The sequence below is a fragment of the Rhizobium sp. Root1204 genome (genome assembly GCF_001424965.1).
GTDB lineage: Bacteria > Pseudomonadota > Alphaproteobacteria > Rhizobiales > Rhizobiaceae > Pararhizobium.
Genome location: NZ_LMCZ01000013.1, coordinates 1 through 57671 on the forward strand (window position 1 = coordinate 1; position 57671 = coordinate 57671).

The 57671-nt window shown below is 57.2% G+C and carries 50 protein-coding genes; 30 read left to right on the plus strand and 20 right to left on the minus strand.

From position 1 onward, the window contains the following. The first annotated feature begins 152 nt into the window (after positions 1-152). From ASC96_RS14875 to ASC96_RS14940, 14 genes are all read left to right on the plus strand, one after another. Positions 153-1304, plus strand: coding sequence for a hypothetical protein (locus tag ASC96_RS14875; RefSeq protein WP_060503843.1), 1152 nt, complete (start codon positions 153-155; stop codon positions 1302-1304). A 148-nt stretch (positions 1305-1452) separates the two neighbouring features. After that, the gene (locus tag ASC96_RS14880; RefSeq protein WP_060503844.1) at positions 1453-3534 is read left to right on the plus strand and encodes a hydantoinase/oxoprolinase family protein; all 2082 of its coding nucleotides are present in this window, start codon (positions 1453-1455) and stop codon (positions 3532-3534) included. Beyond that, positions 3527-5308, plus strand: coding sequence for a hydantoinase B/oxoprolinase family protein (locus ASC96_RS14885; protein WP_060503845.1), 1782 nt, complete (start codon positions 3527-3529; stop codon positions 5306-5308). Before ASC96_RS14880 ends, ASC96_RS14885 begins: the two co-directional genes overlap by 8 nt. Positions 5309-5557: 249 nt before the next feature. Continuing rightward, positions 5558-6757 (plus strand): ABC transporter substrate-binding protein, encoded by a 1200-nt coding sequence (locus ASC96_RS14890; protein WP_060503846.1) that lies wholly within the window; start codon positions 5558-5560, stop codon positions 6755-6757. Between the two features lie 23 nt (positions 6758-6780). After that, a complete protein-coding gene (locus ASC96_RS14895; protein ID WP_244482059.1) occupies positions 6781-7596 on the plus strand; it encodes an ABC transporter ATP-binding protein in 816 nt (271 codons plus the stop codon). Beyond that, positions 7593-8348 carry an ABC transporter ATP-binding protein gene (locus tag ASC96_RS14900; protein ID WP_060503847.1) on the plus strand — a complete coding sequence of 252 codons (756 nt, stop codon included), beginning with the start codon at positions 7593-7595 and terminating at the stop codon, positions 8346-8348. The genes ASC96_RS14895 and ASC96_RS14900 overlap by 4 nt, the downstream gene beginning before the upstream one ends. Further along, entirely contained in the window at positions 8345-9265 is a 921-nt protein-coding gene (locus tag ASC96_RS14905; RefSeq protein ID WP_060503848.1) for a branched-chain amino acid ABC transporter permease, read from the plus strand. Before ASC96_RS14900 ends, ASC96_RS14905 begins: the two co-directional genes overlap by 4 nt. Further along, a complete protein-coding gene (locus tag ASC96_RS14910; protein WP_060503849.1) occupies positions 9262-10329 on the plus strand; it encodes a branched-chain amino acid ABC transporter permease in 1068 nt (355 codons plus the stop codon). Before ASC96_RS14905 ends, ASC96_RS14910 begins: the two co-directional genes overlap by 4 nt. Further along, complete coding sequence (locus tag ASC96_RS14915; protein ID WP_060503850.1) at positions 10326-11312, plus strand: D-2-hydroxyacid dehydrogenase family protein; 987 nt, start codon at positions 10326-10328, stop codon at positions 11310-11312. The genes ASC96_RS14910 and ASC96_RS14915 overlap by 4 nt, the downstream gene beginning before the upstream one ends. Positions 11313-11914: 602 nt before the next feature. Next, positions 11915-12850, plus strand: a complete 936-nt coding sequence (locus ASC96_RS14920) for a helix-turn-helix domain-containing protein (RefSeq protein ID WP_060503851.1) — start codon at positions 11915-11917, stop codon at positions 12848-12850. A gap of 118 nt (positions 12851-12968) precedes the next feature. Beyond that, positions 12969-14000: a Gfo/Idh/MocA family oxidoreductase gene (locus ASC96_RS14925; protein ID WP_060503852.1), complete on the plus strand. Its 1032-nt coding sequence runs from the start codon at positions 12969-12971 to the stop codon at positions 13998-14000. Between the two features lie 46 nt (positions 14001-14046). Further along, positions 14047-14493 carry a MarR family transcriptional regulator gene (locus tag ASC96_RS14930; protein WP_156397486.1) on the plus strand — a complete coding sequence of 149 codons (447 nt, stop codon included), beginning with the start codon at positions 14047-14049 and terminating at the stop codon, positions 14491-14493. Positions 14494-14625: 132 nt separating this feature from the next. Further along, on the plus strand, positions 14626-15627 hold the full coding sequence (hpaD, locus tag ASC96_RS14935) for a 3,4-dihydroxyphenylacetate 2,3-dioxygenase (RefSeq protein WP_060503854.1): 1002 nt from the start codon (positions 14626-14628) through the stop codon (positions 15625-15627). 2 nt (positions 15628-15629) lie between these two features. Continuing rightward, positions 15630-16016 carry a RidA family protein gene (locus ASC96_RS14940; protein ID WP_060503855.1) on the plus strand — a complete coding sequence of 129 codons (387 nt, stop codon included), beginning with the start codon at positions 15630-15632 and terminating at the stop codon, positions 16014-16016. A gap of 384 nt (positions 16017-16400) precedes the next feature. Here the strand turns inward: ASC96_RS14940 and ASC96_RS14945 are convergent, their stop codons facing one another. The 11 genes from ASC96_RS14945 to ASC96_RS14995 all read right to left on the minus strand — a co-directional run bounded on the left by ASC96_RS14945 (position 16401) and on the right by ASC96_RS14995 (position 29257). Further along, positions 16401-17522, minus strand: coding sequence for a substrate-binding domain-containing protein (locus ASC96_RS14945; protein WP_060503856.1), 1122 nt, complete (start codon positions 17520-17522; stop codon positions 16401-16403). A gap of 139 nt (positions 17523-17661) precedes the next feature. After that, positions 17662-18603, minus strand: coding sequence for a helix-turn-helix domain-containing protein (locus ASC96_RS14950; protein WP_060503858.1), 942 nt, complete (start codon positions 18601-18603; stop codon positions 17662-17664). A gap of 258 nt (positions 18604-18861) precedes the next feature. Continuing rightward, positions 18862-19650, minus strand: coding sequence for a LuxR C-terminal-related transcriptional regulator (locus ASC96_RS14955; RefSeq protein ID WP_060503859.1), 789 nt, complete (start codon positions 19648-19650; stop codon positions 18862-18864). A gap of 163 nt (positions 19651-19813) precedes the next feature. Then, a complete protein-coding gene (locus tag ASC96_RS14960) occupies positions 19814-22330 on the minus strand; it encodes an ATP-binding cassette domain-containing protein (RefSeq protein ID WP_060503861.1) in 2517 nt (838 codons plus the stop codon). Positions 22331-22364: 34 nt separating this feature from the next. Continuing rightward, a complete protein-coding gene (locus ASC96_RS14965; RefSeq protein ID WP_162246354.1) occupies positions 22365-23192 on the minus strand; it encodes an ABC transporter permease in 828 nt (275 codons plus the stop codon). 222 nt (positions 23193-23414) lie between these two features. Beyond that, on the minus strand, positions 23415-24518 hold the full coding sequence (locus ASC96_RS14970; RefSeq protein ID WP_060503864.1) for an alkene reductase: 1104 nt from the start codon (positions 24516-24518) through the stop codon (positions 23415-23417). A gap of 228 nt (positions 24519-24746) precedes the next feature. Then, positions 24747-25178: a nuclear transport factor 2 family protein gene (locus ASC96_RS14975; protein WP_060503866.1), complete on the minus strand. Its 432-nt coding sequence runs from the start codon at positions 25176-25178 to the stop codon at positions 24747-24749. Between the two features lie 55 nt (positions 25179-25233). Beyond that, entirely contained in the window at positions 25234-26001 is a 768-nt protein-coding gene (locus tag ASC96_RS14980) for a glucose 1-dehydrogenase (RefSeq protein ID WP_060503867.1), read from the minus strand. A gap of 302 nt (positions 26002-26303) precedes the next feature. Continuing rightward, complete coding sequence (locus ASC96_RS31705) at positions 26304-27149, minus strand: FAD synthetase family protein (protein ID WP_082512079.1); 846 nt, start codon at positions 27147-27149, stop codon at positions 26304-26306. A 23-nt stretch (positions 27150-27172) separates the two neighbouring features. Next, positions 27173-27685: a flavin reductase gene (locus tag ASC96_RS14990; protein WP_060503870.1), complete on the minus strand. Its 513-nt coding sequence runs from the start codon at positions 27683-27685 to the stop codon at positions 27173-27175. Positions 27686-27694: 9 nt separating this feature from the next. Then, positions 27695-29257, minus strand: a complete 1563-nt coding sequence (locus ASC96_RS14995; RefSeq protein WP_060503872.1) for a 4-hydroxyphenylacetate 3-hydroxylase N-terminal domain-containing protein — start codon at positions 29255-29257, stop codon at positions 27695-27697. A gap of 96 nt (positions 29258-29353) precedes the next feature. On the opposite strand from ASC96_RS14995, the gene ASC96_RS15000 reads away from it, so the two are divergent. After that, positions 29354-30238 (plus strand): helix-turn-helix domain-containing protein, encoded by an 885-nt coding sequence (locus ASC96_RS15000; RefSeq protein ID WP_156397493.1) that lies wholly within the window; start codon positions 29354-29356, stop codon positions 30236-30238. Positions 30239-30860: 622 nt separating this feature from the next. On the opposite strand, the gene ASC96_RS15005 is transcribed toward ASC96_RS15000, so the two are convergent. Then, the gene (locus ASC96_RS15005) at positions 30861-32246 is read right to left on the minus strand and encodes an amidase (protein WP_060503874.1); all 1386 of its coding nucleotides are present in this window, start codon (positions 32244-32246) and stop codon (positions 30861-30863) included. Between the two features lie 20 nt (positions 32247-32266). Further along, positions 32267-33886 (minus strand): bifunctional 3-(3-hydroxy-phenyl)propionate/3-hydroxycinnamic acid hydroxylase, encoded by a 1620-nt coding sequence (locus tag ASC96_RS15010; RefSeq protein WP_060503875.1) that lies wholly within the window; start codon positions 33884-33886, stop codon positions 32267-32269. A gap of 609 nt (positions 33887-34495) precedes the next feature. Here ASC96_RS15010 and ASC96_RS15015 point away from each other — a divergent pair. The 4 genes from ASC96_RS15015 to ASC96_RS15030 are packed head-to-tail and all read left to right on the plus strand — an operon-like array spanning position 34496 to position 39291. Beyond that, on the plus strand, positions 34496-35524 hold the full coding sequence (locus ASC96_RS15015; protein ID WP_060503876.1) for a carbon-nitrogen hydrolase family protein: 1029 nt from the start codon (positions 34496-34498) through the stop codon (positions 35522-35524). 17 nt (positions 35525-35541) lie between these two features. Further along, on the plus strand, positions 35542-36534 hold the full coding sequence (locus ASC96_RS15020; protein ID WP_156397488.1) for a sugar ABC transporter substrate-binding protein: 993 nt from the start codon (positions 35542-35544) through the stop codon (positions 36532-36534). 10 nt (positions 36535-36544) lie between these two features. Then, positions 36545-38074, plus strand: coding sequence for a sugar ABC transporter ATP-binding protein (locus ASC96_RS15025; protein WP_060503929.1), 1530 nt, complete (start codon positions 36545-36547; stop codon positions 38072-38074). Further along, complete coding sequence (locus ASC96_RS15030; protein ID WP_082512081.1) at positions 38071-39291, plus strand: ABC transporter permease; 1221 nt, start codon at positions 38071-38073, stop codon at positions 39289-39291. Before ASC96_RS15025 ends, ASC96_RS15030 begins: the two co-directional genes overlap by 4 nt. A 492-nt stretch (positions 39292-39783) precedes the next feature. On the opposite strand, the gene ASC96_RS15035 is transcribed toward ASC96_RS15030, so the two are convergent. The 4 genes from ASC96_RS15035 to ASC96_RS15050 form a co-directional block, all read right to left on the minus strand. After that, positions 39784-40578, minus strand: a complete 795-nt coding sequence (locus tag ASC96_RS15035) for an SDR family oxidoreductase (RefSeq protein WP_280140011.1) — start codon at positions 40576-40578, stop codon at positions 39784-39786. A 26-nt stretch (positions 40579-40604) separates the two neighbouring features. Next, complete coding sequence (locus ASC96_RS15040; protein WP_060503882.1) at positions 40605-41447, minus strand: sugar phosphate isomerase/epimerase; 843 nt, start codon at positions 41445-41447, stop codon at positions 40605-40607. Between the two features lie 463 nt (positions 41448-41910). Continuing rightward, a complete protein-coding gene (locus tag ASC96_RS15045; protein WP_060503883.1) occupies positions 41911-42306 on the minus strand; it encodes a carboxymuconolactone decarboxylase family protein in 396 nt (131 codons plus the stop codon). Continuing rightward, positions 42306-43223 (minus strand): fumarylacetoacetate hydrolase family protein, encoded by a 918-nt coding sequence (locus ASC96_RS15050; protein WP_060503885.1) that lies wholly within the window; start codon positions 43221-43223, stop codon positions 42306-42308. Before ASC96_RS15050 ends, ASC96_RS15045 begins: the two co-directional genes overlap by 1 nt. A gap of 160 nt (positions 43224-43383) precedes the next feature. Between ASC96_RS15050 and ASC96_RS15055 the strand changes: the two genes are divergently transcribed. Further along, complete coding sequence (locus ASC96_RS15055; RefSeq protein ID WP_244482061.1) at positions 43384-44094, plus strand: IclR family transcriptional regulator; 711 nt, start codon at positions 43384-43386, stop codon at positions 44092-44094. On the opposite strand, the gene ASC96_RS15060 is transcribed toward ASC96_RS15055, so the two are convergent. After that, on the minus strand, positions 44084-44671 hold the full coding sequence (locus tag ASC96_RS15060; protein WP_060503886.1) for a VOC family protein: 588 nt from the start codon (positions 44669-44671) through the stop codon (positions 44084-44086). The two genes, ASC96_RS15055 and ASC96_RS15060, sit on opposite strands and share 11 nt — an antisense overlap. A 215-nt stretch (positions 44672-44886) precedes the next feature. On the opposite strand from ASC96_RS15060, the gene ASC96_RS33820 reads away from it, so the two are divergent. The 3 genes from ASC96_RS33820 (at position 44887) to ASC96_RS15075 (ending at position 46883) form a co-directional block, all read left to right on the plus strand. Continuing rightward, positions 44887-45243 (plus strand): hypothetical protein, encoded by a 357-nt coding sequence (locus tag ASC96_RS33820; RefSeq protein WP_060503887.1) that lies wholly within the window; start codon positions 44887-44889, stop codon positions 45241-45243. 154 nt (positions 45244-45397) lie between these two features. Next, on the plus strand, positions 45398-45988 hold the full coding sequence (locus tag ASC96_RS15070; RefSeq protein ID WP_060503888.1) for a glutathione S-transferase: 591 nt from the start codon (positions 45398-45400) through the stop codon (positions 45986-45988). Between the two features lie 547 nt (positions 45989-46535). After that, the gene (locus ASC96_RS15075) at positions 46536-46883 is read left to right on the plus strand and encodes an EthD domain-containing protein (protein ID WP_060503890.1); all 348 of its coding nucleotides are present in this window, start codon (positions 46536-46538) and stop codon (positions 46881-46883) included. A 115-nt stretch (positions 46884-46998) separates the two neighbouring features. Here ASC96_RS15075 and ASC96_RS15080 read toward each other — a convergent pair whose 3' ends face one another. Next, positions 46999-48384, minus strand: coding sequence for a sulfatase-like hydrolase/transferase (locus ASC96_RS15080; protein ID WP_082512086.1), 1386 nt, complete (start codon positions 48382-48384; stop codon positions 46999-47001). A 97-nt stretch (positions 48385-48481) separates the two neighbouring features. Next, the gene (locus tag ASC96_RS15085) at positions 48482-49396 is read right to left on the minus strand and encodes a LysR family transcriptional regulator (RefSeq protein WP_162246357.1); all 915 of its coding nucleotides are present in this window, start codon (positions 49394-49396) and stop codon (positions 48482-48484) included. Positions 49397-49556: 160 nt separating this feature from the next. Between ASC96_RS15085 and ASC96_RS15090 the strand changes: the two genes are divergently transcribed. From ASC96_RS15090 to ASC96_RS15120, 7 genes are all read left to right on the plus strand, one after another. Beyond that, complete coding sequence (locus ASC96_RS15090; protein WP_082512087.1) at positions 49557-50915, plus strand: extracellular solute-binding protein; 1359 nt, start codon at positions 49557-49559, stop codon at positions 50913-50915. A 91-nt stretch (positions 50916-51006) separates the two neighbouring features. Then, complete coding sequence (locus ASC96_RS15095; protein ID WP_060503895.1) at positions 51007-51906, plus strand: sugar ABC transporter permease; 900 nt, start codon at positions 51007-51009, stop codon at positions 51904-51906. Continuing rightward, positions 51906-52736, plus strand: a complete 831-nt coding sequence (locus ASC96_RS15100) for a carbohydrate ABC transporter permease (protein WP_060503897.1) — start codon at positions 51906-51908, stop codon at positions 52734-52736. Before ASC96_RS15095 ends, ASC96_RS15100 begins: the two co-directional genes overlap by 1 nt. A 15-nt stretch (positions 52737-52751) precedes the next feature. Next, positions 52752-53807: a sn-glycerol-3-phosphate ABC transporter ATP-binding protein UgpC gene (gene ugpC / locus ASC96_RS15105; protein ID WP_060503899.1), complete on the plus strand. Its 1056-nt coding sequence runs from the start codon at positions 52752-52754 to the stop codon at positions 53805-53807. A gap of 32 nt (positions 53808-53839) precedes the next feature. Beyond that, on the plus strand, positions 53840-55327 hold the full coding sequence (locus ASC96_RS15110) for a sulfatase (RefSeq protein WP_060503900.1): 1488 nt from the start codon (positions 53840-53842) through the stop codon (positions 55325-55327). Between the two features lie 229 nt (positions 55328-55556). Next, entirely contained in the window at positions 55557-56501 is a 945-nt protein-coding gene (locus tag ASC96_RS15115) for a helix-turn-helix domain-containing protein (RefSeq protein WP_156397490.1), read from the plus strand. A gap of 236 nt (positions 56502-56737) precedes the next feature. Beyond that, positions 56738-57619, plus strand: coding sequence for an arginase family protein (locus ASC96_RS15120; RefSeq protein ID WP_060503904.1), 882 nt, complete (start codon positions 56738-56740; stop codon positions 57617-57619). Positions 57620-57671: the final 52 nt, after the last annotated feature.

The window sequence follows — 57671 nt, forward strand, 5'->3', positions numbered from 1 at the left end:
CTCGCAAACGCAACGGCGAAACTGCTCGCAGACTTCAAGGCAAAGCCAGCCACACAAGTCCGAACCGAAAAAACCAGAACCGACGTATATTGAAGGGGACGCCGTCTTCCGGTTCTTTGCAGGCCGCCGACGGGTATGCGAGGAGAGTAGCAGTGAATACTAGACAGAGTGACGCCCAAAATCTTCTCGTCTGCGCGGACGGTGCGCTCGGCCATCGAGATTTTTCCTCGGCGCTCAACCTCTACAATCAGGTCTTCTCGATGGGATTCGAATCCTGGCCCATGCACGTAAACGCTGCCCAATGCCACAAGCGTCTCGGTGATCTCGACGGCGCTTTCCGTCACTTTGACCGGGCCTTCATGATCAAACGCCGTCCAGACAGTTGGGCCGGAGAACTGCCTCCAAACGTCGCCCCCGCTCCGAACGAACCGACAAGCGCGATTTTCGTATCGAACCTCAGGGATCAGCTCGATCATCTTAAAGGGCTTGGCCAAGCACCTTGGTACACTGATGCCGTTTCTGGCGAGCTTGCCGCTGCGGGGAATTTTCTGGAATCTGCTTATGGCCGCTCGGGTGCCGGTATGCTCGATTTCATTTCGCCCTGGGTAACGGCGATGCTGAAGCTCGCGCCCAACCGTCCGGCGCTCTCCGTTGACGGTGATCTCCTTTCCACCGACATGAAAATCCAGGAGATCCCTCTCTATGGCGGCGATGGCGACCGGTTCTATGTCATCGACAACCTTTTCAGCCCGCAGGCGCTGGCCGGTCTGCTTGAACAGCTATTGGCGTCCACGATCTGGTTCGACGCCCGGCCGCAGCGAAGCTATCTCGGTGCACATCTACATGATGGGCTGGCTACGCCACTCATGCTTGAGGTTGCCAAGAACCTTCGCGGAGTGGTCGAGAAGCTGGTTGGGAACGTGGTCGTCGCTCAGCTTTGGGCGTTTCGTTATCTCGCAAACTCCAAAGGCATCGACATCCACGCCGACCAAGGCGACTGGAACCTTAATGTCTGGCCTGTCAGCGAGGAAAATCTCGTCGACACCGGTGATCAGGGCGGGATGACGATCTACGACCTGCGCATTGCCGACGATATACCGTTTGACCAGTACAACTCGCGACCGGAACTCAACAAAGCTCGCATCGAGAGGGCAAATGCACACGCGCATGTGGTGCCATATCGCGGTAATCGCGCCGTCGTTTTTCCGTCGAAATATCTTCACAAAACGAATGCGGCTACGTTCGCCAATACGTTTGCGGGGAGACGGATCAATTTGACCCTGATGGCCGACAAGGCGGTTTGACAGCCTGTCCGGCCCGAACAGGCATTCTGGCGCTCACAGCAAGGCCTATCTCCGCAGCATTTGTTAGGGTTCAGCTAGAGCCACTGCGGGTTTCCCGCGAAGTGGTGCCCCCTGGCGAACGCCAGAACAACTACTGCTTGGAGGCATTATGTACAGAATTTCCGTCGACACAGGCGGCACCTTCACCGATGTCGTTGCAACCGACGAACATGGTCGGCTAACGATCGGGAAAGCCTTGACCACTCCGGAACGCAGCTTCACCGGCCTTTCCAACGCGATTGGCAACGCGGCTGACCAACTCGGCATCAGTCTTTCCAATTTGCTCGCTGAGACGAGAGTCCTTGTCTACGGGACCACACGCGCCACGAACGCCATCGTCGAACGCAAGACGGCAAAAACCGCGCTGTTGGTGACGGAGGGTTTTCAGGACTTGTTGGTATTCCGCAAGGGCGGCAAGCTCAATGCGTTGGAGCTGAATTCGAAAGTTGAGCCGCCTTACGTTCCGCGTCGGCTGACCTTCGAAATTCCGGAGCGCATGAATGCCGAGGGTGGCGTCGTCACTCCGCTCGATCTCGACAAGGCCCGCGAGATTATCGAAAAGCTCGGCCGCATCGGCATTGAAGCGGTCGCCGTCAGCTTGCTTTGGTCTATCGCCAACTCTGAGCACGAGCAAAAGCTTGCCAGGCTGATTGAGGAAATCCTGCCCGGCGTGCCGTATACGCTTGCCTCGGAGCTCAATCCCATCATCCGCGAGTTCCCGCGTACCTCGGCTGCCGCGATCGACGCGTCGTTGAAGCCTTTGATGCAGCGTCACCTCGCCGATCTGAAGACGGACCTGCTTGGATCGGGCTTCAAGGGCGAGCTGCTTGTGAGCTCTTCTTCCGGTGGCGTCATGCACATCGATGACGTTCAGCAGAAGCCGATCTATATGGCGAAGTCGGGACCTGCGATGGCGCCGCTCGCGGGGATCGCCTATACGCGCGCCGAAGGGTTCGGAGACGACGTCATCATCGTCGACACGGGCGGAACGACGTTCGATGTCAGCTTGATCCGCGACGGAACAGTGAAATACACCCGCGAAACCTGGCTGGGCGTACCTCTGCTCAGCACGATGCTCGGCATGGCCACTGTCGATATCCGCAGCGTCGGCGCAGGCGGTGGCTCGATTGCATGGGTGGACGCGGGTGGAATGTTGCGGGTTGGCCCGCACAGCGCGGGTTCGGTGCCAGGCCCGGCTTGCTACGGTCGTGGCGGCGATCGGCCGACAGTCACTGACGCTGCCGTGGCGCTTGGATACATCGATCCCGACAAATTCCTTGGTGGTCGAATGAAACTGGATCGCCCGGCAGCCGAGGCAGCGATCAAGACCGTAGCCGGGCAACTCGGGAAATCCGTTCAGGAGACGGCCTCTGCCATCATTCAGATTTCAAGCGAAACGATGATCAAGGCGATCGAGGACATCACGATCAATGACGGCGTGAGCCCGAGCGACAGCGTTTTCGTCGCAGGTGGTGGTGCCGCCGGCCTCAACGTTCTGTCGATCGCACGCAGCATGAAAGCCAAGAAGGTCATCATACCGAAGACGGCCGGAGCGATCAGTGCGGCCGGCGGGCAGTTCTCGGATATCGCAATCGATTTCTCCGCATCCTGCTACGCTCTGACGAGCGCTTTTGACAGTACTGCGGTGAGGGGTGCGCTCGAGGGGCTGAAGTCCAAGGCGAAGGAATTCGAGGACGAACTCCGCGAGAAGGGGATTGACACATTCCGGCGGCAGCTTTTCGTCGAGGCTCGATATACCCGCCAACAGTGGGAGCTTGAGCTTGAATTGCCGATCGCCTGGGCTGACGAGGCCTCGGATATCAAGGCCCTCGAAAAGTCGTTCGCCGAGCAGTACAAGCGCCTGTATTCCGTGGATCGTCTCGGTACCGATGTCGAGACCATCAACTGGCGTCTTCGCGTCGCTGCTGTACTTCCGCGGCCGCAGGCATCGTGGAGCGGTCCGGAAAAGGGTACCGCCATCATCGAGCGAAACAACCAAGTCTTTTTCCAGGCGACGGGGCTCGTTTCAACGAAGGTGTTGGACGGCCGCACTTTGCCGCTCGGTTACGTTGTCCACGGCCCGGCGATCATCGAAGAGCCGACGACAACCATCGTCGTCGAGCCAGACATGACCGGACGCCTGTCGGAACAGGGTAGCTACATCTTCGAATTCGGAGGCAATAATGACTAATCAGACCAAAACACGCGAGTTCGATCCCGTCCAACTCGCCATTATGGGCAACCGCTTGGACGCGATCGTTCGCGAGATGACGAGCACAGTCATCTTGACCGCCAATTCAAGTGTTATCGGGATGGCACGCGACTTCTCGTGCTCGATCCTGTCGGCGGACAGTGACATTGTCGGAGCGGCAGAAGCGCTGCCCGTGCACGCGTTTGGCAGCAACCTTCAAGGCAAGGCCATGCTGGAAAGCCATCCTGACATTCGTCCGGGTGATGCGTTTCTCAACAACGACCCCTACAACGGCAACACACACGCTGCGGACCACACGATCCTGGTTCCGGTTTTTGTCGAAGGCCAGCACATGTTCACGACTGTCGTGAAGTGCCATCAGGCGGATTGCGGCAACAGCGTGCCTACGACGTATTACGCTGCCGCGAAGGATATTTACGAGGAAGGCGCTATCATTTTCCCGATGGTTCGGGTCCAGCGTGATTTCGAAGACAATGATGACATCGTGCGCATGTGCAGGCGGCGCATCCGCGTTCCGGACCAATGGCATGGCGATTTCAAATCCGCGATCGCCGCTGCGCGTGTGGGCGAGCGAGCTCTTCAGAAGTTCGTCGAAAAATTCGGTGTCGAAGCTGTCAAGGAATTCCTCAATGCGTGGCTCGACTATTCCGAACGCCGTGCGGCGGCCGCAATCGCCAAACTTCCGGCTGCCACTCTCACACGCCACGGCAAACTCGATCCGCTCGGTGACTTTCTTCCGGACGGCGTGGAAATCTTCGTTCGCCTGACCATCGAACCTGAAAAGGGCATGGTCACCGTCGATCTTCGTGAGAACATCGATTGTGTGGATGCCGGGGTGAACCTGTGCCAGGCGACAGCGACCGGGATGGCAATCACCGGGATTCTCAACTGCCTGGAGCACGATCTTCCGCTGAACTCGGGAACCTTCCGTCGCATCAACGTACTGCTGCGCGAGAACTGCGTTGTCGGTATCCCCGAGTTCCCGCACAGCTGCTCGACTGCGACGACGTTGCTTGCTGACGTCATCTGCAACGCCGCGCAGTCGTCAATCGCGGAACTGGGTGACGGGTACGGTCTGTCGGAGTCGAACATGTTTCTCGGCGTATCGACTGGCGTGATCTCCGGCCGCGACGAGCGATACAACAATGCCGAATACGTCAATCAGATGTTTATCATGGGGGGCGGGGGACCGGCATCCGCCGTGGCGGACGGGCTCGAGGTGTTCACCGTCATCGCTGGTGCAGGGCTTTGCTATCGCGACAGCATCGAGATTTCCGAACAGCGTCTGCCGATTGTCGTCAAATCGATGAAGCTCATGCCGGGAACCGCGGGAGCGGGACGCCAGCGGGGAGGCGTGGCAACACGCGCGGAGTTCGGTCCCCGCAGTAACGACATGATGGTGATGCAGGTTACCAACGGTGTTGCGACAGGCCCACGAGGCGTTCAAGGCGGCCACGACGCTCTGCCGGGAGCCAACACCAAAGTACATGCCGACGGCAGGGAGGAAGTTCTTCCGGGGTATCTGGCATGCCTGCTCAAGCCGGGCGAAACTATCGTCGGACTGGATAGCGGCGGCGGCGGTTACGGCAATCCGGCCCACCGGGATCCAGCGCTCGTCAGGGAAGACGTCAGCGAGGGCTATGAGACGGTAGAACGCGCCCGTGACATCTACAAGGTCGCGCTGTTCTTCGACAACGAAGGTTTCGTCACCGGTATCGATCAGCAGGAAACGGATCGGCTTCGCGCCGCATGAGTGTCGTGGGAGGGGCGATCAATTACCCCTCCCACCTTCGTTTGGCGCGCAAGACCCCATTCATTGGCACTTGGAGTCAAGCCGACAAACGAGTGTCTGCAGTAGACTGACAGTAGGAAGTGCGATCCGGCGACCTTTCAAAAGGCGGGCGCAATCCAGCCAAGGCAGGTTGCCTTGGTCTCACTCTCTAAACGACGCATGGCAAGGCCATGGGTTTCAACGAGCGAAAACGCTCACAAGGGGAACGTTATGAGAAACAGAGGAATTAAGTCTTTCATTCTTGCGGTCGCCGCCCTGATCCCTTTCGCGGGACAGGCAGCAGCGCAGGAGCCACCGATTAAAATCGGCTTCGCCATCGCGATGTCTGGTCGCCAGGCTGTCACGGACGGAGACGGCTATCGTTTCGCTCAGCTGTGGATCAAGCAGATGAACGAGAAGGGCGGACTGCTGGGTCGGAAAATCGAGTTTGTAACCGCAGACAACAAGACGGACCTCGCTGAATCTGTGAAAGCCGGCCAGCAGGTCATTGCCGAAAAGCCCGATCTTGTTCTTGTGAGCTGCGACTACGACTTTGGCGCGCCGGCCGCCGTCCAGGTCCAGAAGGCTGGCCTGATTTCTGTGTTTCAATGTGCCGTCGATCCAAAGGCGGGTGTGCTCGGCGTCGGCCCGAATTCGTTTACAGCGGGGATTGCTTCCCAGCTGGACGGCGCGGTCATCGCCGACTGGAGCATGAAGGAAAAGGGCTCGAAAAAAGCTTTCGTGTTGGAAGACGTCGCGGGTGAAGCCCAGAAGTCCGCGTGCGCCGGCTACAAGTGGAACTACGAACGTTTGGGCGGCGAAATCGTCGGATGGGAGCAGTTCCGCTTTGACGACGCTTCGATCGCATCTCAGGTGAGCCAGATTGCCGCAGCTATCCGGGACAATGGCGCGGACAGTGTCATGATCTGCTCGCATCTGGGAGCGGGTGGTGCGATCCGCCAGATCAGAGCCGCCGGCATCGACGTGACCCTGCTTGGTCCGTCCATGTTCGATGGCGTGGCTTGGACGACTGCGGTTCCGGGGCTCACGAATTTCTATATTCCTACCGCCGTTATCATCGATGGTGACGCCCGCCCGGAAGTCGCCGCGCTCACAAAGGAATTCAAGGACGCATACAACGAAGCCCCGTCGAGCATGTTCGCCTACCCGATCTATGCATGGCTTGAACTCTGGGCAAAGGCCGTGACTGAAGTCGGAACGACAGAGACAAGTGCCGTTGTCGCAAAGATGAACACTTTCACGAACGAGCCCACGACCCTCGGTCCGCGGACGTTCACGCCGAAGCTGCACATTCAGACCTCCATGCCAATGCAGGTCTCCGAGTTCACCGGCGGCAAGCAGGTCTTCGTGAAGGAATGGTCTATTGACCAGGCCATCCCGGACAAAGTTCTCTACCGCGTCGGTAATTAATCTTTCCAGAGCGGCGGCACGCAATGATGCGTGCCGCCATCCGGTCGGCCAATGCTTCGGAGAATCGCGCGGTGGGTGCAAACCAAATTAACACTCGGGGTCCCGCCATCAGAACGGATGGTCTGGCCGTGAGTGAACTAACAGTGAAGTTCGGTGGCCTGGCTGCCATAAGTGACGTGACCCTTTCACTCTGTGTCGGTGAAATCGTAGGCCTTATCGGACCGAACGGCGCTGGGAAGACCACACTCGTAAACGTGCTGACTGGTTTTCAGAAGCCCTCTTCGGGCGAAGTCACCTTGAACGGGCACGAAACACGTAAGTGGGGAGCCTCCCGCTTCAGGCGCGAGGGCGTGGCGCGGACGTTTCAATCGGGCCGCCTTTTCGGCAAGTTGTCGGTTCTTGAAAATGCGGAAGTATCCGCGATCGCAATGGGCGCGAGCAGGGACAAAGCCAGAAAGCAAGCGGTCGAACTGCTTGAATGGGTCGGTTTGCGCGAGGTGCTGCAGAGGCCAGCGGAAAGTCTTGCATATACCGATCAACGCCGCCTCGACATCGCAAGAGCCCTCTGTTCCGACGCAAAATATGTCTTGCTCGATGAACCCGCAGCAGGGATGTCAGACACCGAATGCGACGATCTTATGCACCTTATCAGAGCCATGCCGCGTAAATTCGACTGCGCGGTTCTTTTGATCGAGCACAATATGCACGTCGTCATGGGGCTAAGCGACCGTCTTCATGTACTCGATGGCGGACGAACCATCGTCGAAGGCGTTCCCGCGGAAGTGCAGGCGCACGAAGCCTTCCTGCGCGCCTATCTCGGAGCGGAGATCGTGGAATGACCGGTACAGGAAACCATCTGGAGGTTCACGACCTCCATGTAAGCTACGGTCAGATCGCTGCGTTGCGCGGGGTCTCAATCCAGGTTGCATGCGGCGAAACCGTCTGCGTCGTCGGTCCGAACGGAGCAGGCAAGTCCACGTTGATGTCGGCGATCGCCGGCGGGCTTCGTTCAAAGGACGGTCGCGTAACACTCGGCGGGAAGGACATAAGTTCATCCCGGCCAGAGGACATAGCGCGCCTGGGCGTATCACTCGTCCCAGAGGGACGACGAATATTCAGTACGCTCACCGTCGAGGAAAACCTCAAGGTTGCTGGCTATCTTCGCGGCGACAGCAAAAGATCTGCTTCCGTGATGAAAGAGATCATGGAGATGTTTCCTATCCTCGGCGAGCGCCGTTCCTATCCAGCGGGTCGTCTCTCGGGTGGCGAACAGCAGATGCTGGCGGTTGGCCGTGCAATCATGACGGAACCGACCCTCATCATGGTCGATGAGCCCTCGCTCGGTCTCGCACCCAAGATCGTCGATCAGGTGTATGCGATGCTCGACAAGATCCGCCGTGAGCGTGGCGTCACGCTTCTGATCAACGAGCAGAGTTCGACCCGCGTCATGCAATACGCCACGCGAATATACGTTCTGCGTGGCGGATTGGTGCAGCTCAACGACGCAGCCGATAACCTCAGGGACGGAGAGGCGATCAAGAAGGCGTATTTCGGTTTCGCCGACAGCGGAGAAAAAAAGGCACAGCCATGACGATGTTTCTTCAGACCCTCCTCGACGCCATCAGTCTCGGTTCGATCTACGCTCTAGCGGCCCTCGGCATCGGGCTTCTTTTCGGGATCCTCAGGCTCGCGAACATCGCACATGGCGATTTCATCACGATCGGCGCGTATTCGCTGATCGTACCGACCACGTCGGCCGCCGCCGCCGCCGAACTGTATGTCGGCAAATGGCCATGGTTCTTCGTCATTCCCACCGTGTGCATCATCGTGGTCGTAATCGCGTTGTTGACCGAACTTCTTATCTTCCGTCCGCTGAGACACGCGTCTGCGCCCACCTTGATGATGGGATCGTTCGCGGTCAGCTATATCCTCCAGAACACCATCCTCATGTTCTACGGCTCTCAGTCCAAGGGCGTGAACCTCTGGAACGAAATCAACACCCAGATCATATGGAACGGTCTTCGCATACCGACGCTTCAGATGATAACCATAGTCGTGACCGTCTCTCTGATGGTCGCACTCACGTTGTTTCTGAAATACAGCCGGTATGGCATCCAGATGCGGGCCGCCGCTGAAGATTTTGCAATGGCGCGATATGTCGGCGTCCGCGCCAACCTCGTCATCGGCATCGCGTTTGCAATCAGCGGGATTCTGGCCGCGACCGTCGCCCTGTTGTTCCTGCCTCAGAGCGGAACGATCAACTATGTTTGGGGATCGCCGCTTGCCTTGTTTGCTTTCGTGGCGGTCGTCGTCGGAGGAATGGGTTCCCTTGTCGGCGCTGTGGCTGGCGGTTTTCTGATCGGAATAGCGGTCACGATGCTGCAGGCATATCTACCTTCCGACCTCAAGGCTTTCCGAGATGCCTTCGCATTCGGTCTCGTCATCGTCGTTCTGGTGGTTCGGCCGAACGGTCTTTTCCCCGCCCGAAACACGCAGAAGAGGGTATGAACGTGCGCACGACCTCCAAGTTTGGCCAGGCATTGCAGTCCTTCTGGCCCGCGATTTCACTCATAGCACTGATCGCCATAGCTACCGCGGTGGTATCCTTGCTCACTCCGTCGATGTTTCAGACCGTCTGGAACGAGATACTGATACGCATCGTCCTCGTGATCGGCCTTTACATTTTCATCGGCAATTCCGGCATCTTTGCTTTCGGACATGTCGCGTTCGCGTGCATCGGGGGATACATGGCTGCCTGGCTCACCATGGACCCGATGTTCAAGCAGATCATGCTTACAGGGCTGCCTGTATCCGTCCAGGAAGGACAATGGTCTCCACTGATAGGCGTTCTTGCGGCGACTGCTTTCGCCGCTTTCGTCGCCCTGATCGTTGGCGCTGTCATTGTCCGGCTTTCCGATATTGCCGCGTCCATTGCGACCTTCGCCTTCATGATCGTTGTCAACCGGGTCTATGCGAACTGGGACAGCGTCACCGGCGGGGTAGCTCCGCTGACGAACATCCCAGGCTTCGGGGGATTGTGGGTCACCGTCGCGTTCGTGGCCGTTGTTATCCTAGTCGCTTTCCTCTTCCAGCGTTCAAGATACGGCCTCATGCTGAAGGCGAGCCGGGACGACGAGGTGGCTGCTCGTGCCGCCGGGGTTTCTGTTTACGGAATGCGCCTGCTAGCCTTCGTCCTGAGTGCGGCGGTCGTGGGATGCGGAGGCGCACTTTACACTTTCTTCCTCGGCATCCTGAACGTGGACGCTTTCTACCTGAGCCTGACCTTCATGTTGCTTGTCATGCTGGTCGTTGGCGGTACCGAAAGCCTTGCTGGCGCTGTGCTCGGCGTTGTGTGCGTCAGCCTGATAGCGGAGCTGCTGCGCTCGTTTGAGCGTGGAGTTGCGATATCGGAAAGCGTCACCCTGTCGCTTCCCCTGGGATCGCAAGAGATCGGTCTCGGGATTTTCATGGTGATCACTCTGATCCATCGGTCGAGCGGCCTGATGCGCGGCAAGGAAATCGGTTTCCCGAAGTTTCTCCTCAACCACATAGAAAAGGACGCCGCCCAATGACGTCAAACCAAGCTGTGAAGAAAATTGCCATCCTGGACGACTATCAAGGCGTTGCGCTTGAAATGGCAGACTGGTCGGTACTGGATGGCAGAGCCGAGATCACGGTATTCCGTGACAATCTCGTGGAACCCCACGCCCTCATCGAGCGCCTCAAGGATTTCGATATCGTCTGTGTGATGCGCGAACGGGCTCCCATGACCAGGCAGGTGTTGGAGGCTTTGCCGAAACTCAAGCTCTTGGCCTCGAATTCATCGAAGAACGCGTCGATCGACATGCAGGCGGCTTCCGAACTCGGCATCACCGTTTCAGGTACCGAATACCTTTCCTATGGCACGACGGAGATGGCATGGGGCCTCATCCTGAGTGGCATTCGGCGGATACCGCAGGAAATTGCGGCGGTGAGGTCGGGAAAATGGCAGCATACAGTTGGTCAGGATATTCACGGCCGTACCCTTGGCATTCTTGGTCTTGGCAATTTTGGCAAGGCTGTGGCCAAGGTCGGTGCCGCCTTTGGAATGCATGTCATTGCCTGGAGTCAGAACCTCGATCCCGCACATGCTGCCGAGCACGGAGTGGAGGCGGTGAGCAAGAACGAGCTCTTTGAGCGGTCGGACGTCATCAGCATTCACATGGTCCTCAGTGATCGCTCACGAGGTATCGTCGGGAAGGCGGAACTAGAGCGCATGAAACCGAACGCCTGGCTTATCAACACGTCACGGGGACCGCTCGTCGACGAGGCGGCCCTTGCTGAGGTACTCCAGGCAGGAAAGATAGGAGGAGCAGGGCTCGACACATATTCGCAAGAGCCGCTGCCGGAAGACCATCCTTTCCGAACGCTGCCAAACGTACTCGCCATGCCGCATCTCGGCTATGTGACCGAAGATACCTACAGGCTTTTCTACGGCCAAACCGTTGAAAACATTATCGCCTGGCTCGACGGAAATCCGGTCCGTCTGAGCAACCCAACAGGCGCGCGTCCGTAAGAACGCTTCCCTCCGGACACCTTGGCGCGGTTGAGAGACCGCGCCATTTTTTGTCAGCTATTCCAAGTCAGAATTTCTAGCGGGTATTTTGGCTACGCATCAGGTGTCAAAGAAGACCCTATTCCGGCGCATTGCGTAATAGACTCCATTGGTGTGATAGCCGTAGGAGCTCAGGCCATCTGGCGTTCCTCTAGCGTCGCGGTTGACAAGCACCTGCTTTACAACAGTATTGGCCCTCTATCGCCTCAACTCGGATGAAATAGACGCGACCCGGGTTGGCAGTGCATCCTTGCCCCGACCCACGGATATCGCAATTCGCTGTCGCGAAAGATTCTTAGATGTGGGAAATCCGACGTGACTGAGCACGATTTAATCTCTGGCTGCCTTATAATAATGCGAACCTTTTCCGGCTGCTTGTTTTTTCGCCAAGGATCAAAAATGCGTAAAGACAGTGCATTTTCTCCTTGCGGACCCTTGCCGCGCACGTCAAGATCGACCCGAAAGGTTGGACCTGTCGTAAACTATGTTATTAACATGGTAACTTGACAAAACGGTCCACTAGGAGTGGATTGTGAGATTGTGCTCACTACAGGGAGGTAGCGATGAGCCTCGCGTTTCATACTGAATGTAATAAGGGTCCAGAACGCCTTGACTACTGGCGTGAGATGGTCTGCCGCCACCATGTAGCTGTCACGCCCACCTTTGATCGTGGCGCGGACTTCAACGGCCATATGCGGATCGATGACTGGGGCCCGGTCCAGCTTTCCGACACTTCGTTTTCATCGGTGGAGTATTTCCACGGTACCAGTGAGATCAGAAGCTCGGCGCATGACGACTTTCTTTGTGTGTTGAACCTGGAGGGGGCAGGTGCATTCGAACGGAATTCCGAGGTAATCCATTACGGTGCGGGCGATCTTCTGGTTTACGATACGAGCCAGGTTTATTCGCTCCGTTTTCCGACGGCGGCACGGACAATCTCGGCACGGATACCTCGTCCTCTCATGACCAGCCGGATACCGGAAGCTGATCGACAGTTTGCCGTCCATCTAAGCGCGGACCGACCTACTACACAGCTCGCAGCGAGTGTGCTTAAGAACGCTGCCACCCTCGGACGACTTCCCAGCGAAAGTCGCTGCCGGGAAATGGGCAACTCGCTTCTCGACATCCTGTGCATTGCGGTAAAGGATACCTTGGGGGACGATCAAGTTCCGTCTCCCGCCCAGGCGCTTATGCTGAAGCGGATCAAACGTGCGCTGTTAGAACAACTTGGCGACTGCTCCTTAGATGTGGAGTCGATCGCCAAATCGCAAGGAATTTCGCCACGCACCCTCAACCGGATGTTCGCATCGGAGGGGACGACGGTAATGCGCTGGCTGTGGAAGCAGAGACTTTCGGCGAGCTATCGCGCGCTATCCGATGGAACCGTCCGTCAGGTCACGGAAGCCGCCTTCCGCTTTGGGTTCAAGGATTCGTCTCACTACACGCGCGCTTTCAAAAAGGAATACAACCTTCAGCCCAACAAACTCGTGTCTCGCTGATCCTGACCCAGAGCGCCACAACCTCTGACTAGGCGCGCAAGGCGGGCATTCCGCCTTGCACGCTGCACCCAACCCGCACAAGGATAGCGAAAGTCCCTTCTGGGTGAGGAGAGTTAGAGTGACGGTCGAAAAACAGCTACGCTGGGGAGTACTCAGCACGTCGAGCATAGCGCGAGCGCAGGTTATTCCTGCGATAAACAGGTGTCCTAACAACAGGGTGACGGCGATCGCATCCCGTGATTTCGCTCGCGGCCAAGAGGTTGCCGCTCAGTTCGGCATCGATAACGTTTTTCGGGACTACCAAACTCTGCTCGACGAGGCGGAGATCGACGTCCTCTACATTCCGCTTCCGAATGCTCTCCATGAGGAGTGGGCGATAAAAGCCGCCAAGAAGGGAATCCCCGTTCTCTGTGAAAAGCCTCTCTCTACCGATGCAGAGAGCGCCCGGCGGATAGTGAAAGAATTCGAAGAGGCTGGAGTCACCTTGATGGAGGCGTTCATGTATCGCTTCCATCCTCTGCACAAGAGGGTGAAGGAGCTTGTCGCGGAGGGCGTCATCGGAGAACTTCGTGAAGTCAGGGCGCATCTTTCCACGAACAGGATGGCTGCCCCAAGCGGGGACAATATTGTCCTCAAGCCAGAGCTGGGAGGAGGAGTGCTGCTTGACGCCGGCTGCTACCCAGTAAACGTATGCCGCTGGATGTTTGACTCCGAGCCAAGGCGTGTAACTGCCCTGCAGGATATCGATCCCCGGTACAAAGTAGACGTTACGACGTCGGCGATCCTCGAGTTCGAAGACGGCAAGATTGGGCTGGTCACATCATCGCACCGCGCTGGAGGGATCAGCTTCTACACCCTGATCGGTACCCACGGCACGATCGAGGTGCCGAGGGGGTTTCTTCCCGGATGGGGTGACGTCGTGGACGAACCTCTGATTATCATCACTGATGGTAGAACCACCGAGCGTCGCCAGGAAGTCGTTCCTGCGCCAAGTCAGTATGAATTAATGGTGCAGGCGTTTTCGAATTCGGTCTTGGAAGGAAGCCCGGTTGTTTTCTCTCCGGCCGACGCAGTTGCGAGCCTCGCCGTCATCGATGCAATTGTTGCGTCCGCTGCTTCCGGCAGGGTCGAGCCGGTGAAAAGCACATAGTTGGCGAATCGGGAGCCGAGGCATCCGCGGCAGGGGGGCAGGGGGCGTGCAGCAAAATTCGACCAAAGCGCGGTTGCCTTCCAATCCTGGGCGTGGGCTCGGGATGCTGCTGCTGCGGGGGCGGGAAGCCTTGCTTGCGGAATATCGTCCCATATTCCGTGGGCGAAATCTTACCGAGCAACAATGGCGTATTCTCCGATTTCTGGAATTGATCTCGCCACTCGACGCGACCAGTCTCAGCGAGAAGAGCATGATCCTTCCACCGAGCCTGACGAGGATAATGCGAGATCTCGAGGCAAGGGGCTTGTTGTCTCGAACAGATAACCGCTCGGGGCCGAGCAGAGTCCTCCTGTCGATCACCGAGGAGGGACGCGAACTGGTCAAGAATATGGCTCCGAAGATCGCCGACGGGCTGGCGCAGGCACAATCGAAACTCAATCGAACCGAACAGCGGCAACTGCTGGCGCTGCTCGAAAAGCTTGCACGCGATTAAAGGCCGCCGCCACTAGGTCGAATATGCAGAACAACAACGCGATACAACTGTCATCTGATTAACATGTTAATATCTTGTTATCGTGGGAAAGTTGTTTAAATAGAAGTGAAACAGCAATTTTAGGAGTTATCGATGATCCCGCAGTGGAACCGTAATCCCGGCTTTAACATCACGCGAGCCAGCCACGTTGTCCTGAGCGCCCGTGATCTCGGAGCAAGCAAAGCCTTCTACGCCGACGCTCTCGGACTTGTAGTGACCGCGGAAACGAAGGACGCGCTTTACCTGAGGGGGCTGGAGGAGGCCAATCATCATTCGCTGGTTATCCGCAGAACCGATGGCGCCCCGAAGGCCGAGTGGATCGGCATGAGGGTCGAAGACGAGGCTCACATCGAGCTCGTCGCCTCATTCCTCGCCAAGGAAGGACTTCACCACGAAATCGCGGACGTGCCGTTCCAAGGCAAGACGCTCAGGTTTAAGGACGTCGTCGGAACTTCCGTGGAATTTGTTGCCGACATGCCCGTAGTGAATCGGAACATGCAGGAATTCCACACTTTCCGAGGCGGTAGTCCGCAGCGCTTTGACCACTATCAGTTGGTAACGCATGACGTGCAGGCTGCCAGTGATTTCTGGTGCAAGCTGGGTTTCCGTCTCGCCGAGTACACAGCACCTTCCGGATCAGACGAACTGTGGGGTACGTGGCTTGAACGCAAGGGCAACACCCACGACATCGTCTTCACGAACGGGCGGGGACCGCGTCTTCATCATTTTGCGTTTACAGTTCCCGACGTCGCCACGCTGATACATGCGTGCGATGCCACATCGAGTCTCGGTTATGACGACATAATCGACCGCGGGCCTGGCCGTCACGGACTGAGCAACGCGTTGTTCGTCTACTTCAGAGACCCTGACGGTCACCGGATCGAGTTCTTCACCACCCACTACCAGTTCATTGACGTCGAAACTCCACCGATCCGTTGGGACCTCTCTAACCCCCGCCGCGCGCAGCTCTGGGGCATGCCCGCTTCGAAGAGGTGGTTTTTTGAAGCGAGCGAGTTTCCCGACACTCCGGTATCAGACCCTCTGCTTGTGGCCGAGCCACTCACGCTCGAACGGTACCTGGAGGCTCAGAGCTGACCATGGCCAAGCGAACGGCAATTTATATTCCGGGTTTCGCGCACAAAAACCCCGTTCCGGCAGCTTGCCGCGTCGGCAACATGGTTTTCTCTGGCGGAATTCACGGAGCAGACCCCGAAACGGGTGAAACCGCGGAAACTCTTGAGGACCAAGTCGTACTGATGTTTCGACATGTGCAAACGATCGTCGAAGCGGCGGGCGGCACGACTTCTGATATCGTTAAGTTAACGCTTTGGCTGCGCGACAGGTCGCTTAGGCCTGTTGTGAATACGCATTGGCTGGAGATGTTCCCCGATCCGGACGATCGTCCCGCTCGCCATACGATGCGTGGAAACCTCGACGGAAACATGCAGGTGCAATGCGATTTTGTCGCCGTGCTGTCTGATTAAACATCCGCCGTCCACGCACTTGGCAAGTCGGCAAGCCGATCTGTCCGCCCTTGGGGGCGCACGCCAATGGGGGGCATTGACGATCACGCGACCCACGCGATGGGCAAGCGTACTGGTCTTCCCCGAACCGCCGCCGGCGATGATCAGCCGCGGCCCCGTGTTCCTAAGAAAAAACTCCTGTCCTCATTCCACATCCCCTTTCCTAGGGCATTGAGCCGCAGTCACCCAAACAGCGACCGCGACTTCTTGCCCACTCCCATTTGCTTCACTGCGGATTGAGACATAATACCCGGCTCGCTCAAGCTTTGATCGTTGCGCCCGCATGCCACGCGCTGGGCAAAAAAAAGACCCAGCCAGAGCAAGTCTGACTGGGTCAAGGCAGGACTATTTCGCGAGCATGGCGCGGAATTCGTCCGGGGTCAGCTGGGAGGACGGTAAGGAGGCATCGAGCGGCAAGCTCTTGTCGCAATTTGGCTTGAGCGCAGGATCACCGGAAAGGCTGTCGGCGACGAGTTTCACCTGGACGATGCTCGGTTCCGTATCGTCGATGCCCTGTGCGAAAGCCACTCCCTTGCGAAGAGCCAGGCGCGTGATCCAATTCGCGCCAGTTGCGGTCGCGAACTGGAACTTCGGTTCCGTCGCCTTTACCTCGTCGTAGAAGCAGGCAACCTCGTTCGAATCGACGCCCGTGATTCCGACGAGCGGTCGTCCTGCAGCCTGGAAGGCCCGGACGGCGCCCATGACACCGGTCGTGTAGTCGGACAGAAGCATGTCGATCTTTTCGTATTTGCCGAGCAGTGCCGTGGTCGCCTTTGTATATTGCGCCGGATCCCAGTTCGTCACGATGGGTTCTTCCAGCACTTTGATGTCTGGGTATTTGTCGAGCACGCTCTTCCAACCTTCCATGTAGCTGATGGTCGGCTGCGCGCCGGGAGTACCGCCGAACGGCAGAACGTTGCCTTTTCCGTCGAGGTACCTCGCGACCCATTCGCCCCAAAGGGCCCCCATCTGCTGCTGATCCGGCGTCACCAGGGAGACGTAATGGACACCCTCCTGCGCGGGCACGTTCAGGCCTGTGTTATACAGGACGACGGCAGCGCCGGCATTCATGGCTGCCTGCATCGCGCGAAGGTTCGACTGCACGAAATCGAAGGAGACCAGTATGACGTCGAATCCCTGAGCGGTCAGAGACTGTATATCCTGAATCTGCTGTTCTGGATTGCCGGCGGCGTCAGTATAGGCCACCTCGGTGATGTTCGGGCACTTCTTTGCTTCGGCTTCAAACTCGGCTCGCGACGTCTTTCTCCAAGTGTTTCCACCCCAGCCATCAGAAAGGGCAACCTTGATCTCCTTGGTGCCGCAAAACGCCTTCATGTCTTGGAAATCCCCTTCGCTACCAGTCTTGCCCGGTGCCAGGTCAACGGCCGATGCCGCCAAGGGCGTCAAAGTCGTCAAGCCAACTGCCGTGCCAGCGCAAAGCCCCAAATAAACGCTCTTGAACGTCATTCTATTACTCCTCCCAAAGCTGACAATCTCGCTTGGTGCGGTTGGCGTCACGCCTGGTCGCACTTGAAAGCGTTGTCGATTGCGAGAATAGTGAGGTTGGCGGGGGTGTCTGTCGCCATTCCCATGGACGCGGCAACAGTCAATTCCGGACAAGAACTTCGCTTGGTGAGACACCGAAAGCTCTTTTGAAGGCCTTGCTGAAATGGGAGACGTCCTTGAACCCAGCCGCGAAGGCGGCCGTGGTTACGTTATCGATCCGTCCCGCCGACAACGATTCGAAACTGGCTTTGAGTCGCTGCTGCCACAACCAATGCATCGGCGTCGCCCCCTCGACCGAAAAGGCGCGGATCAAGGTGCGTTTGGAGACCGCCGCTTCGCTGGCGATATGGTCGAGGTCAAGGTCGGCGTCCTCAAGGTGCTGGAGCATATACTCTTTGGCGCGGGCGAGAACGCCCGAGGGCATGCTAGGCGACGTCCCGAACCCGGCCGAGTTTTCGAGAGCGCTGGCAATGATCTCGATCATGGCCTGGGAAACACTGTCTGCCCTGCCAAGTCCCGTCAAGTTTTCGGGCTTCACGAACTGGCTCATAAGCGAGCAGGCGAGAAGCCCGTTTGGCGACGCGCCTGTGACCGTGTGAGCGGTCAGACGTGTGGCGTCCCGCAAGCGGGAAGATAACAACTTGTATGGAATTGTGACGGAAGTCGCGGTGTAGGCTTGCCCGATCTCGATTTCGAAGGGGCTACCATGATGATAGAGGACAAAGTTGCCGGGCTCCACCAGAGCGGTCGAGTCCGCCTGTTTAACTTTGATCTGACCGTCCATCACGTAGAGGATGTTGAATCCATCCGTCGGGTTCTGCCGGATCTCCGCGATCCCGCGCCGATAAAACAGTGGTGAAGATCGAATGACACCAACCTCGATGCTCCCCAACTGTTGACGATTGAGTTCGCCGCTGAAGGGCGCATCGCCAAGCCGAATGCAATGCGTCTTGGAGTAATTCTCGCTCATCATTTCGCGCCAGGCGGGGAATGCGCCTGAGCCGTTGGACACTGTGAAATTGGCATCAACAATGCTACGCATTTGGAGTATTCAATGACCCTTTCGAAAGGAACACCAGCGTCTGTTGCTTGTATGGACGGACTTGAGCGATACTATGGCGATGACCGGCTAATGTAAACAAACTGCGACGACCTCCGATCGGCGCGGTCTGTTCTCCGTGACATTACGAGATGAAGAGGCCTCTCAGCATGCTTCAATCCCGTTGGAAATGGATGTACTTATGAGTTTTTAAGGGACGTGTCGGAACCTCCGACGTCAATCGTGACGACAGCGACCCCCTCAGCTTAGAAGCATCGCTGACATCTGGTGTGCTGTGCATATGTTGAGGCGCTCGTAAGCGCGCCGCCTATATGTGAAAACGCTTGACTGTTTGATACCAAGATCGAGGGCGATGCCCTCCGCCGTCACTCCAGCCAAGGTTCTGGCGCAGACGTTGCGTTCACGCCCCGAAAGACTGGGAAACGCGCTCTTCAAGCGCATCTCGAGGTCGGTAATCGAAAGCGGCTTGTTTCTCTGCCTGATCTGGGACTGGCGGCAGTGCAAGGCAATGATTGGCAGCAGGATCTCCGCCATCTGCACGATATGGAACTGCTCCTCATCTGAAAAAGTTCCCGAATTCCTGTTGCGGTACAAGCTTAAGACGACCCAGCCACCAGAAGTACGCTGAGCGATCGACATCTTCTCGGCAAATTTTGGCTCGCTGTAGCACATGCGTCTGTAGTCGCTATGGGCGATATCTTCCGCCCGAACCCGAACTGCCACGAGGCCTGTGGACACCTGCTCGTCAAGCAGCCGGTTCAATGGATCGTAGCGATGGTAGCGGGACCGGTAGGCTTCCGCGCGCGATTCCGAGCCGGCCGCGTTCCCGAACGAGAGAACCACGCTGGGAGCATCGGCGTCATCCCGCCGACAAAAAATCATTATCTCATCCAGCGGTACAGTACGCCCAATGGCGCGGAGCATGGCCGTGTCAAAGTTCAGGGTGCCACTGGTCTCCAGCACTTCTGTGTAGTTTTCGTATCCGAACATCACCTGGGATCGATCAGGCGTTATGACCGTATGCAGCATGAGATTTCCTCCTCAGATTTCGACCGCGACATTCCGCGGACGAGATCCCTCCGACGAGGACCTTAGCTTCAACCATCGTGTTGCGCTTGGTCGAGCGTGCCAACTGTTTGGCCAGGATTGCCAATATCGCCTCTTGAGCACGGTCGTTGCCATGATGTCGACTTCATGTCGTGAACTGGCGTCGCGCGACGGCATACATGCCGGCGGCAAGCAGGGTTGTTGCTCCCACGAACCAGTATTGCCATTCGGTGCCGAGTTGCAGGAATGACGCTGCGCTCGAGGTCAGCTGCACTAGAGCCGCACCGAACAGAGTCGCAACGAAACTCCCCCGGCCGCCACTGATGATTGCTCCGCCAAGGACAACGGCTGTAACAGACATAAGACTGTAGTTGATCCCGGTGGTCGGCGAACCAAACCCAACCTCGCCCGCAAGGATGATGCCGCCCATCCCGGTCAATAGGCCGGCGAGTGCGAAAACGAGTGGGACTGCATGCTCGCGCTTGATGCCTAGCTTATAGGCCGATCGGAAGTCGGACCCCGTAGATCTGACCGCGCGACCGACCTGCGTTCTGAAATTTCCCCATTCCAGGCAGCATACCGCTGTGATCGTAAGCAGAGCGACGAACGGGACCATCACCACCTGAAATCCGAATACCTGGCTCAAGCTGTAGGAAATCGAACCCGCAGGCAGGGGCCGCAGGAGAAGCGAGAGACCTTGCAGTCCGAAGAACGACGCCAAGGTAACAACGATCGATGGCAGGTTGAGCCGTATGATCAAGAGCCCTTGTATGAGCCCGATGATGGTTGTGAGGACCAGCACGGCAGCGACGCCGCCAACAAGTTCGACCCCACTGTTGCCGTCGGCCAGCCAGAACGACGACAGGACCACCACGAAACCGGCAAGCGGTCCCACAGAGAAGTCGATCTCTCCGGCCAGCATGACAATGAGCTGGCCAAATGAAATGAACGCGAGGACACCCAGGAAGGTGAGAAATATGCCAATGTTGTAGGCAGAAAGAAACTTCGCATTCGCGCTCGTCGCCATGAACGCGATTATTGCCGACATCGCGACCAAGACGATGACCGGGAAGTAGTCATGCCGGACGATCTTGCCAAGTCTAGTGATTTCTCGATGAAGCTCGCCGGTACTCATGCGGGCGATACTCGATTTAAGATTTGCGGCGGTGATGTCCTGATCGTTGACCTCGCTTCCTTCAAGCACCTTCGTCACCTGACCTCTGCTGAACACGAGCACCTTGTCGCAGAGTCCTTCCAGTTCCACCCCGTCGGAAGAAGCGACGATCACAGCGACGCCTTGGTCAGCGAGCCTGCGCAATTGATGATAGACCTCGCTTTTCGACCCGACATCGACTCCCTTGGTGGGCTCGTCAATGAGGAGGACGGCCGGATCGGCTGAAATCTCTCTGGCAATCAGAACTTTCTGCTGATTTCCTCCAGACAGTGCGGAGACCGGAGTGCGGGGCGAGGGCGTCTTGATCGAAAAGGCGTCGATGGTTTTTAGCGCAAATGAAAGTTCCGCGTCGGACGACATCAAGCCTCCGTTCGCCAGTCTGTCCATGTTGCCGAAACTGAGGTTGTCCTGCACGGAAAGCGAAAGAAACAGACCTTCCATGTGGCGGTCGTCCGGCACAAACCCGATGCCCGCGTTGCGCGACAGGCTGCGGTTTTTGCAGGTTACCGGGTTCCCATGGATGAACAGCGAGCCGGAACGCGCTGGGTTCAAACCCGCAATGGCGCGCAGAAACTCCCGCTGGCCCTGACCTTCCACGCCAGCAAGCCCGAGGATCTCTCCTCTTTTGACTTCCATGTCGACCTCGGCGAATCCTTCGCCCCCGAAGCCGGTTACGGAGAGAACCGGTTCGGAGATCGGCGAATGGCCCAGCTTGGGAGGAAAGACTTGCCCGAGTGGTTTTCCAACAATCAGTTGAACGATGTCGTCGTGGGTGAATTCAGTCTTGAGGCGCGTCGTGATGAGTTCTCCATCCCGGAGAACCGACACTCGATCGGCGATTTCTTCGACTTCGTGAAGCCGATGCGAAATGTAGACGATCGCGATGCCGCGCGCTTTGAGGGATCTGAGAACGTCGAAAAGCGAACGGACGTCCTCCTCTTTGAACGGCTCCGTCGGCTCGTCCAGGATCAGAACGCGGGGCGCGCTTGCCAAGGCTCTTACGATTTCCGTGACATGCTTCTGCCCCAAAGAAAGATCGCCGATGAAGTCAGTCGGGTCGACACTCAGTTGTTTCGAAGCAATTGAAGCTATGAGCGCGCGTGCCCTTTCGGCGCCGCCGCCTTTTCCAAAAGACGGTTCTACCAGACTCAAACATTCCAGGACTGTCAGGTGGGACGGGAGAGCTGGATGTTGGTAAGCGACGGTCAAGCCGAGCGCACGCATTTTCCGAGGATGTCGATCAGATATCGCCTCGCCATCGACGATGATCGTCCCCGCTGATGCGGGGAGAACGCCCGCTGCAACATTGATCAGGGTGCTTTTCCCCGCGCCGTTTTCACCAACGATCGCGTGAATCTCGCCCGGAAAGATGTCGAGGTTGACGCCGCCCAGGGCCACGGTTTTGCCGAAAACCTTCCGAATGTCCCTGAGGCTTACGACTGGTTGTTGAGTAGCCGATTGCACGATTTCAAGACCCTTCTTTGTCATGGCGTGATCCAGTGCGCGCGAGTATGTGTCGGATTTATCGCTTCAACCCGCGCAACATGGCGGGTAGCGCGACACCGATGACGATGATTGCCGCCTGGGTTATATTCTGCATCGACTGGGCAAACCCAAGCGACAGGACGAGTTGATCGAGATATGTGAGAAAGGCTGCGCCGATGAGGGTTGCGGTAAGGCTTGCCCGGTCACCGTTCAGTGGATTGCCACCAACAACAATAGCTGCGACGGTCGTAAGCATGTATGGCGAGCCTGACAGAAGCGTCGGGGTTCGCATAAAGCCAGCCAGCAGGATCGCCGCGGCGGAAAAGAAGAAGCCTGCGACCGCGTAGGTCATGATCTGGTATCGGTCGACTGGTATTGCCAGTGCTCGTGCCGCGGTCGGATTGACGCCTACCGCGATGAACGAGCGACCGATCCGAGTGCGGTCCAAAATGAAGACGGCGACGGCGAAGAGCACGGCGGCAATCAGCATGACGTTCGGAACGCCAAGCGTCCGCTGATTGGCAAAAACGCTGAGCGCCGGGGAGGCGGAAACAGGAACCCCGTTGGCGTACCAGTACGTGAAACCGAGCAGAACGGCGTTCATTCCCAAAGTGGTGACAAGCGGTGTCACGCGCAGCCGATTTACAATGACACCGTTCACCAATCCGGCAGCCATGCCGAATGCAAGGCCAACAAAGACCCCGAACGCAAGCCCGAGGTTGCCGTTCGAAGATGAAGGAATGCTCGTGACCAGAACCGCGGTCATCGAGATAGTCCCGGTGACCGAGAGGTCGAAACCTCTTTGCTGAACGACCAGGTGCTGACCGATCGCGGCCACACCGAGAATGGCCGCGAAAGGAAGCATCGACAGGATTACATCCGGGGACACAGTTCGAGGCTCGAGTATCGCTCCCACGACAAGTAGCAGCAACAAGCCGCAGGCAGAGCGACCAAGCGGAGACTTCATGACCTCCGCGAGCATCGCGATTTTCATCCTTCCGTGACGGGGCGGAGCAAGGACCTGAGGAACCTGCAAGGTTGATGCGTTTTCTTCCATAGACATGCCGTTCTCCCCGATACCGTCAGCTCAGGCTTGTGCGTTGAGCGCTGGGTAATCGGAGTATCCCTCCGGTCCGGGAGCGTAGAGCAGATCGCCATTGAAATCGGACAGTGGCTGGCCAGCTTTGAGGCGTGCTGGCAGGTCGGGATTGGCAATGAAAGGCTTTCCGAAGGCAACGAGGTCGATCAGACCCTCGTTGAGATCAACAGTCGCTGATTCCTTGCTGTAGCCGCCGGCCGCGATCAGCGTGTTGGGAAACCGCCGCCGGGCGATCTCCAGTACTTCCCTGTCCTTTGCAGTCGCGCCTACATCCTCGGCACCGCTGATCATGGGACGGATGATGTGCAGGTAAGCAAGGTCAGCGGTTGCAGCGATGTCGACTTGCGCTTCCAGCAAGGCCTTGGGATTGTTGTCGGAGACATCGCCATAGGTGCCGTAAGGAGAAAGACGAACGCCCGTACGATCTTTTCCGACCGCACTCGCGACGGCTTCTATAACCTTGCCGTAGAACTTGACACGGTTCTGCAGCGATCCACCCCACTCGTCCTCGCGTCGGTTCGACGCCGAGTTGCTGAACTGATCGATCAGGTAGCCGTTGGCCGCATGAAGCTCGACGCCGTCAAAGCCTGCCGAAATCGCGTTTGCTGCTGCCGTCGCAAAATCACGGATCACCCGCTCGATGTCGGCCGCCGTCATCTCGCGCGGAGTCGCACATGGCTGAAAACCTTCCTGGTCCGTCCACATCGGCATGTCCGCAGCGATGCTGGAGGGCGCAAGCGCCTCACAACCTTCAGGCAGATTCAATGGATGGCTCATTCGGCCGGTGTGCCAGAGCTGCATGACTGCTTTCGCGCCGCCTTCATGTATGGCGGCAGCGACGGCGCGCCATGCTTCGGTCTGCTCAGAAGACCAGACACCGGGCGTGCGCGAGTATCCGGTCGCGTCGCGGCATACTTGCGTGGCTTCGGTGATGACGAGACCGGCGGATGCGCGCTGGCCGTAGTATTGTGCGGCGTGCACGCTGGGAACCCAGCCCTTGCCGGCTCTCGAACGCGTCATCGGAGCCATCACCATCCGGTTGGCTAGCGTCCATTCACCCAGTTTCGCAGCATCAAAAAGTGAGACAGTCATGCTGGAACATCCTCCCTGTATTCGCATTCATCCAAATTTCGCGACGCCCCGGGGCAGGCGCGAACTCGGTCTATAGTGAGCGCTGCCGGGCGCTGCGTCTGTCCCTTGAATGTGGGACACGGCATGCTATGCCGCCCTCGTCACAGGCCTCCGGTCCGGGGTTTGGAAACAGAGACGCCCGGCGAGCGGGCCGGGCGTCGTGGGCTCTAGTCTAAAAGAGGTCTTGGGCTAGAACTTGCTGTCGAGCAGCGCGTCCTGATGTTTGATGCGCCAGACGTCACCCTGCTTTATGAGCTTGTAGCGATACCAGCCACCGGTCACTAGCCGCGGTTCGCCCTTTTCCGTCGCCACAAGAATAAGGCTGCAGCGGACAGCCGCCGTCGTGCCAGTCAGTTCATCGAAGAGGATGTTCGACACCGTATGGCGTCGCTGGTCGGTCTGTCCGGCGCGGATCGAGGAAAGGACCGACACGATTTCTGCGCGGCCATTCATCGGGCCCCAACCGATATCAGTGTTGGCGACTTTTCCGGAGGCTGTCGCGTCTTCGGTAAACGCGTCTCCCAGGAGATCAAAGTCGCCTTCGTCATATCCCCATACATACTTGCTCATCGCGTCGGAGATTAGCCAACGGTCTTCTGCACGCTGTCCAGCATCGCTCATTTCAAGTTCCTCCCAAGTCCAAGTCGCTATTTGATGATAGAATTCGCCTCGATGGTCAGACGGCGGTGTATCCGCCGTCGACGCTGAGCATGTGGCCGACGACAAAACGGGACGCGTCTGAGCATAGCCATGCGATCCCCTCGGCTATTTCACGAGGTTCCGCCATTCGGCCGATCGGATGAAGGTTGTCTGCCTGCTGATAGGCTTCCGAGCCTTTCTGGAGCTTCAATCCCTCCTGAGTGATGAGCGGCGTGACTGTGAAACCGGGAGCCACGCCATTCACGCGTATACCTTCCTTCGCAACCTCCAGCGCCGCAGTCTTGGTCAGACCCAGAACACCAAATTTTGATGCCGTGTAGGCGGAGTAGTTTGGAAAGGTGACGCTGGAGAAAATCGAGCACGTATTGACGATCGCGCCCTTGCGGCGGGGGCGCATCACCTTGAATTCCTCTTTCAGGCAAAGGAATACGGAATCGAGGTTGACGCGGGTGACGCGTGTCCAATCATCCAGTGAAATTTCGCTGATGGACCCGATACGGCCAATGATCCCTGCGTTGTTGACAGCACAATCAAGCACGCCGAAGTTCTCAATCGTCTTGGCAATCATCTCCGCGACGGAGCCTGGGTCGGTGACGTCGCAATGCACCTGGACAGCCTGTGCGCCTTTATCCTTTATCTCCGATGCGACCGCTGCGGCATTGTTGGCGCTGATATCGGCTACGACGACTTTCGCGCCGTATTCTGCAAAAAGCAGTGATGCTTCTCGGCCGATCCCTGAGCCGCCCCCTGTCACCAGAACCACCTTACCTTCGAGATCTCGCATTTCACTCCTCCATTAATAATCGCGTACTGCAATGCAGACGGGACATGCCAGAGCATACCCGGAGAAGGCGCCCTGCTATGTCCATTGCCATGACGACAATTTCACCAAATGTTGTCCAGGAATCTTCGAAATCCTCTTTCGAAGGGTCCCGTCGCGCGAGCTGCAGATCTCCTGAATGAGGTCGAGGGAGGCCACGGACCCTGATGTGGCGACCTTGAATCCCGTCGCGGCGCGATTTTTTTCCGCGTATGAGATCTGATAGCCTGGATAGACAGGACCTATGTAGCCAGGAAGGCGATCACTTAGTAAAGATCGATTGGTGACCAGCCCGCGATGAGCACTTCTCCGAACGTCGCTCCTGCGCGGATTGTCAGCTGAGCGGTTCGGCCCTGGTGAAGTTCGAGGATCTCCCTAGAGCGCAGGGCACCAGTCACCTGCAGAATTTCCACCTGATATGTTCCAGATGGCGGCAGGCATTGAAACGCCTCGAAGCGAATCAAGCCCTCTTCATCAACGGAAGCGCTGGTAATCCATTGCCCAGCGAAGCCCTCGGAAACCTTGCGCAGATTGCCGCAGCTGATCCATTCGCGAATACGACTGGACGACAGGCGTTCGTTTTCGATGTTGAGATCAGGTGCCACGAGCACTTCAAAGCCAAACTCACGGCCGAAGGCTGCAAGCTCCTCCACGCCTCCAGCTCTCCGGTGACCAAAGCGGAAGTCTCGCCCCACGACCACGGCCTTTACGCGCAGATGCCGGCAGAGGATTTGAGACGCGAAATCCAATGGCGAAATACATGCGAATAATTCATCGAAGCGCGGCTCGAATAGAAAATCGAAGCCAAGCTGTGTGAATGCCAATCGCTTCCCTGCATTGGTTGCCAAACGGAATGGACCATTTGACGGCCTGAGGAATTGTCTAGGGTGCGGTTCGCAGGACATAATTGACAGCGGCGCGCGCAAACGGCCCGCCAACTCCCGCCCAGCGTCCACAAGCGACTTGTGCCCTTGGTGAAGGCCGTCGAAATTGCCAAGGAGCATCACAGATCCGGATAGATCATCGGAAACGGGACATTCCAGATCGACAACGGGCAACCGTAGGCGAAAACCATTTGCGAGGTTTCGGATTGATGTATCCACGACCGTCATTTTACGGTTTCTCCCTTGCCGGGTTAGCCTCCAAAGCTTCCTGTCTGGGTGGGAACATGTACGAAGCTCCGGTCGAAGTAGAGAAGGGCATGCCCGTCCTTGCGCGATCTGATCTCCGTGACCTCGCCAATCAGAAGGTTATGAGTTCCGACAAGCCGGGCATCCACGATCCGGCAGTCAAAAGAGACAATCGCGTCAGCAAGCGCCTGATTGCCGGAATTTAGATCCGTCCACTCCGCAGCGGAATACCTCGCCGTCATGTCCGCTTCGCGACCCGCGAAGTAACCTGCCAGATCCTTGTGTTCGCCTGTCAGCACGTTGACGCAGAATCGGTTGTTGTCGAGAAACAACTGAGCTTGGGCCGACTTGCTGTTCATGCACACAAGGAGGGTGGGCGGCTCGTCAGTCACAGAGCACATTGCCGTGGCTGTGAAGCCACCGCGTCCAGCTTCCCCGTTCGTCGTGATGACATTGACGGGAGCGCAGACCCTCGCCATCGCATCGCGGAACTCGGTCTTGGATACGTTCCCGTCCATGTCCGTTCCTCACTCGGCCGCGTCTGAAAGAGAAGCGCCGTTCGAGACGGGTCCGAGCCAGGTGTCACCCGTCCAGCCGTTTTCATCGTAGTCGTCCATGCACTTGTCGACCAAGGCTTCCATTTCCTTCAGCCGCCCGCCACGTTCCGCACCCTTGAGCACCTGGAGACGGACTTCTTCCGGCGCTCCGGCGTAGTTGAGCTCGTACAGGGCGTGCCGGCCGCCGAATTCCGTGCCTGTCGCGTCCCACAGCAACTTCATGATCTTGATCCGCTCGATATGGCCCATGTCGTCGGAGCCACGAACGTATTGCGCGAGATAGCGGTTGATCTCCGGATTGGCGAAGTCTTTGGCCGATGACGGCAGGTAGATCAGTCCGGAAGCGACCGTGCGCCGTACGATGTCGATGACCTTCGGATATGCTTCCGACATGAACGTGCGGTAACAAAGCGCCGCCTCCAGATTGGGTAGGACCGCTCCGCCGTTCCACTCGATCGGGTTGTGCGCCATGGCGTTGGAGAATGACCAGAACTGATGGCGGATCGCGATCACTTCGCCAAGCAGTGCCTGGTTGCCGCGGAACGCGTCTCCGCCAGTCGCACGCAAGGCTTTGGCGAGCAGTCCTGCGAGGAAATCCATCTTCACTGCAAGTCGCGTGCATCCCTGGAAGCAATATCCGTGCATGAAGCCGGATGCAGGGTGGAACGACAGAATCTTGGCGGCGTCGCGCAGGACAAGAACGTCTTCCCAAGGGACAAAGACGTTGTCGAGTACCAGGATCGCATCGTTCTCGTCGAAACGAGAGGAAAGCGGATAATCGAAAGGCTGCCCGACGGTGTTTGCAGTCTGCTCGTACGAGACACGGCAGAACATCTTAATGCCCGGAGCATTCATTGGTACAATGAACATCACCGAAAGTGACGGATCTTCGGTAACAGTTGCCGAGCCTTGTGCAAGGAAATTATAGTGGGTCAGAGCCGACGAGGTCGCTACCACCTTCGCCCCCGAGACGTAAATCCCTGCGTCTGTTTCCTTCGTGATGTGAACAAAGACGTCCTTTACTGCGTCCGCCGGCTTGTGGCGGTCGATCGGAGGATTGACGATCGCATGGTTCATGAAGAGGACGGATTCCTGAGCACGCTTGTGCCAGGCCAAGGCATTATCCTTGAACGGACCGTACCAATCGGCATTCGCGCTCAAGGTATTCATCAGGGCTGCCTTGTAGTCGGCGGTGCGACCCATCCAGCCGTACGACATGCGCGCCCAGTCGGCGATTGCACCCTGTTGCGCAACCAGATCCGCCGATGACTTGGCAACTCGGAAATACTTGTGAGTGTAGCCGCCATTGCCCGTGTCCGTCGGCGAGGTGAGGCGACCCTTGGTCTTCTCGTCATGGAGCGCATCGTACATGCGGGCAATCGAACGTGCGGAGTTGCGCATCGACGGATGGGTCGTCACATCGTGGACCCGCTCGCCATTGATATAGACTTCGCGTCCGTCGCGAAGGCTCGCAAGATATTCCGCGCCGGTAAACGGGCGGGCCTTGTCGGATCGATGGTCTTCTGCACGCATTTTCATTTCCTCCCTTGGAACAGTGGGGGGAATTTACTCGTGCCTATCAAAGCGAGCCATGGACAAAGAAGGTATTTCGCTGGTACTTTTTCCGGCATGATCGTCAAATCAGATGTGCCAGACTTCTTTGTGTATGGTGAACCCAGCCGCTCGCTCGACGTTGGTTTCCTTCACGTCGAGACTGTAATGGAGCGAAAAACCCTTCATTTCGGGCAGGTTTCTCCTCACAAGCATCCTTTGATGGGGCAGATCACCTTCTGGTTCAAGGGTGAAGGCGTTTACAAGGTTGAAGACCGAAATTGGAATTTTTCCGCTCCCGCGATCAGCTTTGTACCCAGCAACGTCGTGCACGGATTCGAGGTTGCCACCGACTCTGACGCCATCGTCGTATCGGTCTCGGACGACATGCTTCGTGCGATGTCACCTTCGGTCGATCTGAACCTGGATACGCCCGTTTTCGTGTCAGGACAGCCGGATGACGAAAGTTGGTCGAGGGTCTCTGCGCTGCTCGAAATGATTTCCGCTGAATACCACGAGCGGGGAGGAACGGAGGGCGAGAAGGTAATAACAGGGCTGGTATCTGTCGTCCTTTCGCTCGTAGGCCGTCTTGGAGGCAGCGTCGCGTTGCGAGCCGGCTCGCCCACCATCGCGCTTGCGCGTGCTTTGCGGAAAACCGTTGATCAGCGCTACAAGGAGGACTGGCCTGTCAGACGCTACGTCGAAATGCTCGCCACGACGTCTCACATACTGGATAAAACGGCCAAGGAGGTATTCGGCCTCACCGTGAAGGAAATGGTCATAGAGCGGCGGTCGCTTGAGGCCAGACGCTTGCTGTTGTTCACTATTCGTTCCGTGGAGGATATCGGCCGCGAGGTCGGGTTCGATGATCCCGCCTATTTCTCACGGTTCTTCAGGATGCGGATGGGGTGCTCGCCGAGCGAATGGCGGCGAGCACATTTGAAGGACGGTGGGTGCGAGTGATGCCCGTCGGCCTGCCGGGATGATCCGCTAACCGAGCGTGTGGAGGGGCGTCTGGCGGATATACGCGAATTCGGCGTGAAAATCGTGACGACGGGTCGACACGATGCATGACACCGTCGAAACGAGCAAACCGACAATGAATGCAGCGTCTACACTGTTCAGCGTTGCCGCGAAATCCTTGGACCCATGGGCTGCGCGCTCTTCCGGCCTCGCATATCACTCAGGCGACGGATGGGTAATTACCAGCGCATTGTATTCAGTCGAGACTGATGAAGGGTACGAAGGCCATGAGGATGAGGAGGGCCAGAAGACCTGTAATCAACAGTCTTTTGATCACAAGGACCCGTCGGGTGTGTTGTCCATCCCAATCGTACATCATCTTGCCTTGCTTTATCCGACCGCCCCTACCTGGACAAGGTTGTCCGAGACTGGTCTGGCCAGGCGCTCACTGCACGAAGGCTGATACCCGTGTGGTCGCGCCCGGCGTATTCCACGTGATTAACTCAGGCCTCCGCGGCGAGAATCAGAGGGTTTCTCACTGATCACTCGCCGCGTAGACTGAAAAGACCTGACCGACGACTTCTCCGAACGTGACATCGGTCCCGTATTGTTCAGCTCTGGCTCAGATGAGCGAAACCGGGTGCTGAGCGTGCCAGGACGTGGCGTTCTGGAAAGCAGCACCCGCCCGGACGAGAAGTCCCTCGGACAGGTTTGGCCCAACGAGTTGAATGGCTATTGGCAATCCGTCGGCATCAAAGCCTCCTGGCATCGTGATCGTCGGCGAACCGGACATGTCAAACGGGCCTGTGTAGCGAATGAAATCAGCATTGTCGCCGGCTGCAAGTTCATCCCAGCGTGAAAGCGAGGGAACTCGCCAGATCGTTGCCGGGATCAACATCAGATCCACACTGGAAAACACGCTTGTCAGATGATTGTTGAATGCGAGGCGAACCTGATGGGCAGCTGCGACTTCCGTTGCGAGCGTCCTATGGCCAGTCTCGATGAGCTCGGCGAGGACGTCGCCGTACTCGCTTTTCCTGCTCGGATATGTTTCGGAATGGGCGAGGGCGGTTTCGGACGAGCATATCGCCATCCAGCTGACTGCTACTTCCTTCCATCCGCGCAAATCTATCTCGACGAGCGTCGCGCCAAGTCGTTCAAACACCTCCGCGGCTTTGCTCCAAGCCTCAACGATGGCGCCATCGACACCATCTGTTGCGTATTGGCGCGGCAACCCGATACGCATTCCTGCAACCGACCGACGGGCTTCGGAAGCGTAATCCGGAACAGTCGCTGAAAGCGAGGTGGCGTCGTTTCGATCCATGCCAGCTATTGCGGAAAGAACAAGCCCGGCGTCTTCCGCGGAGCGTGCAAGCGGTCCGATATGGTCCAGAGACGCAGCGAGCTCGAACACACCATGGCGGCTGACACGGCCCCAGGTCGGCTTCAGGCCCGTGACGCCATTGGCGGCCGATGGAAAACGGATGGAGCCGCCTGTGTCTGACCCGAGTGCCGCAAAAGCAAGGCCGGCGGCCACGGACACTCCGGAGCCGGACGAGGATGCGCCTGACCAGTGTTCTGAGCTCCAGGGGTTTTCCGGAGGCGTGACGTCGGGATGATGTGTTGCGTATGCCCGCTCGGTGGTTTTCACCTTCCCGAGCGTGATGGTTCCCGCAGCCTCCAGACGGTCCACAACGGTCGCATTGTAGGCCGGCTGAAATCCGTCGTGAATGCGCGATCCGGCACTTGTCGCCGCGAAGTCGGTGAACATGATGTCCTTATAGGCGACTGGTATCCCGTGGAGAGGCCCTCGCCATCTCCCGGACATGATCTCTTTCTCCGCCAGGCTGGCTTGGGATAGCGCCCGATCGGCTGTGACGCACACGTAGCTTTTATAGATTTCGTCAAGGCTCGCTATGCGTGACAACATGTGTCGGGTGATTTCGACAGGAGAAACAGCCCGCGAACGTATTGCCGCCGAAAGTGACGAGATGGATGAATAATGCACAGTAATCTCCGCGAATGTAATTAAAGGGAAGCATATCCAGCTTCGCCGGCTATCTGCGGCGAGCGCGTTGTCGCGAACAAACTGTTGTCGAGCGTTGCAATTGCTGACGCGGCGCTCACGGCGTCGGCATATGCGCCGAAGACGTATCGGTCAGGGCGAACAATGAATGCCTGCCCCCCATGTTGGGCAGCCCAGCCTGCGAACAGGCCGTCGGCCTCGCGAAGAAATATGAGTCCATGGGCGTCACTCGCGAGCTCGGGCTCTGATGGCGTTATGACGACCCTGCACCCACCGATGCTGCTCCAGAATTCTTCATGGCCGGTAAGCCAGCTCTGTTGCGCCGTTCCGACCGTGACAAACAGGAATTCCATTGGCAGGACGTCATCGAGGAGGCGCGCCTCTCCCGAATGGTCGATGACAGTCGGCTGGACGAAGAGGTGACCTGCAAGAGGTGCCTGCGAATCGATCAGTCCTCCAGTGAGATTTGGAATGAAGCCCTGCCGTGTGGTCACCATTGTTCCGGCGGCCATTTCCGCCTGCAACGCCCGGTCACGCTCGCGAGCCTTTGCTTCGTCGAGTTCGCCGATGATCAGACCGAACTGCTTTGCGTGATCAATGACTGTACTGACGTGCGGCTTTCGTTCCTGCTCATAGGTGTCGAGCAGAGAAATTTGCATCCTGTCACGTTGGATTGCTGCAATTTTCCACGCCAGATTGAAGGCGTCGCGAATGCCTGCGCAGAGGCCCTGGCCAAGGAACGGCGGCATCTGGTGTACGGCATCTCCCGCCAGCAACACACGCCCGCTGCGCCAACTCTCTCCAACCAGCGCATGGAAACGGTACACGGCGCTCCGCCACAAGGAAATGGCGTCGAGATCAACGAAACCTTCCAGGACTTGGTTCAGCACCAGCGGATCGTTGAACGATGCCGGGTCTTCGTTCGGCAAGATCTTTATTTCCCACCTTCTCAGGTCGCCTGGGCCAACCACGTATGTCGCAGGGCGTTTGGGCTGGCAGAATTGGGTCGTCTTCCTGGGTAGCGGTGTATCCCGCAGCTTCAGCGCATCCACAACGACCCACCACTCGTCAAACTGCTTGTCCTCGAGCTGCAGATCCAACTGCGTCCTAACGGGACTCCAGGATCCGTCGCAGCCGATCAGGAAGTCACCGGTGATGGACGTCTCTTCACCCGTCTCCACGTTCTTGATGTCTACCCGAACGATCTCTCCCTCATCTTTGAATCCGGTCACGAGGTGGCCGAAGCTCAGGTCTACGTTGTCCCGCGACTGGAGTGATGTACGAAGCAACTCCTCGAGTCTCGGCTGCACGAATGTCAGGGTCGCTGGCCAAGCCAGGGCGTATGGCGGGGGAGCCGGATCGAACAGCTTGATCAACTGACCATCGACGCCGATGAAGTCGGTGCCGGGATGCGGTTTGGTTTCGCGGCTCAGATCATGTGCGATCCCGGCAAACTGCAAAGCGCGCATGGCTTCCCAATCCAGCACGATGGCGCGCGGCTTGTCGTAGATCGCGTGATCCTTCTCCACCACCCGCACGCGGAGATTTCGTGATGACAGCAAGTTGGCAAGCGTTGCTCCAACCGGACCGCATCCGGAGATAATGGCATCGTAGTGGGTCACTCTTGTTCCTCTTCCCTGACCTCAGTCGTCCTCGCGGTTTCCCTAGGCGAACCCGCTATCGAAACGCCTGCCGTCGACTGTCATTCAACGGGAACTCTCTGCGAGGGGCCCCGTAACTGTTGTTGATAATGTCGCCGCACCGTCATTCCGGCGTCGACATTGACTAAAGGGCGTTCGTTTCGTGTGTGAGCGCCAAGTAAAGTTGAATTTATTCATAATTTTGCACGGGTAATCCGGGATGTTTGCCGGATAATCCGAAAACTTACCACATGTTTTCCCGAATTATACTTCGTGCATGCCAGGAATTAAATGAGCATCCCTCCCGAAAGTAACTTGACGACGTCAAAATGTGTGTCTAATAACGAACAGAATGTAACGATAATCGAACATTAAGCGGTTTTCGCGGAACTTGCAACTTCCAAATCGTGCCGTGGATGACTGGTGGCTGGCTGCCGATGCAACGACTGGATCGCCTCATCAAAAGGTGCATGTCCATGACGAAAACAAACGAGATGCCTCCGAACCTCAGGTCACGACCTTTTGCACGAGGCGTGTCTCGCCAGGAAACGCGGTGAAAAAACTGACTTGAGCTGAAAGGGGAACAATAAAATGCGAAAGATCAAAGCGGCGGCAGTTCAAGCGGCGCCTGTGTACATGAATCTCAGTGCCAGTATCGACAAGGTCGAAGGGCTGGTTGAAGAAGCCGCACGCAACGGTGCCGAACTCGTTGCTTTCCCGGAAACATTTCTCTCCGGCTATCCTTGGTTCATCTGGTTGATGGCTCCAGCCAACTGGGCGCGTTTCATGCCGCAGTACCACGAAAACAGCCTCGCGCTGGACTCCTTGGAGATGGCCCGTCTGCAAGCAATTGCCGCTAAGTCGAAAGTCACGCTCGTAATGGGATTTTCCGAACGTGCAGGTGGCACCCGCTATATGGCGCAGTCGATCATCGGCCCGGACGGCGTCGCCATTCTCCATCGTCGCAAGCTGAAGCCGACCCATGCGGAGCGTACAGTTTTCGGGGAAGGGGACGGATCCGACCTTCAAGTCGTCGACTCGGCGTTCGGACGCCTCGGGGCTCTCAACTGCTGGGAGCATCTTCAGCCGCTGACGAAAATGGCAATGTATTCGCAGAATGAAGAAGTGCATGTGGCTTCCTGGCCGAGCTTCTGCAACTGCCGCGATCTTGTCTACGCGTTCGGACCCGAGGTGAACAACGCCGCGAGCCGCATCTATGCGGTTGAAGGCAGTTGCTTCGTGCTGGCACCGAGTTCGACCGTTTCTCAGGAAATGTTCGACATGCTCTGCGAGACGCCGGAGCAGGCCCATCTCTTGAACACACGCACAAGCGGCCCCGGTGGTGGCTTCAGCATGATCTATGGGCCGGACGGTCGTCCGCTGTGCGAGCCGCTCGCCGAGGACGTCGAAGGCATTCTGTATGCCGACCTCGATCCTCATCAGATTATCTACGCGAAGTCTGGCGCGGATCCAATCGGCCACTACAGCCGCCCCGACACCCTTTCTCTGAACTTCGATCGCCGGAAGAAGCGGATCGTCCACGATATCGTTCCGCGTCAGTTCGAACAGACGGATGCGGCGGAAGACCGCACACCAAGTGAAGCCGCGAACAACGCTTGAAAAGTCACCGATCGCAGGTGCCCGGTCAAATCCTGAATTGGCATCCAAACAAGGGGAATAAAATGAACACGAAACTCATAGTCGCTTTTGCATTCTCGCTCCTGGCTGGAACCGCTCACACCAAAGACCTCACGGTCGGCATGTCCAACATTGGCCTAAGCTATGCATACGGGTCTGCGCTCAACCAGGGCGTCGTCGACGCTGGAGCAGCAGCCGGCGTCAAGATAATCAGTTTGGACGCACGCACGGACGTGTCAAAGCAGGCGAACGACATCGACGATCTGGTGTCGCAGAAGGTTGACGGAATCATTGCAATTCCGGGCGATTCGGCAATCGCCGAATCTTGGGCAAACCGCATCGACGCCGCTGGCATTCCGTTCATTTCCGTCAGCGGGCAAGTTGGCAACCCGGCCACGCGCAAACTTGAAGATATCTATCCGAGCATACTTGCCTTCGTGGCGCACAACGACATCACATCCGGAAGTCTTGCCGCTGAGATTGCCTTGCCGTTCCTGCCCAAGGACCGTCCGGCAAAGATCGTCGTGATCGAGGGGGCGCCTGGCTACGACAACGTCGTCAAGCGGAGTGCCGGCTTTGAACGCAAGCTGACCGAAGCGGGGATTAAATACGAGATCGTTGCCTCACAGCCGGGAGACTGGGTCGTCGAGAAGGGCGAGGAGGCTTGCCAGAACATCCTGCCCGCCCAGCCCGAGATCGACGTGATCTTCGCCCAATCTGACGACATGGCGGTCGGTTGCTCGCGTGCCACCCGAGGAGCAGGACGCGAGATTCCTATCGTTTCGATCGATGGCAACAATCTCGGCTTGGCGGCAGTCGCGGCGGGCCAGGTTGCGGGCACGGTATGCAACCGACCGTACGACATGGGCAAGAAGGCCTTCGAAACCATGCACGCGTTCCTGACGGGCGAGAAGAAGGAAAAAGCTCAACTCGTCATCCTTGATACACCGATCATCCGCAAGGAAAACGTCGGAGATTGTGCAGGTCATTGAGGCGAGCCTGATGAACTCGCCATTGCTTCGTTTGGAAGGTCTTGCAAAAACCTTTCCTAACGGCACGGTCGCGTTGCGTGGCGTGAACCTGGAGGTCCTTCCCGGCCAGGTTCACGGTCTCCTCGGAGCGAACGGCGCCGGAAAATCGACACTCATAAAAATGCTTTCCGGCGCGCTCGGCGCGACGGGAGGCGAAATATTCTGGCGTGGAAGTCCCGTTTCCTGGAGGAAACCTGGCGACGCAAGGCAGGCAGGGGTCGCCACCATTCACCAGCACATCCCGCTTATTCCGACTTTGTCGGTGCTGGAAAACGTCTTTATCTGGCAGCGAGGTTTCCTGAGAGACAGCCAGGATATCCGGGATCGTTTCTCCCGGCTGTCTCAAACTATTGGGTATCAGATAGACCCGGACCGTCTCGTGAGCGAACTTACCATCGGCGAGTGTCAGATGGTCGCGATCTTCTCCGCCCTGGCGGGTGGTGCCGATCTTCTGGTGATGGACGAACCTACCGCGTCCCTCGCCAATGAAGAGCGCGAAATCGTCTACAACACCGTCAAACGGCTAGCCCGCCAAGAAAAAAAGGCGATCCTCTTCGTATCGCATTTCCTCGACGAGATAACTGATCTGACTGATGTTGTGACGGTGCTGAGAGACGGCGTGGCGGTCCTTCACACTCGGACTGATGAGACCGATCAGGCAGGGATCGCGCAGGCAATCGTTGGCCGAAAGCTTGCGGCGATCGCCGAAGGTTCGGCGCACTCGGATAGCGTGCGCGCAGACGTTGTCCTTTCTGTGGAGGGACTCGGCTCGCCTGGGCGTCTTGATCCGTTGCATTTTCAGGTCCGGGCAGGGGAAGTCGTCGGCGTCGCGGGTTTCCTGGGCTCGGGACGGAGTGAACTCCTCCACGCGATATTTGGCGCGGACCGGTCGGCCGTTGGAACGGTGCGCTTCAAAGGGAAAGAGCTTGCTCGAGGTACAGGGAACGCGGTGCGCGAAGGGATGGCCCTGGTTCCGGAAGACCGTTCCCGGCAGGGCTTGGTTCCTGGTTTCGAGATTTTCAAGAACATAAGCCTCGCGCATCTCGACGGCGTCGCGCGATATGGATTTATCGATTCCAGCGCCGAACGGGACCGTGGATCTGCGGCCATCGAGAAGCTCAAGATCAAGGCGCAGTCGCCGGACAGTTTCGTAACCGAACTGTCGGGCGGAAATGCTCAGAAGGTCGTTGTCGGCAAATGGCTTTTCGAAGACATCGGTCTCCTGCTGCTCGACGAACCAACGGCGGGCATTGACGTCGGGGCGAAGGCCGACATCCTCGAACTGGTCCGTTCGCTGGCGGCCACCGGTGTGGCGGTCGTGATCGTGTCATCCGAGTTCGAGGAGATCTTGGCTGTGGCGCATCGCGTACTTGTGCTGCGCGATGGAAGGCTTGTGGCCGAGAAAAAAGCCAAGGACGTAACTGAACACGATCTGGTCCTGCTCAGCGGCGGACGCCCGGCAGAGAGCGATCTCCACAGCGGAGAGGTGGAACTGACATGAATTATGAACACAACTGGAAGCGTAGCTTCGGGCTGCGAGAAGCTGGCGTCTATTATGCAGTCGCTGCGTTGCTTGTGCTGCTAGCGCTTGTGTCGGCCAGTATGGGCCGGCCCAGTCCGCTCACCTTCGCGAATCTTTCGAATATCGTCTATCAGGCCTCGCTGGTCGCTATTATGGGCGTCGCGATGACGACGGTTTTGATCTCCGGCAACTTCGATCTCTCTGTGGCGTCTGTGGCGGCCCTCGCATCGGCGATTACGATTATCTTCGTCGATAGTCTCGGGCTCTTCCCGGCCGCGTTCATTGCCATCGTTGTGTCATGTGCGATCGGACTGATGAATGGAGCGATCGTCCAATTCGTGGGGATCAACGCGTTCATTGTCACCTTGGGTACCCTGACCGCAATCCGCGGACTTGTGCTGGTCTTGACAAACGGGCGCTCTCTCTCTTCACGAGATCCGAATGCTTTGGCACAGATGATGTCGCTGGAAGGCGGTCGGGTGCCGATCTTCACGGCACTCCTGGTGATCGGCGTCCTGTTGGCGATCACGGCGGCGGTGCTTTTTCTCCGAAGAACAAAGTCAGGGCGTGGGACAACCCGGTCTATCAGGATGGCTGCAGCGGGGATTGTTTGCTGGGTTATCGCCGCGATAGCGGGCGTGAATGCATCCGTGCCCGCCCCGGTCATCTATATGGCGGTCTTCGCGTTCTTTGTCTGGGTCGCACTCACTTTCACCACCATAGGACGTCGGCTCTATGCGGTCGGTGGGAATGCAGAGGCTGCCCGACTGTCCGGCATCAATGTCACGCTCTACAAGCTCGCCGCCTTTGTTCTGTCGGGCGGAGCTGCAGGTGTCGCCGGGGTCCTTTATGCAAGCCGCTTTGGAGCCATCAATCCCACCGCTCTCCAGGGAACGGAACTGACGGTCATCGCTGCCGCCATTCTCGGGGGGACGTCGCTCTACGGTGGATCGGGTTCGGTCACCAAGACGATCGCGGGTGCTCTGCTGCTGTTCACTCTCACCAATGGCTTCAACATGCTCAATATCGGTGCCAACTACCAGGGCCTGATCGAAGGCGTTGTGGTGATTGCGGCAGCGGCGATCTATACGATCGGCGGAAGCAATCCTTCGCGCAAACGTAAAGCGATCGGGAACGACAAAGATGTCGTCATCACTGCAGCCTCGGTGGTCCCCGCATCTGTTTCCGGTATCTAGATTCAAGCTGTCAATGCAGCAAATTGGCCCGCCTGCGATCTCACTGGCGGGTTCATCTTTTCCAAGAGACCAATAAGAAATCCAGAGGTGGCTGCTCCCTTCGCGATTTTTGCGGCTTCAAGTAGCAAACTCCTTACAGTTGGCTCGGAACTCAGACGGACCGGATCGAACCTAAATTGAACGCCTGCCTCTGCAGATTTGCGTTGCCAATGACAGACGTCCACAGAGGCTGGGCTTAGGCGGATTCCTCCTCTCGCGAGATTCAAGCAAGGTGAATGGCCGCTGAAGGCCTGACAAGCTACCTAGGCCACGGCAAGAATCCGCCGGCTGGAGACCTCCCTCAAGGTCTTGAACGTCCCCGAGTCGAGGAGAGTTTACGTGCCTGAACACCACGCAGAGAAGTCGGCAGCAGCCTGCCATCGTCAGGGGATGTTGCCTGGCCAACGACTGAACGCGATCGAAGGATCGGATCTCCGAACGATTGAGCTGGCTTTACAGATCGTTTTCAATCCGATGAAAAGATGATTTTGTTGCGTAGTCCTCGCCGCTCTTCGAGGTCAGGAACCCGGCGGTGATCCCACCGTCCACCTCGAGGACCGCACCTGTTACATATCCGGCGTCAGGTGAAAGGAGGAGAGAGATCGCACTTGCAATCTCTTCCGGTTCCGCGAAACGCTTCATTGGAATCCGGTCCAGCATCACGTCCTGGAATGCCTCCGGCACGCCCTGTTTCACCATAGGCGTCCCGACGACACCCGGAGACACAGCGTTAACGCGGATGCCGCGGGCACCCCATTCCAAAGCCAGCGTCTTGACCATTCCCGCGACAGCGAACTTGGACGCGGCATAGTTGATACGACCCGGCTGGCCACCCTTTGCCGAGATCGAGGCGATGCAGACGATCGCCCCCCTGCCGCGGCGCAGCATCGGTCCTGCTGCGGCCTGACAGGTGAGGAAGGTGCCCGTGATGTTCACGTCGAGGACAAGCGTCCAGTCGTGCAAGGACATGGTTTCGGCAGGTCCCGAACGAGTCAGTCCCGCACAGGGCACAACGGCTTCGATCGGACCAAGCTCCCGCTCGACACGGGTGACGAAGGCTCGTTGGGCGTCGCCGTCCCGAACGTCGAGAACTTGCGTCAGAATCGCGGCGTGCGGCGCGATGGTGGCGACAAGTGCCTCGAGGTTCTCTCCGTTGGCGTCCGCAGCTGCAATCGAGTAACCAAGCGCAGAGAGCCGAGCGCACACGGCCGCCCCGATTCCGCTGGCAGCGCCTGTGACAAGTGCCACCCTTCTGTTTTTTGCCGGGATATTCGTCAAAGCCCATCCTCCGATACATGAATTGACGCGAAAGCCTTCTCCACCAACGCGCGTGAACTGGCCAAGGCCCTCCTGGCTCTTTCCAACCCACTGACAGTCTGGGCCATAGCAGAAGTCGCCACCTCGGGCGCAAATACGAGACCTTTCGGTAGCTCTCTGACGAAATCGATCAACGGCAGTTCGCCGCTGCCTGGAAATAGCCGATGGAAACGCGCCTCGTTGGCCACGTCTTCCAAGCTCTCCGGCCGTTTCAACGGCGCGTCGCAAACCTGGACATAGTTCATCAAGGACGGATCGATGTTCTTGAGAGCGGAAATTGCCGTGTCGGCGCGAAAGAAATGAAGCGCGTCGAGAACCAATTTTGCATTTGAACGTTGTGAGCGTTCAATAATGTCCAAGGCGGATCGCAAAGAGGAAATACCAAGCCATGGCATGAATTCCAAATTTGCGTCGATATCATGGGCGGCGGCTAGATCGCAGAAACGACCATACAGATCACCGGCGCGCAATGGATCCCGTTCGTCGATGAACACAAGCGCGTTACATGCACCCAGCCGAGCTGCCGCTTCCAATGATCCCTCGATCAGAGAAAAATCGGCGGCACTATCGACGCGAAAGGCTTCGACGTCGAACATGCGAACCCCCGTATCGGCCATGATTGCCAATAGTTCTCTCCGCATGGGTGTGTCACCGCGGACCGGTGCCGGCTGCTCTCCCGGTCTCACGGGATGAAGACGCAAACCGAAGCTGTCAAAACCCGCATCGGCCGCCACACGGGCCACCTCTGGGGGAGCGAGATCCAAGACGGTCAAATGGGCGAGAGAGAATTTCGTCTTCATATGTCCACTAATCCTAAACGGCCAAGAATGGCGGCCTGTGTTCCCGGTCAACGCAAGGGTGGCTAGATTCAGCTTCTGTTTAGTCGCGTGTCGGCCTCTCAGGCGATTGCGTAAACGCATTTATGATAAGTCCGATAATAGGACAAACGATTTCGATAACAGAGCCATTTGTTTAAGGATGGCCCGGTCAGTTCATGCGCGGGTTTAATGCGTAGAGGGGGCTTGGCGCGGTGCTGCCCAATAGTGAGAACCGTATCTCCATCATGTAAAAAGCGGGCAACGAGAAAGGACATGGAAGGGTTGGGCTCTAGATACTGATGCGTGGCAAGCAGGCACCCTCAACCTCGGGAGGGCCTTTGTCGGCCTCAGCGGCCGCCGGCAGGAGCGTCAATAATGACGCCTGGCGATGTCTATCCCTCCCGGCTGGATTCGACGGGCTGAAAATTCCCGCCCGTCGGAAGTATCAGCCCGACTTGGCTGTCGAATGGCCGATTTCCTGGAACACTTCCCGTGCAAGTCTGAAAGCCTCAACGCCAGCAGGGATGCCAGCGTAGATGGCGAGTTGGATGAGTGTATCTTCGATCTCATCCTGCGTGCATCCGTTGGTCAGCGCTCCCTTCAGGTGGAGCTTGAACTCACTGCTGCGGTTCAAGGCACCGAGCATCGCCAGGTTGAGCAGGCTCTTGTCCCGCCGGGAGAGGGCGTCTCTGCCCCATCCGGCGCCCCAGCAATACTCAGTCACAAGCTTCTGAAAATCACGGTTGAAGTCGTCCGCCGCATCGAGCGAACGTTCCACATACTGGGCTCCTAGAACTGCCTTGCGGATTTCAAGGCCCCGATTGAAGACGTCATCGGACATTAGCTCGCCACCTCGTTCTTGACAGGATTCGAAAGTGTACCGATGCCCGGAATTTCGATCGTGATCGTGTCGCCATCCTTGAGGAAAATCGGCGGCTTGCGCTTGAAGCCGACGCCAGCAGGCGTACCCGTCGGAATGATGTCGCCTGGCTCCAGATCGATGAACTCAGCGATGTTTTCAAGAATGGTCGGGATATCGTAGATCATCGTGCTGGTATTGGCGAACTGCATGACTTCGCCGTTCAGCGTGGTGCGGATGTCCAGATTGTGCGGATCTGGAACTTCGTCCGCGGTGACGATTGCCGGGCCGATGGGACCGGTAGCGCGGAAGTTCTTGCCCGCCGTATACTGGGTGACGCGGAACTGATAGTCGCGGACCGTTACGTCGTTGAAAATCGTGTATCCGAACACATAGTCCATAGCCTCCGCTTTGGTGATCCGCTTGCCATTTGTCGGCTTGCCGATCACGATGGCCAATTCGCCTTCCCAGTCCAGATTGTCCGAAACCGTCGGGACAAGAACAGGGTCGCCGTCGGCCACGAATGTCGCGGAGAAGCGGGGGAACAAGATCGGGATGGGGGAGATTTCCAGCCCGGCTTCCTTAGCATGTTCGGCATAGTTGCGCGCCACGCAGATCGACTTCGGCGGACGAGCGATCGGCGGAAGGATCTTGACCTCGCTTAGTGGCTTGACGAGGCTGGTGTTGGTCTCCTTCGCCGCACGCTCCGCGATCTTCTTAAGGGAAGGTGTCTGGGATGTGCATTCGTCGAAGAAGTACTCGATGCGGGGCGAGATGAGTTCAATCGATCCATCATCTGCCCGGTAGGCTTCGCTCGCACGAGCGACGTCTACCACGTTTGTGCCGACAACCAGGCCAAAACGAGCCTTGCCAGCTTCACCGTAACTTACTAATCTCATCTGAATAATCCCATTATTCGAACATTTCCGTTCGATAATAGATCATTTTGTTCAGGTCCGTCAACATCGCTGTTGATGCTAAATATCTATCCTATTGACATATTTCCGCATTTCCAGGCAGGCTTGTCGGTAATTGCGATGTTTGGTTTTGGAGAATTTTGTGGTCGAGATATCCCTGACAGGCGATCAGATGCTGACCGTGTTGGAGACCGTGGCCGAACATGGCCCTCTCAGCGCGGCGGAGGTGGCTCGCCGATGCGATATCAACCGGACGGTCGGTCATCGTCTCCTAATCACGCTGGCGCAGAGGGGATATCTTCGTCGGGATGAGGAAGGATACACCCTTGGCCCCGCCATTACAGCGTTGAGCCGATATATGGCGACGGATCTTGCGGCAATTTCGCGCGCGGAGATGGCGAAGCTTGCCGCGGAAACAGGCGAGACGGTGGTCCTTCACGGCCTCGACAACAATGAGGCGGTCGTTGTCGATCAGGCATTGGGGCAGATGCATCTGGTCCGTGTGCAGCACACGCCGGGCTCACGCCATCCTCTGCACAAAGGCGCGAGTGGTTGGTCCATTCTGTCCTTCCAGGACACCAAGTCTCAATCGAAGATTCTTCGGAAGGTCGATGACCTGGAAGCGGCCAACAAGCGCATCGCTCAGACCAAAATGGATGGCTTTGCTGTTTCGCACGATGAACTTCAAATGGGAGTGCATGGCATCGCAGTACCAATCCTGCGGGCTGACGGTACGTGCTCGGCAAGTCTCGGCATACTCGTCCCGGCCGGACGCAGCGAGCTGCTTCCCGCGCTTGCAAAGCCGCTGATGGCGGCGGCCGCCGCCATCAGCAAGCAGCTTCCTAAGCGTTGACCCCGCCTCGGATGCCTTTGCGAGCTTCGGCGGCGTCCTTCTCACGTCTCTCCAAATAGGATTCGAAGTCGAAAGCAAGGATATCGATTTCTTCGATGGGGTCGTAGCTGCGCGGCGCACCTTCCCAACCGATCTGGTCAATGCCCCAATAGAACTCGAGTAGATTACCATCTGGATCGCGGGCGTAGAAGCGCGGCTGATTGCCAGGGCCGCCCTTGCGGCAGTTCACGATCTCGACGCCGTCATCGCGCATCAGGGTAAACAGCGACTTAAGGTCTTCTGGAGTCGCCAGTTCGAACGCGATGTGGTGGAGTCCGAAACCAATCCGCGGCGCATCCGGTGCGTCCGGCGACAGGACTTCATCGCGCATGCGGAAGATCGACAGTTCGTGATGGGTGACGTCACAGCGAATGAAAGCACCCGCCACGACCGACACTCCGTGGCCGAGACGGTTCGCTTCGTACTCGAACTTCTCAGTCAGACGCATTCCGAGATATTTTGAATAGAACTCCACCGTGCGATCAATGTCTCGAACGGTAAGGCCCACATGGCCCAAACGGGCAACTCTGGCTTTCATACAATTTCTCCACTGTTACGAATATCGAACAGAAAAGTTCTATATAAGAACAACTGTATTCGTGCAAGAGCGCCCGGCCCGTCGAAAACGAAAGTTTGGGAGTCCTGTCGGCATGCTTTTCGATACGGAGGACGGGAGGGTGACTAGCATTCAAGATACGACTGCCCTCTGCGCGGCCCGCTCAGCGCCCTTGAAGTCTCGGCGAATTTTGAAAAATGCAGGTAGTTGTGGGCGTCGAACCCGAAGGCGGTTCGATTTTAGCGTGGATCAGCTTGGATTATATTCCAATACGAACAATAAAATTCGATTGTCGAACCGAGGAATGCGCTGCATTCCCTGCCGAGTTCTTTCAGTCACGTGTGGACGATGCCGTTGGCGGCCTCAGACAGGCGAACTGGCGCGATCATCCATGGCGTTTCAGCGCGGGGATGCCAGTTATTGGGACACAACAGCGGGGTTCGATAGAAGGATACTGGGATGTTCAAGACGAGCAGACGCAGTTTCATCAAGGCGGGATCGTCAGTGATAGTCGCGGCGGCAACGCTACTGCTTTGCATCATCGAGTAGTTTGATGTTGTAACATCGAACCCGTCTTGCCGGACGAAACGACGGCGTGAACGGGTTTTCCGATTCCGAAACTGCGGGACTACGCCGATCCTGGCCGGAGCGTTTGGCTGGTGATGCATCGCCGCGTACTTGGAAAATAGATCTCAGAAAGGACGCCCGATGAAACTCCTGTATTCGCCCATCTCTCCTTATTCAACCAAGGTGCGAATTGCCGCTCATTATGCCGGATTTTTGGCTGAGGCCGTTCTCACGGATCCAACAGTCAATCCGGCTGAACTGGTCGAAAACAATCCGCTTGGCAAAATCCCGACTCTGATCACGGATGATGGCCAGGCGGTTTTTGACAGCAGAACAATCATGCGGTTCATCGACCGGGAGACAAAGGGCAAGCTTTATCCGCGCAATCTGGAAAAATGCAGAGAGGCCGAGATACTTGAAGCCATCTGCGATGGCGTCTGCGATTGTCTGCTTGCTATCGTCTATGAGAAGCGTTTTCACCCGCCGGAGAAGGTCCACCAGCCGTGGATCGAGAAGCAATGGGAAAAGGTCACCCGCGCACTCGATCACTTGGAGGCCGGGCTGCCCAGGATCGGCAAGAAACTTCATGCAGGACATTTCGCACTGGCTGCGATGCTCCGGTATATTGAGTTTAGGTTCGAGGGCGAATGGCAACACAAGCGGCCCAAGTTGAAACGCTGGCCGGACAAATTCGAGAACGCGTTCCCGGACTACGCCTTGTTCAAGGCATAGGGCAGTCCGCTCGTTCTTCGCGAAGGATCGGGGATGCCATGTTCACTCGAAAGTCGATCCTTCCGTAGCCGCAATCAAACGACCTTGGATGGCTCAATGCAGCAGCCTTTGCCGAGTTGTTTGCGATACTCCCAGCCGCCCCGTCCGATCACTGGGAGCCTATGCCGTTGGAGCATTTGATTTCCCTGAAGTAGGGTAGCGGTTTGCGCCAATCCTGGAATACTTCAACCGGTACATGCCGTAGTCGCCGGAGGTCAGAATATTTCCGCCCGAGTTACAGTGTTCGTTGATTTTATAGCGACGCGCCTTCTCTCGGTATATGCTCGTCTTGCAGAACCAGGTTCAAGTCGATGAGCGGTCAGCGTGATCGGACGAGCGGTGCGTGGACTGGTCCGCGAACGGATTTCGGACGGTCGTCTCTCGCAAAGTGGTTTTTGTCTTGGCAATGGCATTTTCGCTCTAACGGTTGGCAATGCTGTGCGAGCGCCTGTGCTGGGTTTTGTCATATTCTCTAGCAATTCCATGCAAGCCCGGAGAGGAGCGACGGATGTATACGGTGGCTTTCATCATCAAGCGGAACCCGGCGATGTCTCTTGACGAGTTCCTCAGTTATTATCGCGATCACCATGGCCCGCTGATGATCGAACATATCAAAGACAAGGGCTTGATCTCCTACGAACACTTCCCCGTCGACATCGCCGTTACGAGCGGCCGGTACGTTGCATCCGATGGACCCGCATTCGATGCGATTTCTATCTACAGCTTCGAAACCGAGGAACAGGCAGAGGCTTGCTGGGCGATACCCGAGGTCATCGAAGACAGTCGCGCATTCATTGACTTCGACACAATGGTGGCCTTGCCTGCCAACCGTCGCACGGTTTTTCGCGCTCCGTAATTCGTGGCTGGCTCGCGATCTGAAGGCTGATGCCGTACGTGCCGGCCTTGCTTCAATCACTGAGCCAAAGACTGGCCCCGTGCTCCAGCTATTGAGTGAACGCCAAGGACAGCAGCTACTTGGTTTCATCGATCGGATCGACCTCACGTTCGCGGTCCTTTGCACCGATGAGATCAGTAGCCTTCAAACGATGCTGCCGAGGAAAGCGCGGCTTCGCGTCGAGGATTTCGGGCTGGTGGCCGTCCTCAATCTTGGAGATCCACGACAATAGCCGTGTTTTCAGATCCTCGGCGACTTCGCGGAACGGCGTCATCCCAACAAGATTGACCATTTCGTAGGGATCGTTATCTAGATCATATAGATAGCTTTCCCGATAGACGTCCGACCGCGGCAGATCCTCGTCATATTCTGACGTGACACCGTATTTCCAGCGGTGTGTCCGCAACGCGCGGCCCGTCTCGGTTTCCGAGATCTGGAAGAAGACATCTTGCCGCCATGGAGCGCGATGATCCCGAATGACGGACAGGATGGATTTGCCTGTCATCTCGTCCGGAACCTCGATGCCTGCGGCGTCGAGCAGAGTCGGGGCGACGTCGACCGTGCTGAACAAGGCGCGGACCTGGCCGCCGGCGATGAAGCCGGGGCCTGTGATAAAGGTCGGTACCCGGACCGCGCTTTCGTGGCAGGAGCGCTTGTATTCGTTATTTCGCGTTTTGAAATGACAGGCGTGATCGGAGGTGAACATCACGATCGTATTGTCGAGCATGTCGAGACTTTTCAATGCATCGATCAGCCGCCCGAATGCCTCGTCAAGCCGCTTGACCATCCCGTAATAGCCGCCCAGATGCCACGTGCTTGTGCCCTTCAGGGTGGCGAGATCTGGCGGCGTCCAGGTATTTGTGTTCATCTGTTCGCGATAGCCGTCCGGCGGCGGATAGTCGTCCGTGTGATTTTGGTGATGCGGTTCGAGGAACGAGACAAATAGGAAGAAAGGATCCTTCTGGTGCTCGTCGCAATAGCGGATCGCGGCATCTGTCAGCGCATCGACGCGGTACCCCGGAAGCTTTTTTTTCTGGTCGTCGACGTCATAAACCACGGTGTCGTAGGCGTCGGAGGTAAATTCGAGGAGATTTGCCGCAAGCCAGCTCTTGTATCCGCCGCGCTCTGTCTTCGGCACCGGGTCGGAGCCGCCCAAATGCCATTTTCCGATATAGCCTGTGTCATAGCCCGCGGCGGCGAAGGTCTTGGCGAGTGTCACGGCATCGTCGGCCAGCGGTATGCCGTTGCGGAAGACGCCCGTCTGTGTTGCAAAACGGCCCGTCTGCATTGAGGATCGCGCCGGGCCGCAGAGCGGTTGACTTGTGAAGGAATTGTAAAGATGGGTTCCGGAGCGTGCAAGCCGATCGAAGTTCGGCGTCAGACCCATGGGGTTGCCGTGAACACCAGTCGTGTCGTGCCGCTGTTGGTCAGTGAAAAAGACAATAACATTTGGTTTGTTCATGATGACTACCTCCCGGGCGATGGATCGCTCTTTCGCGATCATTCAGCCATACATAGAGGGAAGGTTAGGAGCCTAAAAATGATAAAGACGGCCTTCGTCATAACTTTACGGAATGACGAACCCTGTGTTCGCTTGCCAATTCCTGCAAAATTGCGAGCGCTTGTTTCATAATCGGGTAGTTTCGAAGAGAGCGTCTATAGGATGCTCCGGAATCAAATCGCCAGATGCTCTTGGGGAGTTTCAGCAGTTTCAGACCTTCCTCTTCGGCCGATGCTCGCACGACGTCCGCAGCCGTGGTCAGATAATCTGTACCCCTGACTGCGCGAAAACTGGCGAGCAGACTGTCGATTTCCATAACGATCTGGGGTGCGGGAAGGTGATTTTCGGAGGCGAAGGTCGTCATTCTGCTCATCATAACGGAATCGCGTTGATAGATGACCCATTTCCGGTTCGCCAGGTCGGACGGCTTAATGGATGCCGCCTTGCCTAGGACACTTTCCTGACAGACGTAAACGGCCATGTCCACCTGGAGGATCGGCACCGTCTCAATCCCTTCCAGGGTGGGTTGATCCAAGGAGCCCAGAACCAGGTCGAGTTCACCTCCAAACAGTTTTGGTATTGCCTGCGACGCGACCTGAAAATGCAGAACGAACCGTGTCTTTGGAAATTCGAAGCTCAGTCGTTTGACAAGATCCGGAGCGATCGCCACATGGTAGGCCACACCCGCTGCGATGCGAAATTCGTCGAGAACTCCAGCGTCGAGAAGGTGGATTTCTTCCTTTCCCTGACGGTAGTGCATCTCGATCATTTCGGAATGCTCCAGCAGCAGCTTTCCCGCGCGAGATAGGATCATCCCTCTCGTCGTACGATCGAATAGGCTTGTACCAAACTCGGTTTCGAGCCGTCGGATGGTCTTTGTCAAGGCCGGCTGGGTAAGGCCGATCTGATCTGCGGCAGCAGTCAAATTGCCAAGTCTTGCCACCGCTAGAAACGCCCGAAGATTCCGATCCACGATATTCCTCAAAGTTATTGCTCTGGTAACATATATCATTTTTCTGTCATGATGCAGAACTTTATGGTGCAGCAAAGGATGGGTGGGGTGGGAGGCCTGCCGTAAAAGCATTTTGCAAGAACGGGCGGTATCTTATTCGCCGCCGAAACGGGAGGAATTCATGACTTTATCGGTTTATTCACGGGTACTTCTATCGGCAGCCTGCTCTCTCGTGCTGGCGGGGCCTGCGTTGTGTCAGGACGGTTTCCTGGATGTGGGAAAGCAGGAACCAATTACCGTCCTGATTAATTCTTCGCCGTGGTACAGTGGGTTCGAAAAGGTGGTCGATCTCTACACCGAGCAGACGGGCAACGAAGTGAACCTCGAAGTCACGCCGTTCGATGGCATGCTGGAAAAGGCTCGATCTGCCGTTCGCTCCGGCGGCGCGAGCCCACTTGACCTGATCAACATCAATTCAATCAGCACGGTCGAATTCTACGAGGGGGGCTTTCTTGAGCCTCTGAACGAGATCGATCCGTCCTTCAAGCTCGATCCGCAAGTCCTGACCCTCAACGATGCGGGCTGTTGGGACGACGCAAAGGAGTTCCGCACGTGTTCAACGGGCAAGCTGATGGGCTATGCGCCTAATGGCAACGTTCAGCTTCTCTACTACCGCAAGGATGTCCTCGATGAGAAGGGGCTCAAAATCCCTGTCACGTTCGATGATGTTATTACCAACTGCGTCATCCTAAACGACCCTCCGGCATCCTATGGATACTTGCAGCGCGGTGAAAAGGGTGATGGAATCTACTACGATTTCATGGCCTACATGCTTGCCTATGGCGGGAGCATCGAGAAGGACGCTGCCAGTGGCGACTATACCGTGACTGTCAACAGTCCGGAGGTGAAGCAGGCACTCGACAAATATATCGAGGTGGCGAAGGGCTGCGGACCGGAAAATTACGGCACTCTCGGCCAAGGCGACATCATCCAGCTGATGCAGACCGGCAAGGGCATGCAGGCCCACGCAGTGGTTGCAGCCTTCCCCAATTTCGACAATCCGCAGAAATCGGTGGTTATCGACAAGATCTACGCTGCGACCTTGCCTCGCGCGACGCGCAACGGCCAGCCGGGCGTGTCGATCGGGTCTTGGGTCTTCTCGGTTCCAAAAAACGCTTCCGAAGCCGGCAAGAAGGGCGCGATTGCTTTTTCAAAGTGGTTTCTGACGTACAAGGCACAGTATGCCTATGCCGAAGGCGGCGGCATTCCTGTTCGGTCCGACGTGTTCGAATCCGATCTTAAGGACCAGACTAAATTCCGCTGGATGCCAGCCTACCTCGAAGAAATTAAGTACGGCAAGCAACTTCTTGGTTACCGCGAGGGCCCTGCCATCAACCAGATTATGGGGTTGCGTCTCAATCAGGCGTTGATCGGTGAGATGAGCTCTTCCGCGGCGCTAAACAAGATGGCGGATGAGATCCATGCGCTGTTTGAGACGAACGGGCGCAAGACGGGCATTCTTCCAAACCTCCCGGAGTGATGCCCGATGGCCGTCCCCGCTTTGCCGGGGACGGCCACCCGCAACGTCAAGGATTGCCGCAGACCTCACCTGGCCTTGCCGGCGCAGGTCCATGCGCGAAGAGGAAACCGTGTCCGATTTCATCAACCGCCATTTCAAGTGGTTCACCCTGGGGCCGGCAGCAGTCCTTTTGCTGTTGCTCACCGTCTATCCCATTATCAATCTCTTCTTCATGGCGGCCTCGACGATTACGTTCGAACAGGCACGCGAGATCTGGACGTTTACGCCGATGCGAAATTTCCAGTCGCTCCTTGATGACGAGATCTTCCGCATAGCACTCTGGAACACGGTTCTGTTCGCCCTTGTTTCCGTGGCCATCGAAACCGTCCTCGGCCTGTGTCTCGCAATCCTTGTTTCGTCCGTCACCGCCTTCAAGGGCATCATGCGCACAGTGCTGATTATTCCGGTTCTGATGCCACCGGTCGCCATCGGATCGATGTGGAAACTGATGTACTCTCACGACTTCGGCGTGTTCAATCAGTTCCTGACGGGTGTCGGGTTGTCGCCAGTCAACTGGACCGGATCGACCGCGCTTGCGTTGAGCTCGGTCATTATCGTCGACGTCTGGCACTGGACGCCCTTCGTCTTTCTTATCCTCTTTGCCGCCGTGGAAGGTTTGCCAAGGGAGGTCATCGAAGCCGCCCGTGTTGATGGCGCTCGCAACTGGGACATCGTCTTCAAGATCATCATTCCACTTCTGAAGCCTGCAATTGTGGTCGCCGTGCTGTTCCGCACGATTCTCGCCTTCAAGGTATTTGACCAAATCTTCCTGTTGACCTCGGGCGGGCCGGGGACCTCGACCGAGGTAGTAAGTCTGCACCTCTACAAGGTCTTTTTTGTTCAAAACGATCTGGGTTATGGCGCAATGCTATCGCTCGCCATCATCGCAGCCACCATTGCCTTCCTGCTGGTGGGGCAGCGCGCGGGTGCTGCTATCGGAGGAAAACGCTGATGCTGGTCCTCCGCGGCTATTCCAAATTCATCGGTTACGCCTTGCTTTCATTCGGCGTGCTTATCATTGTTGGCCCGTTTCTCTGGGTGGCGCTTCAAAGCTTCAAATACGAGATCGAAATCCTGAAGGGATCATGGATCTTTCCGCCGACCCTGTTCAACTACGCGGACGTGCTGTATTCGCGCCGGTCGGATTTTCCCGGCAACGTCCTGAACAGCCTGATCGTCGCAGTCGTCTCGACGATTTTCGTGTTGATCGTCGGCACCCTGGCAGCCTATTCGCTGAGCCGCCTGAAGTGGCACAAGTGGATCTCCGGTGGGTTCCTCGGCTGGACGCTGATCTTCAACATGATTCCGCCGCTGACGCTGGTGGGGCCATGGTACCTCATCTTCCGCGAAATCGGGCTGTCCGGAACGCTGACCGCCGTCATCTTCACCCATATTACCCTTCATCTGCCGATGACGATCTGGATGATGATGGCCTATTTCAGCGACCTGCCGAAGGATCTCGAGGAGGCTGCAATGGTCGACGGCTGCCGGCGGATCGATGCATTCTGGAAGATATCGCTGCCGCTTGTCAGGCCGGGCCTGATCGCAGCCGGCGTACTCGCTTTCGTTTTTTCCTGGAACGAATTCTCGGTGGCGCTCAATCTCACCAGCCGCGCCACGGCTACGGTGCCGGTCGCAATCGCCCGTTTTGCCCAGCAATATGAAATTCAGTACGGCCAGATGGCCGCTGCATCCATTCTCTCGACGTTGCCAGCACTGATCCTGATGTTTTTCGGCCAGCGGTTCGTCGTCCAGGGTCTGACCATGGGAGCAGTCAAATGAAGAAAGCAAACCGTCATGGCTGAAGTCCTGCTCAAGAACGTCCAGAAACGCTTCGGCGCACTACCGGTCATCCAGGGCGTCGACCTGACCATTCGCGACGGCGAGTTCGTCGTTCTCGTTGGCCCGTCCGGTTGCGGAAAATCGACGCTATTGCGGATGATCGCAGGTCTGGAGGAGATATCCGGTGGCGAGATCTCAATCGGCGGCAAGGTCGTCAACGACCTAGAGCCACGCGAACGCGATATCGCCATGGTCTTTCAGTCCTATGCGCTCTATCCGCACATGGACGTCGAGACCAATATGGGGTTCTCCATGGCGCTGCGGCGGGCAGCTGACAGCGAGATCAAGCAAGCCGTCGGCGATGCGGCCACGGCGCTTGAACTCGGCCGATATCTCAAGCGTCTGCCAAAGGCTCTGTCCGGCGGTCAGCGCCAGCGGGTGGCCATGGGCCGGGCCATCGTACGGCGGCCGAAGGTGTTCTTGTTTGACGAACCACTGTCGAATCTCGATGCGCAGCTCCGTGTCCAGATGCGCACCGAGGTTCGCAAGCTGCACCAGCGCATCGGCGCTACGTCTGTCTACGTCACTCATGATCAGGTCGAGGCGATGACCATGGCTGACCGCATTGTCGTGCTCGACAAGGGAAGAATTGCGCAGGTCGGCTCGCCGCTCGAACTCTACGACAGGCCGATCAACCGTTTTGTCGCAGAATTTATCGGTTCGCCGTCGATAAATTTCCTGGCCGCGACGGTCGGTGGACGCGGGGTAAGCGTACCTTTAGGGCGAGGCACGATTGAGCTTCCGTCGTCCCATCTAGGGCAGGGCGCGGACGTCGCCATTGGCGTGCGGCCGGAACATATTCAGCCTACCGATGGGGGTATTCCGGGGGTCGTTCAGGTGATCGAGCATCTCGGGGCAGAAACCTATGTCTTCATCGACATAGGAACTGGCAGCGATATCTGCTGGCGTGCGCAGGGTCGCGCGAACGTTTCGATCGGTGACCGCATTGGTCTCGGTTTCGACCCCAAGAACGCCCATGTCTTTGATGCCGCGACAGGCGCGCGTGTTTAGTAGAACACCAGGAACACTTAGAAGGGCTACCCGTGAAGACCGTTTTTGTCCTGTTCGACTCTCTCAATCGTCACATGCTCGGTGCCTATGGCGGCAAGCGTGTTCCCACTCCTAACTTCGACCGCCTGACGGCGCGCACCAGGGTGTACGACAAGCACTATGTCGGGTCCTTGCCGTGCATGCCCGCACGTCGTGATCTTCTCACCGGCCGTCTGACCTTCCTGCATCGCAGCTGGGGGCCGCTCGAACCTTTTGACAACGCCTTTCCCGAGTTGCTCAAGCAGAAGGGCGTGCATTCGCATCTGATCACCGATCACTACCATTATTGGGAGGATGGCGGTGCCACCTACCATAACCGCTATTCCACCTTCGAATTCGTCCGCGGGCAGGAGTCCGACCCCTGGAAAGCGATGGTGCAGCCCCACTGGGAACGCCTGCGCGAGAAATATCATGAAGCGCAGACAGGCAGCGGACCGATCAGCAAATACGGCCCCCATATGATCAACCGCGAATTCATCAAGGAGGAAAAAGACTTTCCCTCGGTCCAGTGCTTCGCGCATGGCCTAGAATTCCTGGACATGAATCGCGACAAGGACGACTGGCTGCTGCAGATCGAGACCTTCGATCCGCACGAACCCTTCTTTGCGCCCGAGCGCTTCAAGGAACCCTTCAAAACTGGCTGGAACGGCCCGATCCGCGACTGGCCGCGGTACGGTCGTGTCGAGGAATTGCCCGAAGAAGCAGACGAACTGCGGGCCAACTATTATGCCATTGTCTCGCTCTGTGACTTCCTGCTGGGTCAGCTCATTGACCATTTCGACGAGCATGACCTGTGGAAGGACACGGCACTGGTCGTCACCACGGACCATGGGTTCCTTTTGGGGGAGCATGATTTTTGGGCGAAGAACCGGATGAACCTCTACGAGGAAATCGTCCACATTCCGCTTTTTATCCATGATCCGCGCAATCCGGGCTCGGGCCGTGTCAATCGTCTGACCCAGTCGATAGATGTAGGACCGACTTTTCTCGATCTCTTCGGCGTGGAGCCGCCCGAAGAGACGGAAGGAAAGTCGCTGTTGCGGGACAACGATCGCGAGGCCCTCATCTTTGGGTATTTTGGCGGGGCTGTGAACGTGACCGACGGCCGCTTTACATACCATCTCTTTCCCGAGAATCTCAGGCAACAGGACATCTACCAATATACGGTGATGCCTACCCACATCACAAAGCCCTTCACGCCGGAGGAGCTTTCCGGCGCAACCCTGACAAAGCCGTTCAATTGGACCAAGAATGTGCCGCTGCTCAAAGTTCCCGTCATCGAGCGTTCGCCGATGTTCAACAACTACGGCCCTGGCACCTTGCTGGAGAGCGACACGCGTCTGTACGATCTGGAGATCGATCCCGGACAGGAGACGCCGATCACAAATCTGGAAGCCGAAGAGCGGATGATTGCTTATATGCAAGCGCTGATGTGCGCAAATGATGCGCCGCCGGAATCCTTCAAAAGGCTGAAGCTTTAAATGTCCGTGCGGAAGAAGACGGGGCGCTTGCGTTCTCGAATTCATCGGAAAGAGCGGATTCAGATCTGACCTCCGTCGGACGTGCAGCTGCTTTCACGGGCACAGACTATTGCCAATCTATTTTTTTAGTCAGAGGTAAAGTATAGTCCTGACGCATTTCCTTCTACCAGCAGACTGGCATGAAAAATGCTTCCGTATTTGACGGTGACACTAATCAGGGTTGGTCGTTATGGGCGTGATTTTCTCGACGCATGATCTGAACCGCTCCGAGCGTTTCGACTACTGGCATGAGGTGGTGTACCGAACCTACGCTCCGTGCGTCGGAAAGGTGGATTCGACGACTGACTTCCAAGCCTCAGTTGGTGTGTCCAATTTCGGAGCGGCCCAAATAACCGAAGTCAGGTCGAGCGGGATATCCTACGAACGGCGAGCCTTCGATGTGAGAACAGGCCCCCGCGAGGATTTCTACGCGGTCGCCATGTTGTCGGGCCGGACAATGGTAACACAGGACGGAAGGGACATCGTCGCAGAGGCGGGCGATGTCTACCTGTATAATTCCGCGAAGCCATATTCTCATCGTTCCGAAAGCAATTATCATTGTCTTTCGATGCGCATACCGTTGCCGATCCTCCACTCCAGGCTGTTGAACGTGGACGAGCTGTCAGGGAGCGTTCTTCGATCCGGAACGCCATACGGTCGCATGGTAAGTTCCCTGATCAAAGAGGCGGCAGAGATATCATCGAGTGACGGCATCACCGACATGTTGGAGTTCAGTGGCCCTGTTATCGACATGATCTCGGCAGCGATGAACCGAGCGACGACAGAGGCGGTTCCATCCAGCTCGCGCAATCAAAATCTTCTGGTACGCATCCAGCGTTATATGAGGGAAAATCTCGACGACAGCACTCTGACGCTCGCCAGTATTTCGAAAGAGCAGAACGTTTCCGTCAGGACCCTGGCTCGACTATTCGGGGATATTGATGCCACGCCAATGGGATGGCTTCAAAACCAGCGTCTGGCGCGTGCATACGCGGATCTTGCGGAGCGGCGAGCTTTGAGCGTTACGGAAGCTGCCTTTGCCGTCGGTTTCAACGACCTTTCGCATTTCGGCAGGGTTTTCAAGAAATGCTACGGTCATACCCCGCATACCCTTTTGGGCGTGCGCTCGAACTGAAGCCAAGTATGGCTCGAGGCGGTATACCTGCGGTTTCATTCTGCTTCCCGTTTGCACACCGACGTTGCCCGAAGTTTCGGCAGTTACGGCGCTTAAATGTGCATTTGGCAAGAAATGCCGATTTGTTGGCGCTCTGGTCCAATCGGCATTTTCGCATGGGGGATATCTTTCAACCAGCCCATAAGCTGGAGGCCCGGTCCGTTCGGTCGCGCCGCCGACAATAAGGAAGAGCCCAAATGAATGAAGTCACAACGAAGACCCTGCGCCTTCTGATGCCGCAATGGCAGGGCGGAAATCTGCCGGCGTACCATTTCGGCGCGGAGCTGCTTGCCTGGCTCGCGCCGCCCGCAGGCGGTCCCGTGGCTGAGGTTAAAATCGACAAGCCGACAACCGATACCTTGCCTGTGGAGGGCGGCATCGTGGCGAAAAGTGCATTGCTCGCCCAGTTGCATTCGGCCCAGGACGTCATTGAGCAACATGCGCCCGACAAGCTCGTGGTGCTTGGCGGAGACTGCTTGGTCGACCTCGCTCCGTTCGCCTACCTCAACAAGCGTTATGAGGGAGATCTGGCTGTACTGTGGGTGGACGCCCACCCTGACGTCATGACGCCGGAGCATTTCAAGCACGCGCACGCCATGGTTCTTGGAAATCTCATGGGAGAGGGCGATCCGGAATTTGTCGCAGCGGTCGAGCAGCCCATCCCACCAAGCCACGTCATGTATGCAGGCATGGACGACATGAGCAGCGTGGAGAGTGCAATTCTAGGGCGCCTAGGTCTGAAGACCGCTACGCCTGCCGAACTTGCCAAGTCCAGCAAGCCGATCATCGACTGGCTGAAGTCCACAGGGGTAAGGCATGTCGCGATTCATCTTGATCTGGACGTGTTGGATCCGAAGCAGTTCCGTTCTTTGTTGTTCTCTAACCCCGCGTCCCCGGCCGACCAGTGGGCAAATGTCCCGCAAGGGAAGATGTCAATCGCCGACGTCGTCCGGCTCCTAAGCGACGTCGCGAAAGAAGTCCAGGTCGTCGGCCTTGGTATCACAGAGCATCTTCCTTGGGACGCCATCGCACTCAGGGACATGCTGCGGAGCCTGCCATTGTTGGGTGACGCGTCTTAAGGACGCCGCGCAGGGCCCTCTTCCCCCACTCTTGCCGGGAAGTGCCGCCCTT

Coding starts and splice junctions, on each gene's coding strand:
- ASC96_RS15090 (WP_082512087.1), top strand. CDS start 49,557: ATGACTTTATCGGTTTATTCACGGGTACTTCTATCGGCAGCCTGCTCT.
- ugpC (WP_060503899.1), top strand. CDS start 52,752: ATGGCTGAAGTCCTGCTCAAGAACGTCCAGAAACGCTTCGGCGCACTA.
- ASC96_RS15115 (WP_156397490.1), top strand. CDS start 55,557: ATGGGCGTGATTTTCTCGACGCATGATCTGAACCGCTCCGAGCGTTTC.
- ASC96_RS15050 (WP_060503885.1), bottom strand. CDS start 43,223: ATGAGATTAGTAAGTTACGGTGAAGCTGGCAAGGCTCGTTTTGGCCTG.
- ASC96_RS14915 (WP_060503850.1), top strand. CDS start 10,326: ATGACGTCAAACCAAGCTGTGAAGAAAATTGCCATCCTGGACGACTAT.
- ASC96_RS15070 (WP_060503888.1), top strand. CDS start 45,398: ATGAAACTCCTGTATTCGCCCATCTCTCCTTATTCAACCAAGGTGCGA.
- ASC96_RS14945 (WP_060503856.1), bottom strand. CDS start 17,522: ATGACGTTCAAGAGCGTTTATTTGGGGCTTTGCGCTGGCACGGCAGTT.
- ASC96_RS14970 (WP_060503864.1), bottom strand. CDS start 24,518: ATGACTGTCTCACTTTTTGATGCTGCGAAACTGGGTGAATGGACGCTA.
- ASC96_RS15000 (WP_156397493.1), top strand. CDS start 29,354: ATGATCGTCAAATCAGATGTGCCAGACTTCTTTGTGTATGGTGAACCC.
- ASC96_RS15030 (WP_082512081.1), top strand. CDS start 38,071: ATGAATTATGAACACAACTGGAAGCGTAGCTTCGGGCTGCGAGAAGCT.
- ASC96_RS14975 (WP_060503866.1), bottom strand. CDS start 25,178: ATGAGCGATGCTGGACAGCGTGCAGAAGACCGTTGGCTAATCTCCGAC.
- ASC96_RS15045 (WP_060503883.1), bottom strand. CDS start 42,306: ATGTCCGATGACGTCTTCAATCGGGGCCTTGAAATCCGCAAGGCAGTT.
- ASC96_RS33820 (WP_060503887.1), top strand. CDS start 44,887: ATGCAGGTAGTTGTGGGCGTCGAACCCGAAGGCGGTTCGATTTTAGCG.
- ASC96_RS14895 (WP_244482059.1), top strand. CDS start 6,781: ATGATGCGTGCCGCCATCCGGTCGGCCAATGCTTCGGAGAATCGCGCG.
- ASC96_RS15095 (WP_060503895.1), top strand. CDS start 51,007: ATGCGCGAAGAGGAAACCGTGTCCGATTTCATCAACCGCCATTTCAAG.
- ASC96_RS31705 (WP_082512079.1), bottom strand. CDS start 27,149: ATGACGGTCGTGGATACATCAATCCGAAACCTCGCAAATGGTTTTCGC.
- ASC96_RS14955 (WP_060503859.1), bottom strand. CDS start 19,650: ATGCTGCATACGGTCATAACGCCTGATCGATCCCAGGTGATGTTCGGA.
- ASC96_RS14880 (WP_060503844.1), top strand. CDS start 1,453: ATGTACAGAATTTCCGTCGACACAGGCGGCACCTTCACCGATGTCGTT.
- ASC96_RS15015 (WP_060503876.1), top strand. CDS start 34,496: ATGCGAAAGATCAAAGCGGCGGCAGTTCAAGCGGCGCCTGTGTACATG.
- ASC96_RS14905 (WP_060503848.1), top strand. CDS start 8,345: ATGACGATGTTTCTTCAGACCCTCCTCGACGCCATCAGTCTCGGTTCG.
- ASC96_RS15080 (WP_082512086.1), bottom strand. CDS start 48,384: ATGAACAAACCAAATGTTATTGTCTTTTTCACTGACCAACAGCGGCAC.
- ASC96_RS14900 (WP_060503847.1), top strand. CDS start 7,593: ATGACCGGTACAGGAAACCATCTGGAGGTTCACGACCTCCATGTAAGC.
- ASC96_RS14885 (WP_060503845.1), top strand. CDS start 3,527: ATGACTAATCAGACCAAAACACGCGAGTTCGATCCCGTCCAACTCGCC.
- ASC96_RS14910 (WP_060503849.1), top strand. CDS start 9,262: ATGAACGTGCGCACGACCTCCAAGTTTGGCCAGGCATTGCAGTCCTTC.
- hpaD (WP_060503854.1), top strand. CDS start 14,626: ATGATCCCGCAGTGGAACCGTAATCCCGGCTTTAACATCACGCGAGCC.
- ASC96_RS15040 (WP_060503882.1), bottom strand. CDS start 41,447: ATGAAGACGAAATTCTCTCTCGCCCATTTGACCGTCTTGGATCTCGCT.
- ASC96_RS14960 (WP_060503861.1), bottom strand. CDS start 22,330: ATGACAAAGAAGGGTCTTGAAATCGTGCAATCGGCTACTCAACAACCA.
- ASC96_RS14920 (WP_060503851.1), top strand. CDS start 11,915: ATGAGCCTCGCGTTTCATACTGAATGTAATAAGGGTCCAGAACGCCTT.
- ASC96_RS15120 (WP_060503904.1), top strand. CDS start 56,738: ATGAATGAAGTCACAACGAAGACCCTGCGCCTTCTGATGCCGCAATGG.
- ASC96_RS14995 (WP_060503872.1), bottom strand. CDS start 29,257: ATGCGTGCAGAAGACCATCGATCCGACAAGGCCCGCCCGTTTACCGGC.
- ASC96_RS14990 (WP_060503870.1), bottom strand. CDS start 27,685: ATGGACGGGAACGTATCCAAGACCGAGTTCCGCGATGCGATGGCGAGG.
- ASC96_RS14965 (WP_162246354.1), bottom strand. CDS start 23,192: ATGCTTCCTTTCGCGGCCATTCTCGGTGTGGCCGCGATCGGTCAGCAC.
- ASC96_RS14980 (WP_060503867.1), bottom strand. CDS start 26,001: ATGCGAGATCTCGAAGGTAAGGTGGTTCTGGTGACAGGGGGCGGCTCA.
- ASC96_RS15025 (WP_060503929.1), top strand. CDS start 36,545: ATGAACTCGCCATTGCTTCGTTTGGAAGGTCTTGCAAAAACCTTTCCT.
- ASC96_RS14940 (WP_060503855.1), top strand. CDS start 15,630: ATGGCCAAGCGAACGGCAATTTATATTCCGGGTTTCGCGCACAAAAAC.
- ASC96_RS15060 (WP_060503886.1), bottom strand. CDS start 44,671: ATGAAAGCCAGAGTTGCCCGTTTGGGCCATGTGGGCCTTACCGTTCGA.
- ASC96_RS14890 (WP_060503846.1), top strand. CDS start 5,558: ATGAGAAACAGAGGAATTAAGTCTTTCATTCTTGCGGTCGCCGCCCTG.
- ASC96_RS14950 (WP_060503858.1), bottom strand. CDS start 18,603: ATGCGTAGCATTGTTGATGCCAATTTCACAGTGTCCAACGGCTCAGGC.
- ASC96_RS15075 (WP_060503890.1), top strand. CDS start 46,536: ATGTATACGGTGGCTTTCATCATCAAGCGGAACCCGGCGATGTCTCTT.
- ASC96_RS15100 (WP_060503897.1), top strand. CDS start 51,906: ATGCTGGTCCTCCGCGGCTATTCCAAATTCATCGGTTACGCCTTGCTT.